Here is a 57671-nt window from a genome sequence, read left to right on the forward strand (position 1 = left end):
ATACTCGCGGGCGGTTCAGGCACACGCTTATATCCGGTCACCATGGCCGTTTCCAAACAATTGCTACCGGTTTACGATAAACCGATGATTTATTACCCGCTGACGACTTTGATGTTGGCCGGCATCCGAGAAATATTAATTATTTCAACCCCACAAGATACGCCGCGCTTTATCGATTTACTGGGCGATGGCAGTCAATGGGGTCTGCAACTAACGTATGCGGTGCAACCGACGCCCGATGGCTTGGCGCAAGCTTTTATTATTGGACGAGACTTCGTCGGCGACGCGCCATCGGCGCTTATTCTTGGCGATAATATTTACTATGGTCACGATTTCGAAGCGCAATTGCGCACTGCATCCGCCCGCACGACAGGATCGACGGTATTTGCCTATCACGTGACTGATCCAGAACGCTATGGTGTAGTAGAGTTTGATGGTGAGCGTCGAGCCATCAGCGTAGAAGAAAAGCCAGAGCATCCAAAATCCAATTATGCCGTAACTGGTCTCTATTTCTACGATAGTCAGGTGTGTGACATCGCGGCAAATATAAAACCTTCGGCGCGTGGAGAGCTGGAAATTACCGACGTCAATCGTGTTTACCTCGAAACCAATCAACTCACTGTCGAATTAATGGGTCGCGGGATGGCGTGGCTAGATACGGGAACACACGAATCGTTGCTAGAAGCCGGCCAGTTTATTGCGACCATTGAAAATCGTCAGGGATTGAAAGTTGCCTGCCCGGAAGAAATTGCGTACCGGCGAGGATATATCAGTGGGCGACAATTAGAATTATTGGCCCAGCCATTAAAGAAAAATGCTTACGGACAGTATTTGATGCGGTTATTGACAGACAAGGTATTTTAAAAATGCAGTTACTTACAACTCAGATTCCCGAGGTTCTTATTATCGAACCTAAATCATTTGGTGATGATCGCGGTTTTTTTTACGAAAGCTTCAACGAGCGCAGGTTTAAAGAGCTGACCCAGATAACAACCAGTTTTGTGCAGGATAATCATTCAAAATCGGCCAAAAATGTGTTACGGGGTTTGCATTACCAGATTCAACAACCGCAAGGTAAATTAGTCCGGGTCGTGGCTGGTGAGGTATTTGATGTGGCGGTAGACATTCGAAAAAGCTCGCCTACTTTCGGCCATTGGGTAGGTGTCGTTTTATCCGCTGACAATAAGCGACAACTATGGGTGCCGCCGGGTTTCGCCCACGGGTTTGTAGTCACTAGTGATTCTGCAGAGTTTTTATATAAAACCACTGACTACTGGGCACCAGAATTCGAGCGTTCAATTCTTTGGAACGACCCGGCTATCGGTATTCAATGGCCTCTTGATTCCGTACCTTTATTGTCGGAAAAAGACAAGATAGGTAAATTACTAGCTGATGCAGAGGTTTTCGCATGAAGATTTTGCTTACGGGGAAAACCGGGCAAGTCGGCTATGAGCTTGAGCGCAGCCTACAAGGGCTCGGGGAAATCATCGCCGTTGATCGTACTCAAATGGATTTATCCAACCTGGACCAGATACGCAATGTCATCCGGACTGTTAAGCCAGATTTGATCGTTAATCCTGCTGCATATACTGCGGTAGATAAGGCTGAGAGCGAACCAGAATTAGCGATGCTAATTAATGGTATTGCGCCCGGAGTTATAGCGGAGGAAGCAAAAAAAATCGGTGCGGGTATCATTCATTACAGTACCGATTATGTTTTTGATGGCGGTAAGCGTGGCGCCCAAGGAGAATTTGTTCCATATACTGAGGAAGATGTACCAAATCCTATTAATGTTTATGGCAAGACCAAGCTGGCAGGGGAGCAAGCTATTATTGCAAGCGGATGCCCACATCTAATCCTTCGCACAAGTTGGGTATATTCCACATACGGCAAAAACTTTCTTTTAACAATGTTGCGTCTTGGTAATGAACGTGACGAGTTGAAAATAGTAGATGATCAATGGGGATCGCCTACCTGGTCCGGATGGATCGCGGATACAACGGCGCAGCTGATAAAGGAGAAATTGGTTTCCTCTGATGCCGCAGGCGATAGAGCAGAGCGCTTCGCGGCTATTAACGGTATCTATAATTTTGTTAATTCTGGATATGTCACCTGGTGCGGTTTTGCGCGAGGTATCTTCGCGAATGCCGCTTTAGACGGAAGACTGTTAAAAAAATCGGCTCCCATTGTCTATTCAATCAGCACCTTGGACTACCCGGTTCCAGCAGAAAGACCTCTCAATTCGGAATTGAGCACCCAAAAATTGCAGATGATATTGAATGTGCCTGTTAGTAGCTGGAGTGAAAGTTTGCAGGAGTGTTTAGCGAGAGAATCGGCATTTAATAAATAATTATCGACTGTAATGCCTACACATTTAAAATAATATCATTAATTTTATTTTCTACATGGGGCCGAATTTTTGTTTCCGAAATATCGATACGTCCATTTAGTATTGAAATTAAAAAGATAGCTAATCTTAGTGCGGCTTTGTATCAAGCCATTAACAGTTGAATATTGGGTTGTCTTAATGTCGCTGAGTAAAAATACCGTTTGGAATATTGCCGGAAATGCGTTACCACTAGCTGTTGGAGCGATAACAATACCTTTATTAATCCATAGATTAGGGATGGAACGTTTTGGTATTTTGACCTTGCTCTGGACAATTATCGGATATTTTAGTTTGTTTGATTTTGGAATTGGTCGTGCCATAACGCAACAGGTTGCTGGGTGTCTTGGTGAAAATCGTCATTCTGAAGCGCCTGCAATTATGAAGGCGGGGCTTGAATTCACGATTTTGACGGGTATAGGTGGGGCCGTATTACTTTTTGGTGCAGCCTACCCATTGAGCCAGCACGGCTTAGGTATTTCTCCCTATTTGCAACAAGAGACTTTCATTAGTCTGATGATTGCTGCCGCAGGCATACCGTTGGCAACGTTCAGCACTGGCCTGCGTGGTGCTATTGAAGCATATGAGCATTTTCATTGGAGTAATCTAGCCAGAATGTTTCTAGGGACCTCTCTATTTTTGTTTCCATTTTTCGCGGTGCTGACGAACGGACCGTCTTTGATAACAATCACAATGTGGTTGGTGGGTGCAAGACTCTTGAGCTGTTTTCTTCTTTTATGGTTAGTAATTAAACTGCCTTGTGGGAAGTTTTGGACTAGTAAAATCTTGCCCGGTATGCGGAAAGGTCTATTTGCATTTGGTGCCTGGATGGCAATTACCAATCTTGTCAGCCCTTTGCTGGTGAATGCAGATCGCTTCATTATCTCCTACCTGCTTGGTGCATCGATGGTAGCTTTTTACACTGTTCCTTTTGAATTTTTAGTACGGTTATTGATTATTCCTGGCGCATTAGGTACAACGCTTTTACCTAATCTTGCAAAAGATTTTGTAATTAATCCACTGAAAGCCCAGGCCACCATGTGGAGGAGTACAAAAATTACTGCAGGCGTAATGTTTGTATTATGTATTTCGGTTTGTTTGTTGTGCTATCCGTTGATGAAAATGTTCATATCGGAAAGTTTTGCTACAAAATCATGGCCACTGGTTGTGATACTTTCAGTTGGCGTATTCATTAATGGAATTGCCTATATCCCTTACACTGCGTTGCACGCACAAGGACGGGCAAAGCCGACGGGTCTCTTACATTTGTGTGAACTCTTTTTATATATCCCCGTATTGCTGGGACTAGTGCATTTAATGGGACTAAAAGGGGCAGCGATTGCCTGGACTATCAGAACCTTATTTGACGCCGCTGCGATGTTTTTTCTTTATGCGAAGCAACGAGAAAAATATGTTTAATCCACAATTTATTTTTTCATTGCTATGGTTGTCTCAGATCGTATTAAATATTATTTTTAATACTGCTTTCACACCGTTTGAAGTGTCAACCTGGTTTGCGATAGCAATATGCATCATTGCATTTAATATGGGATCTTTATGCCTGATAGGTAGTGGGCGTAAAAAAGGTTATGCGGAGTTTGACAATAAATTAATTCCATTAAATATTTTTAAATTTTTAAATTTATTTTTCGTAATATATTTTTTTGCTGCATTATTCTCGTGTATTGCGATCTATCGTGCATTGATGATATTGAGCCCTGGTGGCCTCACTCCTCCCATCGTCAGGCAACTTGTTGTTCAAGATTTTACTACCGTTAGAGACTTATATGCGCTGTTTGAAGTTTTCAATATAGGCGTTGGATTCAGTATTTTCTTTATTTCTTTTTCACGATTTTTAACAAAAAAACAGTTATATTTAATTTTGGCTATCGGTTTGATTTCTGCAATTGCAACTACTGGTCGTTTATATATTCTTCTGTTTTTCTGTGCTACATCTATATTGTTGCATAGAAATAAAATTATTTCATTGCGCACTGTATTTGTAGGGGCCTTGATATTTATTTTATTATTTTTTCTTATTGCTATTGTATTAGTCAAAGGCGATGATTCAGGATCAATTGCGGACAGAGTGCTATGGAATAGTCAGGTCTATTTTATGAGCAGTGTCGCTTGTTTTAATGACTTTGTTGCAACTGGTGCGCAAAGAATTGATGGCGGCGCATTACTCCCCAATCCGTTGCGCGAAGTTTTATCTTCAATTGGCGTTCTTATACCGCCAAAGCCTACCTTGAATCCGTTTGCTGAAGTGCCGGTACCATGCAATACCTACACAATACTTTTCCCACTCTTCCATGATGCATCTTTTCTGGGAGTATTTATCGGATCGTTTCTTATAGGTGTGTTACATAAAAATTTATATTTGAAATTTTTAAGTTCAAATAATTCTATATTGTGGTATTTGTACGCGATTTCAGTTTATCCATTAGTTATGTCGATATTTGAAGATGCCTATTTCTCTTCGCCAGGATTTTGGCTATTACTTTGGATCCCTCCTATCACATACGGTATTTTTTCTAGAGTTTATTGGAGAAATAAAGAAATTTCTTCTTTGAAAACCTAGACTAACTTGCATGTTTCATTATGTTAACTAATTACTTGAAATATTTTTAAATATGAACAATAAAGCGGCCGTAACGATTTGCTCCATCAATTATATTGCTAAAGCACTCGTTTTGTTTGATTCGTACAAATTCCATAATCCTTCAGACTTCTTTTATTTGGTTATAGTCGACCGAAAGATAGATGACTTAAAAATTGGAAGACCAGGATTGAATATAATTTGGGTAGAAGATCTAAAAATTGATAATTTGGCACAACACGCATTTGCTTTTGATGTTATCGAATTTAATACTAATGTAAAGCCATCCGCGCTCAAATTTTTATTATCCAAATACGATGCAGTATTGTATTTAGACCCTGATATGAAGGTTTATTCGCCTTTAACATTAATTTTCGAGGCCTTAAAGTCCGCGTCTTTGGTCGTGACGCCCCATAGTAATACGCCGATTCTCGATGGAAATAAGCCGGATGATTTAGATTTTTTGAAATTCGGCGCTTTTAATCTTGGCTTTGTGGGCGTATCACGATGTGACGAAGGATTTTCTTTTCTTGAGTGGTGGTCGGAGCGCTGCCTGCACCATGGATTTTATGAACCTCAACTCGGCCTCGCCGTCGATCAGAAATGGGTGAATCTGGCACCAATTTTCTTCCCGAATATGCAGATTTTGCATAATAAGGGCTTAAACGTCGCATTTTGGAACCTTCACGAACGCCACATAACTAAAAAGCATGATGTGTGGGTGGTCAATGACGATACTCCACTTGGTTTTATTCACTTTAGTTCGTTTAATCCGGGGAAACCGGATGAAGTTGCTCAGAAACAATCACGCTTTCTGCCCGGGAGCAGACCAGATTTTGGATTACTCGCACATGAATACGCGAAAGAATTGCTGGAAAATGCTTCTGACTTGTATTCGAAGAAGTCTTATGGCTTCGATTATTTTGACGATGGAACATATATAACGCCAGCGCTACGACGTTTTTATGCAGGCCTAAGGGGAAATGTATTTAAAGACGAGCAAAATCCATTTTCCGCCGATGGACCAGTCAAACGTTTTGCAAAAAAAAATCGGTTGTTGGTGAAGGGTAATCTAAGCGCCAAACGTCATATATTTAGTGATATGGGTAAATATAGTTTTTCAATAAAAATTTTATTAAAGCTTATGCGCATAAGCCTTTCTATTTTGGGCCCGGAGCGCTATTTCAACCTAATGCGTTATTTAGTACACATTTCTTCTCTGCGAAATCAAGTGGATATGTTTGGTAAAATTAACGAGAAGAAATAATTGCACGTGCTATCAGGAGTTTTATATGAGTAATAAAAATACACAGAGCAGGAAAAATGTTCTTATAACCGGTGGTGCAGGTTTTATTGGACAACGTCTGGCCCGTGCATTGTTGGCGCAGGGTGAGAATGTTCGTATATTGGATAGTTTTAGTCCCCAAATTCATGCGATTGATCAATTACCTTCAGAACTCATATCCGTAGAGTTGATCAAGGCAGATGTACGTGATCGTGACGCGATGAAGCAGGCTTTATTGGGAATCGATACGGTCGTACATCTTGCAGCGGAAACAGGTACTGGCCAGTCCATGTATGAAATAGAACGTTATTTCAGCGTTAATGTGCAGGGTACCGCGATTTTATTAGATTTACTCCAGAATGAACTCCAGAATCAACAGTTGGAGTCACTCATTGTTGCTTCCAGCCGCGCGGTTTATGGAGAGGGTGCATATCATTGCGATACTCACGGGATGGTTTATCCAGAACAACGCTCGCATAAGATGTTACTTGCTGCGCAGTTTGATCCTGTATGCCCTCATTGCAGTGGGTCGCTGGTTATGCGTGAAACGCCAGAAGAGAGCCCATTTAAACCAATGTCTATGTATGGCCTAACCAAGCAAGTGCAGGAACAGGCAATATTAATGTTCGCCAGGACCCATGGCATAAACGGCTTTGGATTGCGCTATCAAAATGTTTATGGTCCCGGTCAGTCCTTGAAGAATCCTTACACAGGTATTCTTGCGGTTTTTTCTAATTTGGCAAGGCAAGGGCAACCCATTGAAATTTACGAAGACGGTCAGGAGTCGCGAGATTTTGTTTATATTGATGACGTAGTAGATGCCACGCTGCGCTGTATTAATCACAAAAACAAATATGTCGGTGCGATAAATGTCGGTTCTGGCGAAGCTACGAGTGTATTAACCGTCGCAGAAGAGATTAAATCTTTTTTTAAAAGCCAAAGTGACATTACTATTACAGGTGCTTTTCGAGCGGGAGATATCCGACACAATAAAGCTAATACGAACCTGATGGAAAAGGAACTCGGTATGGTTTCCAGTGTTTCTTTCAAGGCAGGGTTAAAGTTGTTTCTCGAGTGGGCTTCGGAACAGCCGATAGAAGACAAAGCTGCCTATGCACGCTCAGTAAATGAACTGGCCTCTAAAGGTTTAATGGGTATTGGCGTCAAGGCATAAGTACATGAATATAAGGGAACTCATCATTTTATTAAGAGCTGATATTTTACGCCTTTCTAATCAGCCTGCCGGAGTGGGAGCGGATTTTAAACCGTCGTGGCTTAAAATTTTTAGTCCAAGATTTATTCCTGTTTTATTGGCAAGGGTGGCGCGTTACTTTTACTTAAATCGATACTTGCGTTTTTTTAGCCCCATTTTGACTTGGTTGAATGTTGTAATATTTGGAATAGAGATCACGGCACGTTGTGAAATTGGTCCGGGCTTAATGCTACCGCATACCTATGGTACCGTAATAGGAAGTAGCTCCATCGGTAATAACGCTACGATTTTTCACGGTGTTACTCTGGGTGCAAAATATCCTGATTTGCTTTTCGACGTTTCACAAAGACCGACGGTTGGGGACAATGTAGTGATAGGAGCCGGCGCAAAAATTTTGGGCGGAATCCATTTAGGTAATAATTCTACTGTTGCGGCGAATTCACTGGTTCTTTTTTCCGTTCCCGAGAGTAATTTAGCTATTGGAGTTCCGGCAGAAATGAAATTAAAAAACTGAATGATTTTAAAATGTCTGAAATGAATGTACTTTTTATAGCACCCAAATTTTTTTCTTATGAAGAAGCGATCAAGCGTGAGATGGAGAATCTTGGCTATACTGTGGACTTGTATGACGAGCGACCTGCAAGTACGCCTCTTATTAAAGCACTGATTCGTTTTTTTCCAAAATTGGTCTCTCCTATCAGTGAGATTTATTTTAATCATATTCTTAAAAAGAAAAAATTTGATTATTATCATATTGTCTTAGTAATTAAGGGTGAGGCTCTTTCCATAGAAAGAATCAAAAAATTTAAACAAAAAAATCCAAGTGCAAAATTTATATATTACACATGGGATGCTTTGAAAAATTTCAAGAATGGACGTGAAAAATTATCTTTTTTTGATAAGGCTTATAGTTTTGATAGGCATGATTCGAAATCGATCAAAAAGATAAAACATTTACCTTTATTTTATACAGCAGCGTACCAGGCGTTAGGTGTCGCATTACCATTAAAATTGGATATTGACTTATTATTTCTTGGATCGATTCATTCTGATCGTTATCCGGTTATGAATAATATATCTGCGGCGGCCAAAAAAGTGCTAAAGAGTGTAAAAATTCATACACATTTTTATTATCAAAGCAAGTGGGTTTTTTTTGTAAAAAAAATACTGGATATAAATTTTAAAAAAATGCCTTGGAACGATATTTCTTGGATATCTTTGAACGAGCTTGATACGCTTTCTATGATATCCCGTAGCAAGGTTGTTATCGACATTCATCATCCTGGTCAAACTGGACTGACCATGAGAACAATCGAATGTATTGGGGCAAAAAAGAAAATGATCACAACTAATGGTGATGTTGTAAATTATGATTTTTATAATAGCAAAAATATTATGGTTGTAGATCGGAAAAATCCTGTTGTCGAAGCTAGTTTTTTGCAAGAGGAGTACGTTGAGCTGGATAGTGTTGTTTATGAAAAATATAGTATAAATACTTGGGTGCGAGAAATTTTAAGTTAATAATATGAAGCGACTATTTGATTTAATATCGGCATTGATTGCGGTTATCGTTTTTTCCGTACCTTTAATTATTTTGGCCATCATCGTCTTTGCGACATCGGATGGTCCAATTATCTATTGGTCAGATCGAGTGGGTAAAAGAAACAAAGTTTTTAGAATGCCGAAATTTAGGACGATGCTTATCAACACTCCCGCTGTGGCCACTCACTTACTTCCCGATCCGGAGAAATGTTTAACGGCGGTAGGGGGTTTTTTGCGGAAGTCTAGTTTAGATGAATTGCCTCAGGTATGGAGTATTTTAAGGGGCGATATGAGCTTTGTAGGTCCTCGTCCAGCATTATTCAATCAAGCAGATTTAATTGGTTTGCGTACACAATATGGCGTTGATGAACTGCTGCCAGGATTGACCGGATGGGCACAAATCAATGGAAGAGATGAATTGCCAATTTCTGAGAAAGTCAAGCTTGACGTTGAGTATTTGCTGAAAAGATCTTTTTTTCTCGATATTAAAATCATATTTTTGACTTTTAAAAAAGTCTTGCTAAGAGATGGAATTACACATTGATTGAGTTATCTCCATGAGTCTATTTTTGAACATATCCAGATTCAACAAACAGCTTATTGCAGTGGCATTGGACTTCGTGTTCTTGCCACTAACATTCTGCATGGCAATTTGGCTGCGATACGATGGCCTGAATAATTTTTTATTACATCAATACACTATATTAATAGTTGCTGCTCCCTTCATCTCAATTCCGCTTTTTATCAGGCTTGGTTTATACCGCGCAGTAATTCGTTTCATTGATCATAAAATCGTCTATGTGGTTGTGCTTGGTGTAACGCTATCAGTGGTCACCTTAGGAGCGTTAGGTACATTTACGCAAACTAATGGTTACTCCCGAGCTGTTTTCGGTATTTATTGGGTCAGTGCTATTTTGTATGTGGCGGCGAGTCGATTTATTGCGCGTGGATTTTTGTTGCATGTTAGTGGTGCGACTGGCTCGGTTCGTGTAGCCATTTATGGCGCGGGGCAAGCGGGTTCTCAGTTAGCCAGCGCTTTACGCGCCAGTCAAGAATATATACCTGTCGTATTTATAGACGATAAAGCAGAGCTCCGCCGCGCTACGATTGCGGGTATCAAGGTTTATGGTCCCGATGATATTGCTATGGCTATTGCTCGATACGATGTAAAGGAAGTGCTTTTAGCGATGCCTTCACAGACTAAGGCGCAGCAAAGACATATTCTTGATCGCTTGGAACCGTTAAAAGTCAAAATCAAAGTAACCCCTCCAATCAAAAGTTTGATTAATGGGGAATTGCGGGTTCAGGATATTCGCGAGATTGAGATTGAGGACTTGTTGGGGCGTGACCAGGTGGATGCGGACCCGAAGTTAATAGCGGCATGTATTGTCAATAAATCTGTGATGGTGACGGGAGCTGGCGGATCAATCGGTTCTGAACTCTGCCGGCAGATTGTTCGCCAGCGTCCGAATAGGTTGATATTGCTAGAGATGTCGGAATTTGGTCTTTACGCGATTGAGCAGGAGCTAGCGGAATTAAAGCAAAGTTTAGGCGTGAAGATAGAATTGATTCCTTTCCTCGGATCAGTTGGGCAAACTGAGAAGTGCACGCGGATAATGCGTACCTACTCGGTTGAAACCGTTTATCACGCCGCTGCTTATAAGCATGTTCCCCTCGTTGAGCACAATCCAATTGAGGGTATTCGCAACAACGTATTTGGGACATTAAGCTTGGCTAAGGCAGCAATGGCGGCTGGCGTAAAAACATTTGTGTTAATTTCCACGGACAAGGCGGTCCGCCCGACTAACGTAATGGGGTCTACAAAACGACTAGCTGAATTGATATTGCAGGCGTTTTCTCGCTTACAGGGTAAGTCATCGACTCGTACCCGTTTTTGTATGGTCCGCTTTGGAAATGTCTTGGGATCGTCGGGGTCGGTGGTGCCTTTATTTCGTAAGCAGATTATGGCAGGTGGTCCGATTACATTAACGCATCCGGAAATTACGCGATATTTCATGACCATTCCAGAAGCAGCCCAACTGGTTCTTCAGGCTGGGGCTATGGGCGAGGGTGGCGACGTCTTTGTGTTGGATATGGGCGATCCGGTAAAAATTGTCGATTTGGCTAAACGCATGGTGCATCTAAGTGGTCTCGAAGTACTTTCCGACGCGACGCCGGACGGAACTATTGAAATTAATCACGTCGGGTTGCGTCCTGGTGAAAAGTTGTATGAAGAGTTATTGATTGGTGAGAATGTGGAAGGGACGGAACATCCATTAATTATGCGTGCCCAAGAGGTTGAAATTCCTTGGGTAGTGTTGCAGGATTTATTGGCTAAATTGGATGTCGCATGTGAGCAATTTGAATATGAGGAGGTACGCGCGCTTTTATTGCGGGCTGTGGCCGAATATGAGCCGCAATGCGGCATCGCTGATTTTATTTGGTGTGAAGACGAAAAAAATGATCGAGCGGCTTGAAGAAGTAGGAAATATAATAAATTAACGATGCTTCTTCAAGGTCCGCTTATTGCTCTATAAATATGTTTAAAATTACAATGCAATAAATGACCTTTAGGACGAGAGGCTAACTAGTTTGAATTAAGCGGTAACATTGCTGACGTCTCACCTAATTGATCTGCTTGCGCAGCCTTAGGACCTGCGGATGATATTGGGATAGATTACGCTAGTAAAGACGTTGGCAAAAGTGTGAAACAATACAGGTACATGATACGGTAACCGAACTAATTACAATTTTTAGCAACTATATTAGTTGAATTTTATATTTTTCGTAATTTAGTTCGCCGTAATCATAGTTTTCAATTAATTTAATCAACGGAGTAATTATGGATTTATCAAACCTGACAGTCGCCCAGTTACGTGTACTACAAGAGCAGGTGAAACAAAGTTTAAAGGATCGCGAACAGGAAGAAATGACCAAGGCGCGTGAGCAAATTTTAGCAATTGCTCAAACAGCCGGTATTTCATTGAAGGATTTATTAAGTATTCCAGCCCGTAACAAAAATAATGTAACTAAGGCAAAAGTCGCGGTACGTTATCGCAGTCCTTCGGATGCCTCGTTGCAATGGACTGGTCGGGGACGGCAACCTAAATGGGTGCAGGAGTGGATTTCATCCGGTAAATCTCTGGATGCATTGCACGTATAAATTCCAGCGTAGCGATCCCGAAACGGATCTTTTGCGGTATTCTGGTTTTAATGAGCGTGGTGGTGGGTTGTTGCATCGACATAACTAAGTAAATGTGACCTAGGCTAGCAGTAATCCTTCGCTCCGATGCTGCTTTTGGGCAAAGAGCCGCACGTAGGATAGTCGCGACGTTGTTTCGATTTTAATATGTGCTGCAAAGGCAGAGTACAAAGAGGTGCATTTTAGCTTCCTGGAGGCTGTTATATGCAGCAGGATACCGAATAGCATGGTTCACTGGGTGAATCAGTTATACTTTGTGTGTAATTCGATAACTAACCAGAGTAGGCTACTTTCTGCTACTTGTTAGCCAACTAACTGGTTAACTTTACATGGTGCTGTTAAAAACTCTGTATTTTAATCAACCATTTATAGTCCGCCATGCTTCCACTCCAAAATTCAATCTTTAAAGCTTATGACATCCGCGGTATCGTTGGGACGACGTTAGATGCCCCCATAGCGCGGCAAATTGGCCAGGCTTTCGGTATCGCAGCGCGCGAAAAAGGCGAAAAGACGGTAGTGATCGGTCGTGATGGTCGCCTGTCAGGTGCCGAAATGACGGCTGCGTTGGCCGCGGGATTGCAGGATGTTGGCGTGGATGTCATCGATATTGGTGTTGTGGTGACGCCGATGGTCTACTTCGCCACGCATGTTCTGGGGACGCAATCTGGCGTGATGGTGACCGGTAGTCATAATCCGCCAGACTATAACGGCTTCAAAATGGTGCTGGCTGGTGAGGCTATTTACGGTGACACCATACAGGCGCTGTACCAAGCGATTAGTGTGGACGCTACCAAACAGGCCGCAGAGCAGGCAGAACGTAAAGGCGCTTACACAACGCACGATATCAAGGATGCTTATTTGCAACGCATCCTTAGCGATGTCACCTTAGCCAAGCCGATGAAAATTGTGGTTGACTGCGGCAATGGCGTTGCCGGCGCATTTGCGGGAGAGCTTTATCGGGCTCTGGGTTGTGAGGTGCAGGAACTATTTTGCGAGGTGGACGGGACTTTCCCCAACCATCATCCTGATCCGGCGCATCCTGAAAATCTTCAGGATGTTATTCGCGCATTGCAAACGACCGATGCAGAAATTGGGTTGGCATTTGATGGTGACGGTGATCGTCTCGGAGTAGTGACCAAGGACGGCCAGATTATTTATCCTGATCGTCAGTTAATGCTTTTTGCTGCAGATGTGTTAACACGTCATCCCGGACAAGAAATTTTATATGACGTCAAATGCACGCGTCATCTGGCCCCTTGGATTACGCAGCATGGCGGCAAGCCGCTAATGTGGAAGACCGGTCATTCGTTGGTGAAAGCAAAGATGCGCGAAACCGGTGCGCCCCTTGGTGGCGAGATGAGCGGCCACGTGTTTTTCAAGGACCGTTGGTATGGTTTTGACGATGGTCTATACGCTGGCGTTCGGTTACTGGAATTGTTGAGCAGAGAGAGCGATCCTTCAGCAGTGCTGAATGCACTACCTCAATCCGCGAGCACGCCAGAGTTGCAGTTGACATTAGCCGAGGGGGAGAACTTCACATTGATCGCGGCATTGCAGCAGCAGGCGCAATTTCCAGGGTCGGATGACATCATTAAGATCGACGGCTTGCGCGTCGAGTATCCGGATGGATTTGGACTGGTGCGTGCATCCAATACGACGCCAGTTGCGGTAATGCGGTTTGAGGCGGAATCGGAAGAAGCACTGGCCCGCATTCAGTCCGAGTTCAAGCGCGTGATTCTGGCAGTAAAGCCGGACGCAAAGTTACCTTTTTAATATCTCTTGAATTGAAATCTGTTTGAACATCCTTATTGTCCGTGTTTCATCACTCGGTGACGTAGTTCATAACATGCCGATGGTGTCCGATATCCGGCGCCATTATCCCGATGCTAATATCGATTGGGTGGTGGAGGAGGGCTACGTCAGTTTGGTGCGGCTCAATCCAGATGTTCGCAGAATCATTCCGTTTGCATTGCGCCGCTGGCGGAAAAATCTATTTTCCCTTGCGACTCGGAATGAAATGTCCGAATTTCGTAGCCTACTCAGGCTGGAGGAATACGACCTTGTTTTCGATACGCAGGGTTTATTAAAAACCGGTATTGTGATGCGCATGGCGCGATTGGCGCCGAACGGTAAAAGGGTGGGCTTGGCGAACGCCACCGAAGGCTCAGGCTACGAGCCTATATCACGGGTTTTTCATACAATGAGTGTCGCGGTCGGATTAAGGACGCATGCGGTGTTGCGGGCGCGTCAGGTTGCGGCAAAGGCTTTAGGTTACAGCGCCGAAGGGCCAGCGGATTTTAATTTACAAATGGCCGGGGTCGCTTCGAAGCAATCGCCGCTCTGGCTGACCAAGCAACCTTACGCGGTGTTTTTTCACGGAACTGCCCGCGCAGAAAAGCAATGGGCGTTTGACAATTGGGTGAGTATCGCGCGATTGTTGGCGACCTTTGATTTGCAAGTACTATTGCCTTGGGGTAGTGAAGACGAAAAGAAAACCGCAGAAAAAATGGCGGAGAAAATGCCGAATGCGCGTGTTCTTCCGAGGCTGCCCTTGATGGAAGCGGTTATGCTGGCGCAACGCGCAGCGTTGGTAGTGGGGGTAGATACCGGCCTGACGCATGTCGCTGCCGCCTTCAATCGCCCCACGATTGAGTTGTACTGCGACTCCCCGCGCTGGAAGACGGAAGGGGACTGGTCCGCCAACATTATTAATTTGGGTGATGAGGGGACTTCGCCGACGGTTGACGAAGTAGAGCGTGCGGTGCATATTCTGTTGCATTCGATGGATAAAATCGATGCAAGTCGGTCGGACGTAGTCTGAATCAACACTGGTCATGAGTGAGGCTAAACGGCCGTCCCTCCAACACCTGCTCACGCCCCATTACAACACGGCATAATATCGCGATGGAACAACAAATTCTAAATCTAGACTGTGCCAACTGGCACATCGACTCTCCTGACCGAAGCTGGATTGCTGCGCTTGAATCTGGCAAGGTGCTTTACTTTCCCCGTCTGGCTTTTGTATTAACGCAAGATGAGCGGCAATTATTGACGCCTTCTATTCTCGATCCTAACAGCCGTAATGTCAGCCTCAATGCCGATGGCGAGTTAAAGGGCGCACTTGGGGACCCGGCGCAGCGGGTAGCGCTGGCGACAATGGTGGGGCGTTTTCGCGCGCAGGCCCGGCAACTGATAGCCTCGCTTTTGCCTGCTTATAGCGATGTGGTCCGACTCGCGCCGACCAGTTATAGGCCCATGCAGGTTGCGTCGCGCACGCAGTCCTGGCGTGCTGATGACAAGCGCCTGCACGTTGATGCGTTTCCTTCGCGTCCGAATTATGGCGAGCGGATTTTGCGCGTGTTTGCTAACGTTAATCCTGATGGCGTGCCGCGGGTATGGCGAGTAGGTGAGTCATTCGAGGATGTCGCTAAACGATTTTTGCCTCGGGTAAAAGCCTACTCGCGGTGGCAAGCGCACATTCTTAAAGCGTTGCATGTCACGAAGTCGTTACGCAGCGAATACGATCATTTGATGTTACAACTTCACGACAACATGAAATCGGACCTGGCATATCAGGCTGACGGTCCGCAGGTGACGATGCCTTTTGCAGCGGGCTCGGTGTGGGTATGTTTTTCTGACCAGACGCCGCATGCGGTCATGTCAGGGCAATACATGATGGAGCAGACCCTGCACTTGCCAGCGGCTAAACAGTACGATGCGAGCGCCAGTCCTTTAGCTATTTTGACCAAGCTAACCGGACGAAGCCTGATTTGATGCGGGCCCGTTTGTATCGACTCATCTACTCGTTCGTCTGGTGGTTTATCATTCCGCTGGCCTTGTTGCGTTTATGGTGGCGCGGTCGCAAGGAGCCGGGATATCGGCAACATATTCCCGAGCGTCTCGGATTCTACGGATCTTTGCAAAAGCAACGCCGTCTGTCATCGCCAGCTTATATATGGGTGCATGCGGTGTCCGTTGGTGAAACGCGCGCGGCAGAACCATTGGTGAATATGTTGCTAGCCAAGTACCCGCAACACACGATTCTGCTGACGCACATGACCGCGACCGGACGTGCGACAGGCCAAGCACTGTTTGGTGCTTCGTCACGCGTGGTACAGAGTTTTTTGCCCTACGATACTGGATGGATGGTAGGTCGTTTTTTACGTCATTTTGCGCCATGTTTGTGCGTATTGATGGAGACCGAAGTCTGGCCAAATCTGATCGCCCAATGCGTTCGTTATCGCCTGCCTGTGACATTGGTCAATGCGCGGCTATCAGAGCGCTCATTGCGGCGCGGTAAGAAATTTGCGACCTTGATGACCGAGGCCGCGAAGGGCATCACCTGCGTTGGTGCGCAAACCGTGGACGATGCACAGCGCATGCGGCAGCTAGGTGCTAGCAACGTTACTATTACCGGCAACCTGAAATTCGATGTGGCACCAACGGAGGCGTTAGTCCGCACAGGAGCCGCGTTGCGCCAGCAAATCGGTGCTCGACCTGTGCTCTTGTGCGCCAGTACGCGTGAGGGCGAGGAGGTGCTAATTTTGGCTCAGCTCGGCAAATTGGATCAGCACCCATTACAAAATCCATTGTTAATTATTGTCCCGCGCCATCCCCAGCGATTTGATGAGGTGGCAAAACTGATCGCATCGAATAGTTTGAAGATGATGCGTCGCTCGGCAATGGACGATAGCGCGTTGAGCGCCGAGGTCAAGGTAATGCTGGGGGACTCGATGGGCGAAATGTTCGCCTATTTTGGCCTGGCGAATGTCGCATTTATTGGCGGCAGTCTGTTGCCGCTAGGCGGGCAAAATTTGATTGAAGCATGTGCTGTCGGGACGCCAGTTCTGATTGGTCCGTACACGTTTAACTTTGCAGCGGTGACCGAGCAGGCGATTGCCGCAGGCGCAGCGTTAAGTGTGTCCGATGCGGCTAATATGATTGATACGGCCGGTCGATTATTAGCAAATGATTCGGCGTTGCAAATGATGGGCACAAAGGCGAGCGAGTTTGCGCGCTTGCATCGTGGTGCGACGGAGCGGACGGTGGCATTATTGGCGGCGCTAATTTAGTTGGGCAGACTGGAACCATAATCCGCTAATCCACCCCGCGATGGAAGCGCATACATTGGAACGCCTGAACTAACTCTACCAAGATAAAGACAGCGCATTAACGCAAACAATTCAAATAAAATATGCACCTTACCTTGATCGCCATCAACCTTTTCAGCATGCTGTTACTTCCGCCGACCAGTTTCATTTTATTGTGTCTGTTGGGTATGGCATTCCGGACGCATTGGCCGCGTTTTGGGGTTTGGTTAAGTGCCTCTGCGCTGGCGCTACTGTTTATTCTTAGTACCAAAGCAGGCGCGTTGCTGTTCGTGGCACCGCTAGAAAACCAGACAGCTATTCTCGACTCGGCATCCATAAAGGGTGCGCAAGCGATTGTCGTTCTCGGCGCTGGACAATTTCCCAGTGCACCGGAATATGGCGGCGTGAACAGTCCTAGCTATGTGACGCTGGCGCGCCTGCGTTACGCGGCCAAGTTGTATCGCGCGACCGGTTTGCCAGTATTGGTGTCCGGTGGTAAGCCAGAAGGTGATGTTGAATCGGAGGCGGCCGTAATGGCGCGCTCGCTGAAGGAGGATTTTGCGACGCCGGTAAAGTGGTTAGAAGAGTCTTCGGATAACACCGCACAAAATGCGGCTAACTCTGAAAAAATATTGCAGCGGGAAAACGTACGCCGTATTCTGCTGGTGACCGATGCTATCCATATGCCGCGTGCTGTGATGATCTTTAGACGCAGTGGCCTCGAAGTCGTCGCAGCACCAACGGTGTTTTTCTCGCGCAGTCATTATGCGTTATTCGATTTTATTCCGATGGGCGAAGGCTTTCGGCGCAGTTATTACGCCATACATGAGTGGGTTGGGATCGTCTGGTACAGGTTACGTTACGGCAGTTAAAAAAGCCCGCAACGATTATTTGTTGCGGGCTTTTTTATTGCGAGAAATTTTTATCGGCAACCTGTTTAGTTCACGGTCTTGTTTTGCACCGGTGTTGCTATCGGCGCTTGTGTCGTTTCATTCAAACCACCGCCTAACGACCGATACAGATCAATCGCATTGTTCAAACGCAACTGGCGCGTCTGGACCAGTGCTTGCTGCGCTGAGAACAGATCGCGCTGGGCAACTAACATATCAGTCGAACTGGCGATGCCGTTCTTGAAGCGCAAGTCCGTCAACTTTACCCGCTCTTGTTGCGCCATCAGAAAGGCTTGCTGCGCATCCAGTTGTTCAGCGAGCGCGCCGCGTGCCACCAATGCATCAGCGACTTCGCTGAAAGCGGTTTGAATGGTTTTCTCGTAATTAGCGACGGCAATATTTTTACGCACTTCCGATAAAGTCAGATTGGCGCGATTGCGTCCACCTTCAAAAATCGGCAACGTCAGTTGCGGAATAAATGACCAGGTGCGACTGCCTGCCGCAAACAAATCTCCTAGTGATGAGCTGGCGTTACCAATACCTGCAGTCAACGATATCCGCGGGAAGAACGCGGCGCGGGCGGCACCGATGTTCGCGTTGGCGGCACGTAACTGCTGTTCTGCAGCGCGAATATCCGGGCGTCGAATCAGCAAGTCGGATGGGAGCCCGGCCGGAATGTCTGTCACGATCTGTTGTGACGCCAGCGTTTGTGGTGCCGGCAGATCAGTGATTGGCGTGCCGACCAGTAAAGTGAGTGCGTTACTTGCCTGGCCCTTTTGACGGGCTAAGGTCGCAAACGAAACGCGGGCGGATTGCACCAATGTTTCCGACACGCGCAAGTCTAGTGCGGACGATGCACCGACATCAAACCGCATTTTTGCAAGCTTGTAATCTTGCAATCGGCTGTCCAGGGTTTGTTGTGCAATCTCTTGCTGCTCAGCAAAAGAACGCTCGGCTAAGTATGCTTGGGCGACTTGCGACACCAAAGTAATTTGCACCGATAAGCGCGCTTGTTCAGTCGATAAGTAGCTAGCCAGCGCAGCATCCTTGAGGCTACGTACGCGTCCAAAAAAGTCCAGCTCAAACGCCGTCATATTCAGCCCGACTGCATACGAGGTGCCGACCGGTGCCTGACCGGGTATTAACTGGCTTGCAGCGGAGCGAGCGCGGGTGCGGCTAAAGCCGCCATTAACATTGGGCAATGCATCGGCAGCGGTGATGTCGTACTGCGCACTGGCGGCTTCGATGTTCAATGCTGCGGTGCGCAGATCACGGTTGTTGACGAGAGCTGCCGCTATCAGCGTTTGCAGGCGCTGATCGGGAAAGAATTGCCGCCAGCCTAGCGCCACTGCGTCGGCTTCAGATTGCGTCGTCGCAAATTCACCGGCAGGGAATGTTCCCGCAACCGGAGCTGTCGGACGCACGTAAGTTGGTGCCATACTGCAACCGGTCAGGACGCCTGCCAGCAACAGAGCGCTGGTCAGGTTTTTTGGTAAAGAATTAAACATTCTGGTCCTCCACATCAATTTTTTTGTGCGCGGCGTATATCTTGTTCTGACGCTCGCTACCCTTGAAGAATTTACGTACCACAACGAAGAAGACAGGTACCAGGAATACTGCTAAAACGGTCGCAGTAATCATCCCACCCATTACGCCGGTACCGATAGCACGCTGGCTGCCTGAACCTGCGCCGGTCTTGATGGCGAGTGGCAGTACGCCAAGGATAAACGCCATGGATGTCATCAGAATTGGGCGGAACCGCAGGTGTACCGCTTCCAGCGTAGCTTCGATGAGGCCTTTGCCTTGTGCTTGCAAGTCTTTTGCAAATTCAATAATCAGAATCGCGTTTTTGGCCGACAAACCGATAACCGTAATCATCCCTACTTTAAAGTACACATCGTTTGGCATACCGCGCAATGTCACACCGAGCAATGCACCGAGAATACCCAGTGGCACCACCAGCATTACTGCAAACGGAATAGACGTGCTTTCATATAGCGCAGCCAATACCAGAAACACCGCTACTAACGACAGCAGATACAACATTGGCGCTTGCGAGCCTGAGGTTTTTTCTTCTAGCGACTGACCTGTCCACTCAAAGCCAAAACCAGGCGGCAACTTAGCCGTCAGCGCTTCCATTTCGTCCATTGCTTCCCCGGTACTGTGACCCGGTGATGCGCCGCCAGAAATTTTCATTGCCGGATAGCCGTTATAACGGGTCAACTGGACCGGTCCGCTAATCCAGTGGGAAGTGGTAAAGGACGACATCGGCACCATCGTTCCGGCTGTATTTTTGACATACAGCTTGGCCAGATCTTCGGGTTGCAGGCGCTGCGGTGCATCCGCTTGTACGATCACCCGTTGTTGACGTCCCTGATTTGGGAAATCGTTCACATAGGCCGACCCAAGCGCAATCGATAGGGTGCTATTGATCGCATCAAAAGTGATGCCCAGTGCATTCGCCTTGTCGCGGTCAATATCGAGTTGCAGCTGCGGCGCATCTTCCAAACCTTCTGGACGCACACCCGCCAGGACTTTACTTTTCGCAACCATGCCGAGTAGTTGATTGCGTGCCGCAACCAAGGCGTCGTGGCCTAAACCAGCACGGTCTTGCAAGCGGAAAGTGAAACCGGTGGCGTTACCCAGTTCGGGGATAGGCGGCGGGTTCAATGGATAGATGATCGCATCCTTGATTTTTGCAAACGCGCCAAACGCAGCGCCAGCAATAGCATCGGCAGATTCGCTCGGGCCACGCTGGCTCCAGTCTTTGAGCGGAACGAACACCAGACCGGCATTTTGACCATTACCGGAGAAGCTGAAGCCAGTAATTGCGACCACGTGTGCCACCGCAGGCAACTTGGCGTAGTACTCTTCGATCTGCTTGATTACGGCCAATGTACGATTTTGGCTGGCACCGGCAGGCAACTGGACGTTGGTGACGATATAACCCTGATCTTCACTCGGCAAAAATGACGCTGGCAAACGCGCATACAACAAGCCAACGCAGACCACGATCGCGCCGTAGACCAGCATGTAGCGGCCGGTTTTGGTGAGCATCTTAGCGATAAACCCTTGATAGCTGGTAGTCGTGGCGTTAAAGCGACGATTGAACCAACCGAAGAAGCCTTTTTTCTCGTGATGATGTCCGGCCTCTACCGGCTTCAGGATAGTGGCGCACAGCGCGGGTGTCAGCGTAAATGCCATCAGTACCGAGAAGAACATTGACGCAACCATCGACAACGAGAACTGGCGATAAATCGCACCGACCGCACCGCTGAAGAACGCCATCGGAATAAATACCGCGATCAGTACCAACGTAATACCGATCAACGCACCGGTAATTTGTCCCATTGCCTTGCGCGTTGCGTCACGTGGCGACAAACCTTCTTCGCTCATGATCCGCTCAACGTTTTCGACCACCACAATTGCGTCATCGACCAGAATACCAATAGCCAGCACCATACCGAACATCGTCAGCACGTTGATCGAGAAGCCGAACAACAGCAACGTCGCAAAAGTACCCATCAACGCCACCGGCACGACAATGGTTGGAATCAATGTGTAGCGAATATTCTGCAAGAACAGATACATCACCAAGAACACCAGGATAATCGCTTCGATTAACGTCTTCACCACTTCTTCGATCGATATCTTGACGAAGGTTGAGGTGTCGTACGGGACGGTGTATTTGACACCAGCCGGGAAGTATTGGGACAACTGTTCCATTTTGGCGTGCACCGCTTTAGCAGTGCCGAGCGCGTTGGCGGTAGGTGATAACTGCACACCGACGAACGAGGTCGGTTTGCCGTCCAGGCGACCCGCTGTGGCATACGATTGACCACCGATTTCAATCCGGGCCACATCACGCAGACGCACGACCGAGCCATCTTTGTTGGCGCGCAGTTGAATCTTGCCGAATTGCTCAACGGTATTTAATTGGCCAGTGACGACGACCGTAGCGGAGATTTGCTGTGTGCCCGGGCTAGGTAAATCACCGATAGTGCCGCCTGCGACCAGTGCATTTTGCGCCTGAATAGCTGACTTAACATCGCCGGGCGTAAGGTTCAGACCGACCAGTTTGGCTGGGTCAATCCAGATACGCATGGCACGCTCGGTACCGAATAGCTGCGCCTGGCCCACACCCGGCACACGCTTGACTTCATTGAGCACGTTGCGCGACAAATAGTCACCTAGCGCTACTGGATCAAGTTTGCCATCGGTAGAGGACAAACCGATAAACATTAAAAAGTTACTACGTGATTTGGTGACTTGCACACCTTGCTGGGTGACGGCCGCTGGCAATCGCGCTTCAACGCGCTTTAAGCGATTTTGTACATCCACCGCTGCCAGATCGGCATTGGTATCAGGAGAAAACGTCACCGTAATTTGCACTGCGCCGTTGGCTTGACTTTGCGATTCCATATATTGCAAGCCGTCGGCACCGTTCATCTCTTGTTCAATCAGGCTGGTCACGCTGTCGTCCAGAATTTGTGCTGTCGCACCTGGATAATTAGCGCTGATCACGATGGTTGGCGGTGCGATGGACGGATATTGTGATATTGGTAATTGCGTGATCGCTAAAACACCCGCAAGCAGGATGAAGACAGCCAGCACCCACGCAAAAACCGGGCGATCAATGAAAAACTTTCCCATGTGGGGGCTCCTTATTTAGCTTTGGACGTTGTATCTGCGGGAGCGCCAGATGTGGCGGAGGCAGCGCTGGCTGGTGCCGCTGCAGTTACCGGTGGAGCTGTTGGCGAAGTTGGTGCGGTCGCGCCGGATGTTGCTGCTGCAGGGTTGTTCCATGCGACGGCCTTAACGACGGCACCGGGCTTGATTTTCTGCGACCCTTCAACAACAACCTTGTCGCCGGTTTTCAGGCCTTCGGTCACAATCCATTTGTCGCCTTGGGCGTTGTCTGCTTTGATAGGCCGCGCAACAACCTTGTTGTCCTTATCGACGATTAAGACAGAGGCACCGGTCATGTCGCGGGTGACGGCTTGCTGTGGCACGGTGATGGCCTTATCGTTGACTGCTTGTTCCAGTCTGGCGCGAACGTACATGCCCGGTAATAAACTATGATCAGGATTAGGAAATTCAGCGCGGATACTGACAGACCCGGTAGTCGGATCAACGGTCAGATCAGAAAATAACAGTTTGCCGCTTTGCGGGTAGGTGTGACCGTCTTCGGTCACCAGCGTGACTTTAGCCTGACCTTTACCGACGCTCTGCAACTGACCGCTTTTCATCGCTTGTTGTAGCTTAAGGAGATCGGTACTGGATTGTGTCAGATTGACGTAGATCGGGTCGATTTGTTGCACCGTGGCCAATTGGGTTGCTTCGCCCTGACCAACCAGTGCGCCTTCTGTTACCAGTGCGCGACCGATACGGCCTGAAATTGGGGAGCTCACTGTGGCATAACCAAGATTCAGGCTGGCAGTCTGGCGGGAAGCTTTGGCTCCAGCGACATCAGCGGCGCCTTGTTTTTGCAATGCTACAGCATCATCGTAGTCCTGCTTGCTGACTGCGTTGGCTTCGACCAGCGGCTTGTAGCGTTCAGCTTTCAACGTTGCTTGGGTGAGATTGGCTTCTGCTTTGGCGAGCGTCGCTTGCGTGCTTTGAAAGGTGGCTTGCAACTGGGCCGGATCAATGCGGAACAAGACCTCGCCAGCTTTTACGTCACTACCTTCTACAAAATTACGTTTTAGAACGATGCCAGCGGCGCGCGCACGCACTTCGGCAATCCGGGTCGCTTCCAGCCGACCGGGCAACTCGGAGGACAAAGAAAGGAGTTCGGGGGCAATAGTGATTATCGCTACTTCGGAGGGCGGTGGGGCAACGGGCGCATCGGGCTTTTTGCCGCAGGCGGCAACTGTCGAAAGTAGTGCAATGGCTAATGCCATACGTGTAAAGCGGAAAAGTGAGCCTTCTGATTTCATAAGATTTCTCGCACGTTAGTGTAGTTGGTACCGTTTAATTGTAGTGCTGATGTATACAACGCCTGCCGGACTTCAGATTGGGGCAACTTGATGGCATGAAAAATGGAGCAAGTCGATATTTGTAGCCCCGATGCTGTGCGTTGACTGGTAAAGTATGGCGGATGTGATATTATACATACATTCGTGAATGTATGTGCTTCGAAGATAGATAAATGTCGCACATGCACATATTGTGAGGCGAGGAGATGATTGATAATGGCTAGATGTACGAAAGAAGAGGCGCAGGAAACGCGCTCGCGTATCCTGGATGCAGCGGTGGAGGTCTTTTATGCGCAGGGCGTTTCACAGACATCGTTAGCGGATGTTGCCACTGGAGCAGGTGTTTCGCGTGGCGCAATTTATTGGCATTTTACCAATAAAAGTGACCTCTTTAACGCTATGTGCGAACGCGTCAAATTGCCAATGGAAGCATTGATTCGTAATAGTGCCGATGAAGGCGCAGTCGATCCGCTGGGACAATTCCGCAGTTGGTGCCTGTTTGCACTGGGCGAGGGCGTCAATAATGCGCAAACTCGCAAGATTTTCGCTACCATTTTACATAAATGTGAATTTGTCGATCCCACGGATCCAATTTATATACGCCAGCGCGAGTGCTTTTTGGAGGGACGCGTTAATATTCAGCGGATTCTGCGATATGCGGTTGCAAAGGGGCAACTGCCGCGTAATTTGGACCCAATACTTGGGGCGATTATGGTCCAGTCTTTACTATCGGGCGTATTAGATAATTGGCTTTTTATCCCCGAGAGCTTTGATCTCGGTAAGCAGGCCGCTAATATAGTCGACCTGTGCATTCATTCGCTGAAGACTGCGCCGATGTTACAAAAGAGCTGATTTTACAGAGGGGTGCACCAACAGAACCGTTAAAAAATCAGGCAAGAGGTGCGTTCAACCCGCTTTAATAAACCGGCATGGTGGTATCGACCTGTTGCGCCCACGCATGGATACCGCCCGTCAGGTTAAATACATTAGTAAAAAGATTACGTTCTAAAAATGCTGCCACGGACATGCTACGTGCCCCATGATGGCAAATACAGACGATTTGCTGGTCTTCCTCGAGGTCATTTAGACGGCCAGGAATGGTTTGCATTGGGATCAATTGCGTATCAGCTATATGGCAGGTTGCATACTCCCACGGTTCACGCACGTCTAGTAAAAACGGCGTCGGACGGTCTGGGTCAGCGATCCAGGCAGCTAGTTCGGGGGCGGTAAGATGTTGCATCGTGTGCTCGTCAGAGGGTGTGCTAAATCAGAATTTAAAATGCGAACGCGGCGCAACACCGCGGAGTGGCCGAGCGCTGGTCTCAAAAAGATTACGGGTATCGTAAGCGGCTCCAGAGACGTGCGTAATGACTTGTGCCGTCATAACCGGCGCTTCGCCAATGATAGCCACAATGCGACCGCCAACGTTTAATTGTTCCAGAAACGTGACCGGCAATGTAGCGAGCGAACCCGAAATGATGATGACATCGTAGGTTGTCTCTTTGCCTTCGAGCCAACCTTGTGCGCCATTACCTTCTACTACTTCGACGTTGCGAACCCCATAAGCGCTTAAATTTTTCTCCGCAAACGCTGCCAGTTGCGCGTCTATTTCAACAGTCACTACATGACGCGCCTTATGTGCAAGCAATGCCGCCATGTAGCCCGAGCCGGAGCCAATCTCCAGAACGCTCTCATGCTTCTTCACCGCCGCTTCCTGTAACAAGCGCGCTTCTACTTTTGGTGACAGCATGCTCTCGCCACCATCGCCAGGCAGTGGAATCTCTGTGTCACTGAACGCCAGACTTCTATAAGCCGCGGGTACAAATTCTTCACGCCGCACAACCGTTAGCAGGTTCAAAACGTCCAACTCCAGTACATTCCAGGGGCGGATTTGCTGTTCGATCATATTGAAGCGTGCTTGTTCGATATTCATGGGCGAATGGTCAATAACGGGATAAAAGAGACATTCTATCAAGGACGCCTCCAAAAACCTACAACGTCGCCTGATTTCGCTTTGAATGATATATCAGCGCCAGGTTGCGGGCGTATTTACTGCTCATGCGTTATTGCTGACATTGTTTACTTTTTGAGCAAAATTTTAGTCGCAAGAGAATAGCCATTTATGGCTATTAATAACTGTGTATGGTTTAAAATGCGCCTTTGAATCTGAGAGTGATAGCGCAAATGATTATGGGATTAATTGCCAACTTGTCACATTCTCATCAATCACCGTTGGTCGCGGTAGCAGGGGCGGCCTCCCTCGAAATTGCGGCCTCGTGCCGACCAGGCTGCGGCGCTTGTTGTACTGCGCCCTCCATTTCCTCAAAGATTCCCGGGATGCCGAGCGGTAAACCCGCTGGCGTGCGTTGCGTGCAACTCGACGACGAAAATAAATGTCTGATTTTTGGTGCGCCCGAACGACCTCTTGTGTGTGGCAGCCTGCAACCATCGGCGGAAATGTGCGGCAGCTCTCAAAAAGACGCGATGCATTATCTCGATAGACTGGAAGAGTTAACGGGGTAAAGGCTAAAATCGTAATGCAGGCCGGGTTTATGCGCAACCTGAAGTGTAATCGCAGGCTTGAGGTGTTACCGTAGGTAAACCAAACTTGGTGGAAAATCGGGATGCTTAACGCCTGAGAGAAAATGAAGCGGACAAACTATCAAGGATGTAGATGAAAACAAAACTTCTGGCGGTATTTACCCTGATCACCGCATTCTTTTTGAGTTCCTGCGCGATGTTGATCGGCACCCGCGACGTTGACTTTCCGCTGGAGCGCTTGCAACAATCGCTGAACAAACGGTTGCCATTTACAAAACGTTACCTTGGGCTCATCGAGGTAACGGCCAGTCACGCACAATTGGCGTTTGACCAGCCACAGGGGCGTTTACTGGTGGATATGGATGTCACCATGGGCTTGCCCATCACTGGCAAGTCATGGAGTGGAAAACTATCGATGTCAGGCGTGATCGCCTTGGACGTGGCGCAAAACGCGGTGGTCTTAAACGATGCGCGTCTGGATAAGGTCGCTTTGGATAATCTGGACACTGCCTACAGTGGTCAGGCCATGCAAATAGGAAATTTGCTGGCACGCGAGTTATTGCAGAGCGTGCCGTTGTATCGCTTCAAACCGGAAGACTTGCGATATGTCGGGGTGACATTCGCGCCGACCAAAATCGTCACTAAGGCAGATCGACTCGTAGTTACTTTTGAGCCACAAAAATGAGTGATGTCCAAGGTCATGACCAGCGTTGGATGGGCATCCGGTGGATTGTTGTAGCTGTTGTAGCTTTTGGTGGGCTGCCACGTCTCACGACGCAGGGTTTGACCCTGTTGCATCATGCGGATAACTGCTCACTGGCAGCGGTGACGCTTTCTTTCGTTTTCTTTCACACGCATTTCAGCCAAAGCTAAATCAAACATGGATCTTATTCTCGCGTTAAAAGTCATCATCATGGGCGTGGTCGAAGGGCTGACCGAATTTCTCCCTATTTCTTCCACCGGACATTTGATATTAGCGGGCAGCTTGCTTAACTTTGCTGAAGACATTGGCCGTGGTAAAGCCGAAGTATTCGATATCGCGATCCAGGCGGGTGCAATTTTTGCCGTCTGCTGGGAATATCGGGCGCGCATCGCCGCGGTCCTGCGCGGCTTGACCACTGAACCCAAAGCACAAAAATTAGTGATTAATCTGATCATCGCCTTTATTCCTGCGGCGGTAATGGGTTTACTATTCAGTAAAGTTATTAAAGAAAAATTGTTTTCGCCGGTACCAGTCGCCATTGCACTGGTTATTGGTGGTTTTGTTATTTTGTTGGTCGAGCGCCGCAATAAAAGTCGTAATGCGACCAGAAGTCGCGTCGAAACGGTAGACGATATGACCGCTCTTGACGCGTTAAAAATCGGGTTCGCGCAAGCCTTTGCGCTGATACCCGGCACCAGTCGCTCGGGTGCCACCATTATTGGTGGCATGATGTTTGGGCTCTCACGCAAAGCGGCGACGGAATTTTCATTTTTCCTCGCAATTCCGACATTGTTTGCCGCCACCATCTATTCGCTTTATAAGGACCGTGCTCTGCTGAGCGCAGCCGACATTCCATTATTTTCTCTCGGTACGGCAGCCGCTTTTATTTCAGCCTTCTTTTGTGTGCGTTGGTTACTGCGCTATATCGCAACCCATGACTTTACCTTATTTGCCTGGTACCGCATTGTGTTTGGCCTGATCATATTGGTCACAGGGTATACCGGTATCGTGACTTGGGCTCATTAATTTGGGTCGCAAACAGGAGCCGTATACAGGGAGCCTATACCCTATACAGGGAGCGTATATAGGGAGCATATTACGACGCGTTCACAGCGTCATCGGACTGAGTATCAGGCATTAATCTTAATTCTGGGCTCTGATTAAGCGCTCTTCGCGGTTTAATCATCGGATTTACACAATCTTTCAGTTATATTTTTTGTTTAAACTTTGTAAATCGCCCTGCACAAATGGAGAATAATTTGGCAAATGTTTGTTCCGCCGGTTTGGATATCGGCTTCGCGTCACTTGATTATGTACAGATTGGGATACTAGGCATCATTCAGGGAATTTCTGAGTTATTACCTATTTCTTCGACCGCGCATATGCGGATTGTCCCGGCAGTATTAGGTTGGCACGATCCCGGCTCAGCATTTTCGGCAGCGATGCAGCTTGCCGCGCTGGTCGCGGTCGTTAGCTATTTCTGGCGCGATGTGCGCCAGGTCACGGTCGGCAGCATCACCGCATTGCGCAAGCGTGATTATCGTAGTCCATCGTTAAAATTGGGAATAGCCATTTTGGTCGCCACGATACCAATTGGTATTGTCGGACTAGCGTTAGCGCCGGTGTTGAATGCATGTAATTCCCCATTGCGTAGCCTGACGGTAATCGGTTACGCATGTATCGGCATGGCGATTTTGCTGGCGCTGGCGGAACTCACCGCGCGTCATCGTCGTACGGTCGGTGAGATGCGCATGCGCGATGCTGTGATTGTCGGCCTGGCACAGGTGGGCGCGTTGATTCCCGGTGTATCACGGTCGGGTTCAACCCTTACAGCGGCATTATTTCTGAACTTTAAACGCGAGGAAGCCGCACGTTTTTCTTTCCTTTTAGGCCTGCCCGCGATTGCACTGGCTGGCTTCAAAGAACTATGGCATCTGCTGCATGCGCACATGCCAATGGATGCCTGGCTGCTATTATTATTTGGTCTGGTAGTCGCCAGTATTTCAGCATTTTGTGCGATTTGGGGCTTGATGAAATTCCTTGAAAAATTCTCTACCTGGCCGTTCATTATTTATCGTGCCGCATTAGGGATATTTTTGCTGGTTGCCGTTGGTAATGGATTCCTTCAGTAACAAGTGCTGAAAGATTGCTGTATGGCGTGGCAGGTTTATGTTTATTTAGGGAAACCTGCCCGTTTTATTTCTTGTAATACTTAACTTCGTTTTTCTTCGTTTTAATTAATGTCTGACCAAAATAATTCGCAAGCGCTACAAATCCTGCAAACCATTTTCGGCTATCCGTCGTTTCGTGGCCAACAGGCAGAGATTGTCGGTCACGTTGCCGGCGGCGGGGATGCGCTCGTATTGATGCCAACTGGCGGCGGTAAATCGTTGTGCTACCAGATTCCTGCAATGCTGCGTGAGGGCGTCGGTGTTGTGGTGTCGCCATTGATCGCATTAATGCAGGACCAGGTTGACGCATTGGCCGAAGTCGGTGTGCGCGCCGCGTTTTTAAATTCTACGCAGACCTATGAAGAATCATCGCAAATAGAACGCCGCGTCCGTAGCGGCGACCTCGATTTGGTCTATGTAGCGCCAGAGCGCTTGCTGACGCCGCGTTGCCTTGATTTGCTGGAGGCATCAAAAATCGCGCTGTTTGCGATTGATGAGGCCCATTGTGTCTCGCAATGGGGTCATGACTTTCGGCCCGAATATATCAAGCTGTCGATATTGCATGAGCGGTTTCCTAATGTGCCGCGGATTGCGTTAACGGCGACTGCCGATCACCAAACGCGCGAGGAAATCGCATTGCGTCTGCAGTTGCAGGACGGTGCAAAATTTGTATCGTCGTTCGATCGTCCTAACATCCGCTATCAGATTGTAGAAAAAGCCAACGGTCGCAAACAATTACTCGATTTTATTCAGGCAGAACACCTCGGTGATGCTGGCATTGTCTATTGTTTGTCGCGGAAAAAAGTAGAAGAAACCGCTGAATTTTTGACGCAGCAAGGCATCTCTGCATTGCCTTACCATGCGGGTATGGAATACGCCAAACGCAGCAAAAACCAAGGTCGATTTTTGCGCGAAGAAGGCATCGTCATGGTCGCAACGATCGCTTTCGGCATGGGTATCGACAAGCCCGACGTACGCTTTGTTGCGCATCTTGATTTACCTAAAAGTATTGAAGGCTATTATCAGGAAACCGGTCGTGCCGGACGTGATGGCGGTCCTGCCAATGCCTGGATGGCGTATGGTCTGCAAGACGTCGTCCAGCAGCGCCGCATGATTGACGAGTCCGAGGCAGGGGAGACTTTTAAGCGGGTGCAAAGCGTCAAGCTTGATGCAATGCTAGGATTGTGTGAAACCCTCACTTGCCGACGTGAGCGCTTGCTGGATTATTTTGGCGAGAAATCAACCCGCTGCGGCAATTGCGATACCTGCATGTCACCGCCGGTTTCGTTTGATGCGACCGTGGTTGTGCAGAAATTGCTATCCACCATTTATCGGGTCGATCAACGTTTTGGCGCCATGCACGTGCTGGATGTATTGCGCGGCATCGACTCGGACAAGGTCAAGCAATGGCATCACGATGCGCTTTCCACGTTTGGTATCGGCAGCGATCGTAGCGAGCAAGAGTGGCGTGCCATTTTGCGGCAATCGATAGCATTGGGTTTGGTCAGTGTTGATCATGAGGCATATAGCGCGCTGAAGTTAACGGATGCAGCCAAGCCAGTTTTGCGAGGTGCGCTGCAAGTGCAATTACGCGAGTATCAAAAGCCGATCAAGCAGAAGCGGACGAGTAGCAAACCGAAGGGGTATGTTGAGTCTGACTTGTCGAGTATTGAACAGGTAATTTTTGATAAGTTACGTTGGTGGCGGGTAGAAACTGCACGCAAACATAATGTTCCAGCTTATGTGATCTTTCATGATGCGACCATGCGCGAGATTGCGAAGGCGCGGCCCGGTTCTCTTGCTGATTTGCGGGGGGTTAGTGGTGTGGGAGAGAAGAAGCTGGAGACTTATGGTGCAGAAATTGTGGAGTTGATTGGAGGGGTCTTGTAGATTGTGGGCTAATGACTGATTTCATTGTTAATTTTCTGTAAATCATCCGGGCGGAATGTTAATGCCAATTTCTAATCCTTCCAGAGAGTACTGTCATAGGGGATCGATTGGTTATCAGCGTGGCTAAATTATTCGTACGCATGAGATATGAGTTTGGACGGTGTTTAAAAGCCCAAATAAAATCCAACAAGAATGTCAGCGTAGTCTGGCTTGCTGACTGTTATGTCTTAAAAAAATTTTAAACTTTTGATAACGGCAATATTATGCTTCCGTTGCACCCTTTATGCACCCTTGTACAACCCAAAATTCATTCGTTAAAAGTACTTCTAAGACACTGTCTTCATACCAAATACGCATAAGTGAGCGCTGCCAGTCTGCTAAAATTACGGTCTTTTCACTAGAATTATTGGGGATAGCAGCGTATGGATTCGATGATCGACAAAAAAGAAGAACTTCGCCAGCAATTACGTCAGGCTGCGCTCGAATATCACGAGTTTCCAACTCCGGGCAAAATTAGCGTTACACCGACTAAAACACTCACAACGCAACGCGATTTAGCTTTAGCCTACTCGCCGGGCGTTGCGGCAGCATGTGAAGAAATCGTCGCTGACCCCGCCAACGCTTTTCGCTACACAGCACGCGGCAATCTGGTCGCCGTCATCACTAATGGCACAGCGGTACTCGGACTTGGTAATATCGGTCCTCTCGCGTCCAAGCCAGTGATGGAAGGTAAAGGCGTGTTGTTTAAAAAGTTTGCCGGTATTGACGTCTTTGATATTGAAATCAATGAGACCGATCCGGACAAACTGTGCGACATCATCGCCTCGCTCGAACCAACGTTTGGCGGTATTAACCTTGAGGACATCAAAGCACCGGAATGCTTTGAAATTGAGCGTAAATTACGCGACCGGATGAAAATTCCGGTATTTCATGACGATCAGCACGGTACTGCGATCATCGTTGGGGCCGCTATCCTGAACGGCCTGAAGGTCGTCGGTAAAGATATTAAACAGTGCAAGATGGTCGTTTCCGGCGCAGGCGCCGCAGCGCTGGCTTGTCTGGATTTGATCGTTGACCTCGGGTTTCCTATAGAAAATATATTTGTCACCGATCTGGCTGGCGTGGTGTACGAAGGCCGTGTCGAACTGATGGATCCGGACAAGTTGCGTTTTGCGCGCAAGACCGAGGCACGTAAATTGGCAGACCTGATGCCAGGCGCGGATATCTTCCTCGGCTTGTCTGCGGGCGGCGTGCTGAAACAGGAAATGGTCAAGGTCATGGGACCACGTCCACTGGTGCTGGCATTAGCCAACCCCAACCCTGAGATTTTGCCGGAAGATGTCAAAGAAGTGCGAGACGATGTCATCATGGCAACCGGGCGTTCGGATTATCCGAACCAGGTCAATAATGTTTTGTGCTTCCCCTACATTTTCCGCGGCGCACTGGATTGCGGCGCAACGACGATCACCCGCGAGATGGAAATTGCTGTAGTGCACGCGATTGCAGAGTTGGCGCAAGCCGAGCAGTCCGATGTTGTTGCAGCGACTTACGGCATCGCCAATATGTCGTTTGGCCCTGAATATATTATTCCTAAGCCATTTGATCCGCGTCTGATGATCAAAATTGCACCTGCCGTGGCCAAAGCCGCAGAAGCGTCTGGTGTTGCTGCACGTCCGATTCAGGACATGGAAGCCTATATCGAGCGTTTGCAGCAATTCGTCTATCACAGCGGGACTTTCATGCGTCCGTTGTTTCAGATCGCCAAAAAGGCACCGGCTGCAAAAAAACGTATCGTTTATGCAGAAGGCGAAGAAGAACGCGTATTGCGGGCAGTACAAATTGTAGTGGATGAAAATCTAGCCAAGCCGATTCTGATTGGTCGCCCTGCGGTGTTGAAGCAGCGCATTGAGCGTTTCGGATTACGGCTGAAACTCGACGTCGATTTTGAAATCATCAATCCTGACTTTGATGAGCGTTACCGCGACTATTGGCAGACTTTCTATGCCATGACTAAGCGTCAGGGCATCACTGAGCAATACGCCAAGCTGGAGATGCGCCGTCGACATACCCTTATCGGCGCGATGGCAATCCATAAAGGACACGCCGACGGGATGATTTGCGGAACTTACGGTACGCACGATTTGCATCTTTCATATATTGATAAAGTGATTGGCCGGCGCGAGGGCGTTAACGTCTATGCGGCAATGAATGCGCTTATTTTGTCGGGCCGTCAATTGGTGCTGGTCGATACGCATGTCAATGAAAACCCCACCGCAGAAGAACTGGCAGAAATCACGATTCTGGCAGCAGAGGAAATGCAGCGCTTCGGTATCAAGCCGCATGCAGCCCTGTTGTCGCACTCAAATTTTGGCTCCAGCAACAGCGCATCGGCGCAAAAAATGCGCAAGGCATTAGCCATCGTGCGTGAGCGTGCGCCGGATCTGGAAATTGATGGCGAGATGCACGGCGATACTGCCCTCGATTCTAGCTTGCTCAAAAAAGCGATGCCCGATTCGCCATTAAAAGCCGATGCAAATTTGGTAGTGATGCCAAATATTGATGCCGCTAACATTGCATATAACTTGCTTAAAACAACGTCAGGAAATGGCGTTGCTGTGGGGCCAATTTTGCTGGGCTGCGCTAAGCCAGTGCACATCCTCACGCAATCGGCAACGGTGCGACGGATCGTTAATATGACGGCGTTGTGTGTGGTGGATGTGCTTTCGGACCGGCAGTAATTAAGCTAAGTACAAGTGAAATGTACTGATGTTGATGTGCCGTTTGTACGTATTGATAAAAGGCAATAAAACGCACTTAATAGGTGCGTAACGTGCTAAATCTGCCTGAGTTTAATTGCGGTCAGCGCGGCCGTAATCAAATTTAGGCAGCATGGGTTTCATGCAGCGCGCCGTCTTGTTAGCTATCCATTAGCAAGCTACGACTTCGTTCTGTTGCTATCGGTCGCTTGAAAAAGCGCCTTGCACCGTGAGCCCAAGTGTTGTGCGTTACCTAGTCTTTAACACCCCTCTATTTTATTTTCTTGCCGCTTAAGTGGAACGCGTCCCGTTTGCACATGGGTCGCTGCATGATCACAATGTCCCGGCTGATCGTCAAAAAACATATGTGGTTTAAACGCCGCCAGCACATCAGACTTAGCCACACCGCCCATGAAAAACGTCTCGTCGATCGTCACATTCCATGCGCGTAAAGTACGAATCACGCGTTCATGCGCGGGGGATGACCGCGCTGTGACCAGCGCAGTGCGAATCGGTGCGGCGCGCCCGTCAGGATTTTTAAAATTATTTTGAATAAACGATAGCGCTATGAGCAGTCTTGCAAAAGGGCCTTCCGGCAACGGTTTCATGGCGTTTTCTCGCTCATGCCGTTCAAAGGCCTCAATCCCCATCGTCTGAAAAATGCGTTCAGATTCATCCGAAAAAATCACCGCGTCGCCATCAAATGCAATGCGGATTTGATCCAGCTCTTCATTGGCGTGCTGGGCGCTCTGTGCCGTTGGCATTTGATACAGCAATGCCGCTGCGGTGTCTGAATTGATCGCCGCCTGTACGTCATCCTCATGCAGCGATAAAAACAGACTGACATTGAACGCATGCAGGTAAGGTGCCAGCGATGCACCACCGGACAATACTGCGCGGGTGATGTCCAGTTCGTAGTGCTGGATGGCGTTAAAAATGCGCATTGAGGTCTCGCTCGAATTGCGCGACATGATAACGACTTCCACCAGGCGTTGATCAGCGGTGAGCCGGTTAAGCTTCAGCAGGGCACGTACCAAAGCAAACGCAGCGCCCGGTTTAAGTATCTGGTTTTCGTTTTGTAGCTGATGTTGCTGGTACGCTGCAAGCCCCTGAGTGCGAAAAATCGCCTCCTCCACTTCCAGATCGAATAGTGCGCGGGAGGAGATACCGACGACGAGGAGCTTATCAAGAGAGACGGGCATTGAGGCTGACCGGGTTAAAGGAGAAGGTTTATTATAAGATGCGGAGCTGAAAAATTTGGACGCCGGGTCAACCTGACATTCATAATAGACTTTACTATTTACGCGCCCTAAACTGTCTTACGCAAACTCCAGCCTAAAATATCGCTCATGAAAAACTTTTTTATTGCCGTACTACATGTCTTGAGTCTCCTGACTATATCGATTCTTTTCGGTTGCGGGGGCTACGCATCGATGCCGGGCGGAGGGTCAGCGGTGCAAATGTATGGCACCATCGACACCGGCGTGACGATGCAATCCCGATAGGCAAGTGGCAATCTAACGACAAGTGTAGGGCGCTTTGATATGGATGGCTTAATGAGGGATGTCTGCATCGTTATTGCGCGCCAGTTTATACAATTATCCGCTTTTCTTGTCAGGAGTGTATGCGCTCGTCAGGAAGTCGGCCATCGCACCAGATTGGGCGGATATCGTGTCTGTCACACCTGAAGTTGTCGGAGGAAACGCAGCCGCTTAGCAGGGAGCACAGTGTAAAAATGGCGAACGCTGTTTTCATGGGCTAATCCTGACAAATATGTGGGAGATTAATATGGGTACGCTATGGTCTAACGTGTTTTGAAGGGCTTGGCCCGGTTTAACCGGTTTCCGATCGCTGCACCTACGCTGGCGATACTGCATGCCCCTCAGTCAGTGACGAAGGCGTGGCAATAAACTCTTCTCATTTATCGGTTCCCCATTTCCATTTTACTTTAGCGCTTTTATAATACTCTGTCTGCTCTCCATCTTGCGCGAGTTTGAATGACGCTAAGTTTGAGGGGCGCTGAGTTTAAGTGGCGCTATAAGGGGTAATAAATACAATTCCTCAGCTTGGCAAGATTCAAACGCACAAATTAGGCATCCCGATGCCGCAAGGGACTACAGCGCGCTGCGGGCAGATAAATTACATGGACAGTTAGTTATCATCTGGCTATGCTTTAGTTTCGGGAAGGGTGGATATGAGGGAAGGGCATCCACGCGCTATGGCAGTTAATCTACCAATAGTAGGAATCAAGAATAGATATTTTTGATTAAAATGGCCGAATTTTTCGTCCACAGGATATTTTTTACGAAGTCCCTTGGTTGAAGGAACGTGCCATGGTGGTTGAAGCAAATAAAACAGTTATGGTAGCTAAGGAAGGTGACAATGTCGCCATACCAAATGCCAGCGCGGACGCAAAGAAATACGCGGATATGGCAGGCTTTCCAATTGTAGGTATTGGCGCTTCTGCGGGAGGTTTGGAGGCGTTCGAGCTATTTTTTCGGCCGGTCCCGGCAAATTGCGGAATGGCTTTCATTCTCATTTCCCATCTCGATCCTGATCATGCCAGCTTATTGACTGAGATATTGCAACGTACCACCGAAATGGTAGTGTCGGAGGCACATGACCTGGAGGTGGTGGAACCCAATCGTGTCTACGTCATTCCCCCCAATCGTGATATGACGATAAAAGCCGGTACGCTGCATCTGAGTGTCCCAAAAGTACCACGTGGGCAGCGCATGGCCATCGATGTATTTCTTTCTTCATTAGCCAAGGATCAGGGGCCTAAAGCCATTGGAATTATACTTTCAGGCACAGGCACCGACGGTACTATCGGACTCACCGCGATCCTTGGGGCTGGTGGCACTTCCTTAGCTCAGGAACCATCGACAGCCAAGTATGATGGGATGCCGCGTAGTGCGATCAACGCGGGATGCGCCCGTTACACTTTTCCCGCTGAGAAGATGGTCGCCTATTTGTTAGGCAACTCGGTTGAGATGCCGATTTCTCCAGCGCAAGTCCAACCCCCAAAAAGCTCGGCGGACAGTGTCAGCAAGATATTACAATTGCTAAAAAGCGGTGCCGGACACGATTTTTCGCTCTACAAAAGTAATACTATTTGCCGTCGTATCGAGCGACGCATGGCTACCCATAACATACCCGATATGGAAATATATACACGGTATCTTGGGGAGAATCCGAAGGAGGTGCAGATACTTTTTAAGGAGCTGTTAATCAACGTCACGCGCTTCTTCCGTGACCCTGAAACCTTTATCATTCTGAAGCGGGACATTTTATCAGCTTTGGTAAATGATAAAGCAGCGGAGATGACCGTGTTAAGGGTGTGGGTCGCCGGTTGCGCTACCGGTGAAGAGGCGTATTCCATCGCCATCATTTTGCGTGAGTTGATGGAAGAGTCGGGGCGGGAGTGTAGGGTGCAGATTTACAGTACCGATCTCGACGATGAGGCGATAGCGGTTGCGCGCGTCGGGTTTTATGTAGCGGGTATTTCCGAGGATATCTCGCCCAAGCGTCTGCAACGGTTTTTTATCAGCGATGGCACAGGTTACAGAATAAAAAAAGAAATTCGTGAGATGGTGGTGTTTGCGGTGCATAACATTTTAAAAGACCCACCCTTTACCAAACTCGATTTGCTTAGCTGCCGCAACGTGATGATTTATCTTGAGCCGGAATTACAAAACCGGCTTATTCCTTCTTTTCATTATGCGCTCCGGCCAGGTGGTACATTGCTACTATCACCCTCCGAAGGAATAGGCTTACACACAGAATTGTTTGTTCCGATAAACCGTAAGTGGAAATTATACAAATCGGTACCATCAACCTCGCCGGCCCGTCTGGTCCCGGCCCGTGACCTGTCGTGGACTGCAGAAATTCGAAAAAAAATTCCAGAGGAAATTATCAAAAAGACGAGTGAAAACAATTTTGCCGAATTGACCAAGCGGGCATTATTACAAGCCTATGCGCCAGCATCGGTCGTTACCGATCTGAAGGGAGACATTCTTTATGTGCATGGCGATACCGGTAAATATTTGCGTCCGGCACCGGGGCAAGCCACGCTTAATGTGATTGATATGGCGCGTGATGGATTGCAGTCTGAGTTACGCGTCGCGGTCTATGCCGGTGCTAACCTCGGCACTTCAACACTGCTTAAGGAGATAAGGCTACAAACAGTAGATGGGACGCAGTTGATGAGTGTCAGCGTCCGGCCACTATCAGAGCCTGACAGCAAACAAGGCTTACTGTTAGTGAGCTTTAAGGATATTGCGCAATCCCCTGTGGACATTGCCAATGCTGATGCGCATCCTGCCAGTTCAGAAGAGTTGCGCAAGATAGATGAATTGGAGAGGGAGCTAACATATGTTAAGGAAAGTCTCCATTCCACCATTGAAGAGCAGCAGAACTTTAATGAAGAATTAAAGTGCGTCAATGAGGAAATGCAGTCTACAAACGAAGAATTGCAGTCCACCAATGAAGAATTAGAGACGTCTAAAGAAGAGCTGCAGTCCGTCAACGAGGAACTGGTGACTGTCAATGCCGAACTGGAGGCCAAAATAGAGCAACTGGCCGACATGCAAAATGACATGAAAAATTTGTTGGAAAACATTCACGTGGGCACGATTTTTCTTGATCAGAAAATGCACGTGCGCAGGTTTACCAGAGACGCGGTGCGGATCTATCGTTTAGTACAGTCCGACATGGGGCGTTCGCTGGGGGACATCAAGTCTGATCTGATTGGCGAGGACCTGTTGCGTGAAGCGCAGACTGTGCTCGACACGTTGATACCCTTTGAGCGCGAGGTAAGTACCTCCAATGGCGAGTGGTATCTTGCCCGCGTTCAGCCCTATCGCACGCTCGACAATGTGATTGACGGAGTGGTCCTGACCTTCACGGATATCACCGAACATATCAAGGCTATTGAAGCGCGCGAGGCCCAACATTTGGCAGAAGGCATTATTAATACAGTGCGCGAGCCGCTAGTGGTGCTGGATGGGGCATTCAGAGTGATTTCTGCCAGCCAGTCGTTCTATCGTGAATTCAGGGTACAGCCCCAAGATACGGTGGGTAATCTGATTTATGATTTAGGTAGTCGGCAATGGGACATTCCGGCTTTGCGTCAATTGCTGGAAAGCGTTCGGCAGCATAATCAAACCTTTGAAGATTATCCGGTCGAGCAGGATTTTCCGACCATCGGACGTCGCAAGATGCTGCTCAATGCACGACGAATTGTAAGTAAAACAGGCGAATCCAATTTGATTCTACTTGCTGTCGCGGCGGTCACATGAAAGATAAATCAGGTATGGCAGAGGTACAGCGTCTGGAAGCGGAAAGCGAGCTTGCGCGTACGCCGTTGACATCCTTACCTGAATTTTCGCATTCTTCCCCAGATGAGATGCTGCACGAATTACGCGTGCATCAAATTGAACTGGAAATGCAAAATGAAGAATTGCGTCGGGCCCAAATTAGCCTGGAAGAGTCGCGTGATCGTTACCTTGATCTATATGACTTTGCACCGGTGGGGTATTTTACGCTCACCTCTGAGGGTCAGATTACCGAGGTCAATCTCACCGGGGCGTCGTTATTTGGTATCGAGCGCTCCAAATTGCTGCAGCGTCGTTTTGCGCGGTTTGTTACGATTGAGGATAAGGACCGCTGGCATCGTTACTTTATCGGCGTGCTGCGCAATAAGGAACAGCGCCAGTGTGAGCTTACTGTCCAGCGTCCGGACGGCAGCGCAATTGAAGTTCAACTAGACAGTTTACGCATAGATATTGCCGGTGGCGATGAGCGTACGCGTGTGGTGCGTGTCACGGTCACCGACATACATATTCGCAAACAAGCGGAAGTCAAATTGCATCTGATCGCTAAAGTATTTGAGCAAAGCGGAGAAGCGATCATGGTAACCGACGCTGACCGTACCACCATTATGGTGAACCAGGCGTTCACCACTATCAGTGGCTATAGCGAGGCCGAAACAATAGGCCAGAACCAGACCATGCTGCAAACCGATCACCACGGTGCCGATTTTTATCAAAAAGTGTGGGCAACGGTTGATCTGGAAGGACATTGGCAGGGAGAGATGTCATGCCGCAGGCGGGACGGACATGAGTACATGGGATGGTTTTTGATCAGTCGGGTATTGAATGCCGACAGCAATCCCTCCAATTACATCATGATTTTCAGCGATATTACCGAACATAAAGAGGCGCAGGCGCATATTCAGCGTCTGGCGCATTTTGATCCCCTAACAGGATTGCCGAATCGCTCACTGCTTAAAAATCGTATTCTCCACGATCTCGCCATTGCACAGCGTAATCAGAGCGCGTTGACGTTAATGTTTCTCGATCTGGATCATTTTAAAAATGTAAACGATTCGCTCGGCCATCAGGTGGGGGACCAGTTATTAATCGCATGGGCAAAGCGATTGATCAATGCAGTACGTGGGCAAGACACGATCTCGCGCTTAGGCGGTGACGAATTCATTCTTGTGTTCCCAGAGACCGATGCAATCGGGGCTGCACATTTGGTAGAAAAATTGCTGGAATTATCCCAGCAACCGTATCAGATTGAACAATACGAACTGGTGGTTACGCCATCAATAGGTATCGCCGTATTTCCCGGTGACGGCACCGATTTTGAGACCCTTTGCAGATGTGCCGACGTGGCAATGTATCGGGCCAAGCAAGCAGGCCGAAATGGTTTTCGTTTCTTTACGTCCGAAATGCAGGCAAGTTCTGCGCGCGTGATGATAGTGGAAAATGCGTTGAGGCATGCGCTGGAACGCGATCAGTTTCAACTGTATTTTCAGCCTCAGGTACGCTTAAGCGATAGCCAGCTGGTTGGCGCAGAAGTGTTGCTGCGCTGGGAACACCCAGAGCTAGGCCATGTCGATCCCGCTGACTTTATTCCTATTGCAGAAGACAGCGGACAAATTCTACAAATTGGAGAATGGGTATTGCGGCAAGCCGTGCGTCAATGCAAAGCGTGGATCGATAAGGGTTTGGCCCCCATATTGATCGCCGTCAATTTATCGGCGGTCCAGTTTCGCGACCCGCGTTTCCCCGAGTTAGTCATGCAAGTGCTGAGAGAGGAGCAATTGCCGCCGCAGTACCTGGAGCTGGAATTGACCGAAGGGGTCGCCATGGATAATCCCCTTGAAGCGATCATTATTATTAACCGACTGCTAGCCCACGGCATTAGCATGTCAATCGATGATTTCGGAACGGGTTATTCGTCGCTTAGTTATTTGCGACGGTTCGACATTAATAAGTTAAAAATTGACCAGTCATTTGTCTGCGAGATCGGTGCAAGCTCAGAAAATCGCGCCATCATTAATGCGATTCTAGGCGTCGCTAAAAGCCTGGGTTTGAAGACCATCGCGGAAGGCGTTGAATCGGAAGAGCAGATGACGTTCTTGCGGGAAAAAGGTTGCGACGAAGTACAGGGATTTTTCATAGGCAAGCCGCTTCCGGCGGAACAGTTCGAAGAAAATTTTGAGCGTCAAGTACTCTCATTGAATACGCGCCTGAAATAAAGCTTACGCTGGAATACGTTAAGCGCGCGTATGCAGCCCCTGTCCGTTTCTCTCCACTTATCTCTCGCTATCTTCCCTTATCTCGTCTTCAGTGAGCGCCACACGTGGCGCAAGCTAGTAGTCAGCATCATCCAAAAATCGGTAGCGACTGCCCCGCACACGCTTAAGGGCACTCGGCGGTCCTCACTAAACTGGGTAAGTTACGTACTGACAAAGGGGGGCATCCGTTCATTGTGGAGCCGGGCTTGCATGCCAAACTTCCTTGGGAAATACTGCACGAATTTTCAGTCATGGAGCGCACCATTTCATTGCGGGAGGAATTACGGGAAATGGAGCTCTTGGCATGGGATGGCACCCGGTTGCGCCTGAATCCGCAGATTCGGTTTTTTTCCAAAAAGACCATTTTCCTGCCTTTCTGTTTGGCATGCAGCGCCCTGCATCGCACCTCAGAGAAGTGTTCCGCAGTTTACTAAGCGCAGAGGTTACAAAATTCGGTCCGGTAGATGCTGTGGAGGGTTCTTATGCTGAGATCCGGCGTAGTCCTGGATTGTTGCATACCAGATTAAAGCAGAATTTTTTAGTGCGAGGCCTGGAACAGAAATATGGTATTCACTTAAATGCGGTAGAAAATACCGAGATACTGCCGCCGGCAGATTTAGCCCAAGTGCTGAATTCGGTACAAAAAGCTGAAACCGAAAATGTAACCTTGTTCAGCCGCTTCAGCGCCGAATGCGCGCAGCGACTGGCTGCTGCCGAGCACGCGGTGAGTATTGCCGCCTTAAAGGCCGAGGCGGTGGAATTGGAAATCTCAATACTCGGCGCTGCGATGAGAGAGCTGCAGGAGCAAGGCGCACTCGATGCGTATCTGCAACGTCGGCGGCACGAAGTTACCGCGCAATCGAAAACCTTTATTTCAAAACCTAAACGGAATATTTATGGATTCCTTCAGCTATATGCTATTTTTTAATCACACACGCTGGACGCGTACGGTTAGAAAATCTGCTCTCGGAGCGCGAGAGTATCGCCCAATCCATCTTTGAGGAAGTGCGAACTGAAGCGTTTAGTTGGGGCGTTTCTATTGAGTCTCTGTTTATTCAGGACGTACGCGTATTGCCGGAAATTTCTCGCCAGCTATCTGGTTTGGTGGCGGCGCAGATAGAGATGAAAAAATCGCATCTGGAGGAGGTGGGGCGCATCAACATTCAAGTTCTGGACGCCCAGACCGAGGTCCGCGTATCGGAACTTCAGACGCGTGCCAGGTCGTTGCACCCTATAGGCGTGGCGCGGGCTTACGGCCAGATGGCAAGCCGCCCAGGTCTCTTGGAAGAATTTCAGGAGCTGTATCAACTTTTTCTTTTGCCGTCAGGCCGGATGGTGTCTTTTGTCGGTTTCGACGGCGGCGAAACTGGCCCGATTGATGCAATGATGATTCCGGTTGAAGGCGACCCGTGGGCCTCCGGACACAAGTCCGCGCTAATTGACCCGTGCCGATATCTGGCACTACCTTATGCCGATTTATGGTGCGTTGTAGGTGACCTTTTTCGGAGCTGACCGGATCCGCTTAATACCCTTTGGTACGTTTAGGCCCTCCATACATTGCCGCCATTGAACAATATCGATATCTGTCTTGCTATTGATTCACACGTGCAATTAAATATTCTGCACATTAAGTTTTCTACTCTTTATATTGGGCATTTCTACTCAATGGGTCCAATAACTGGGGCGGACAAGATGTTCCTCCGCTATGATAGATTGCCATAATAAAACATTCCATTTGGCGTAAAAAGTTGAGCAGCGAAGTCACCCGCTGTTTTTTGCCGCACATTAGAAGTGCAGACTTTCAGGGGAAATCATATGACAAATGGGAAAGCCAGCGAATTGACACCGACGACGCTTAACATGAAGGCGAACGGACCTAAAATCATCACTCAGCTATTCGAGCATGCGGGCGTCCGCCTCAATGGAGACGCGCCCTGGGACATGACAATCTACGATGATATTTTTTTCCAGAAGATGTTTGCAAAATGGGAACTGGGTATCGGTGAATCATACATGGACGGCGACTGGGACAGTGTTCAGCTCGATGAGTTTTTCTTTAAAATTACTAGTCACGACCTTGAGCAAACCGTTGCCGGTCCGGCAAAGCTGAGATTTCTTCTAGAGATTTTTCGTCAAAAATTCTTTAATTTACAAACTAAACGGCGGGCGTTTCAGGTCGGTGAGCAGCATTACGACATTGGTAATGATTTGTTTGAGAGTATGCTTGATTCAAACATGATGTATTCCTGCGGCTATTGGGAACACGCCACTACTCTGGAAGAAGCGCAACTGCATAAGCTCGAATTGATATGTCGCAAATTAGAACTAAAGCCCGGCGAAAAGTTGTTGGACATCGGTTGCGGGTGGGGTGGTCTGGCGCGCTACGCCGCTGAAAAATATCAAGTAGAAGTTGTGGGTATCACCATTTCAGTAGAGCAGCAAAAATTAGCGCAGGAGCGCTGCGCAGGATTACCGGTCACCATATCGTTAACTGATTATCGGGAGTTGAGCGGGCAATTCGACAAGATCGTATCGGTCGGCATGTTTGAGCATGTCGGCGCTAAAAATTACACTACATACTTTGACGTGGTGGAAAAATTGCTAAAACCCAAAGGTCTTTTTTTGCTGCATACCATCGGTAACTATGTGACAGAAAATAAGAGAGATATGTGGCTGGACAAATATATTTTTCCGAATGGTCATTTGCCCTCTGCCAAGCAAATCGCGAGTGCACTTGAGGGGCGTTTTCTGATTGATGACTGGCATAATTTTGGGCGCGATTATGACAGAACGCTGATGGCATGGTGGGACAATTTCGAAAAAGCGTGGCCTGCGCTGGCAGATAAATATGGCGAGCGTTTTTATCGGATGTGGAAATATTTTTTACTTTCATCCGCTGGATTTTTTCGATCAGGCCAAGGGCAGCTATGGCAAGTCGTTTTAAGCAAGCGTGATCGTCAACTTACCTATCGTTCCGTGCGTGGTATTTCTGACAGTAAGATCGTTAGGTAAATAGTCGTATTCAGAATTCAACTTTGTCGCCCAACCTCCAAGATCGCGCAGGGAGTTAAAAGAGGTTTATCTAGCGCTGGATGTTGGCTAGATAACCTTTGCAAATTTTTTCGCTCATTGCTGGGCTGTTAACTATTATGTTCGCCTGCGCTCCCGCGACAACGATCGCCTATGCGCGGAATCAGAAAAATTCTGATCGACGTAGCGAATCAAAATAAGCATAAAGTCGGATCACTTGTCGTTGATTGAAGCCTTATTTATCGCAATCAGGGACATCACCGCCACTTGACGGTGTGAGTCAAAATCACTATCTCTTAGTGGACGCGTAGCGGCTAAGAGAAGTTAATACGGCACAGAATATTCATGCACTTTGCCCTCCCTCCTACATCTATGGCTTTAACCTCCTACTTTAATAACAGCGTTTAGCTGATAGTTATCCCATCACATTCTATTATCATTTACTTCTAAATACGGTGTTGTTTGCCCTTCGTTTAGAGTCTTTGAGAATCAAAAATATAAGGGCATTCAGGGAGATCGAGCGCACTTTTATCACATGTCTTGTTGTAAGAGAATATTTGGTACTCATTCCTATCCGGCAGCGGTCCTTCCGACCGTACTTTTGTTAAATTCACCATGGAGATGAACATGGACATTACATCAGAAATGAAAAAAAATGAAGGTCAGCCCGCGACCGCGTTGAAGGATCAGATAAAGGACAAAAGCACTGGCCTCCATGACACGATTGACCATGTCGCAGATTCTGCACGGCCGACAATTGAGCGCGCCACTTCTGGTGCGCATGCTGGGGTGGATCAAGTATCCAGCGCACTTACCGATGCCACACACACTCTGGCTGAGCGCACACGTGATTTGAGCGAAGCCTATGAGCGCTTCGCTGAAACAGGGCGCCGCTACGTGCGCATGAGTCCCGTTATGTCCATTAGTATTGCCATGGTGGCGGGCTACCTGATTGCCAAGCTAGGCGGGGGCAGGGATAGGGATCGTTGAAGCAGTGCACGCATATACGATGGTGCGTTAGTAATACGGCCGCACCAACACTAGATAAAACCTATTTTTTCGGTGAGATGGGCTATTAAATATTTCTCCGACGGTTCGCACCTCGTAGTGTGCGTCTTAAATCTGGAGCAATAAATGAAAAAATATTTGATGAACTTGGCAGTGTTGATGGCAATCGGTACGGGCTTTGCATTTGCTCAAAACGATATGAGCAAAACGCCTATGCCGAACGACAGCATGGGGAAAGAGGCAGCGTCAGCCGGAATGAACGACGGTACGGCTGACACCGATGCTCCGAAGAAAAAAACTATGAAGAAAAAGATGCATAAACATACAGCTGCACCGCGGCCTATGACGGATGCCGGAATGGATAAGCCAGATACTAAGCATTAATAGCTAGGCTCCTCACTCCGCGCAGTCGACCTGTTGCGGGGTGGGGACGTCAGCTTAGTTTGTCGGTTATTCGATGTGTTCTGCACGAGGCAGGATCGATTTATAAATAATTCGCCAGTATAAAGGTGGGAAATAAGGGGGCAAATTTAAACCTCCGAACGCCTCTTCAGGTTTATGGAAGCATACGCTTTAAGGTGTCATCTTTGACAATCAAATGGTGGTAGAGCGCAGCCACGATATGTAATCCCACGAGGGCCAGCAAAATCCACACAGTTAACTGGTGTGCATCGCCCAACAAGTGCCCTACCGAGGAGCCTTTCGGCGACAAAGGCGGTAACGGCACGACCCCAAATAATGACACCGGCCAGCCTCGAGACGACGCGTTGGCCCACCCCATCAGCGGAAATGCTATTAATAGGGCGTAAAGGATTACATGGGTAAAGTGCGCGATTTGTTGTAAAAACAGCGAAGTGGTCTTCAACGCTGCGGGCGCGGGGTGCGTCCAGCGCCACAAGAGTCGAGCCACTACTACCAGCACTATTAGTGACCCAATTGATAAATGCCAGCTGATGAGTCCGATTGGCTGGGTGTCGCGACCCACGTCCGGCATAAGCCACCCAATGGTGTATTGGACGATGAGAAGCAAGACGATTAGCCAATGAAATATTTTGGCGGGAGCGGAGTAGGCGTTCGGCGTAAAGGTGTGCGTTTCTTTTTGCATTTTTTTCTTTGTGATGTAATGCTTAACTAGAGCTAAGGCATTCAAACTAAAAATCCAAATAAATAGCCATATGGAAAAAGAGGAGGACTTACGGCGTCAAAAGTTGTTTAGATCCGTCAGAATACAATATTAATTCCGGTCTGAACTGAGTCGTAAACTCGCTTTTTTTCAAATTTGCTATTTTGACCTGTTTTGGGTTAAAGGGATTATATTTCATAGCACCTCGCTAGGTCCTTGTGCCCCCCGCTTAAATAACGTTGGAGTACGAGAAAGTGAAGGATCCAACCTCTGCGTCCATAATATTAACGAATATCAATTCGCCTTTAATGCTGGATATATCTTTAGAACTTTTGTTTTTTACATCCAATTGAAAAAATTGTTCGTCATGATAACGTCGCAGATTGGAATTAAAAAACAAAAGCTTTTTATCTGTCAGCGTCACACTTACAGGAGATTCGTTCTGCTTACGAACGGTTTTCAAATGCGCTAGCAACCTTTCTTCCGCTGCTTCCTGATCCGCGCTGGCTTGCTCAAGTGCTGTTATCCATTGCTTTTGATCGAAAATTGCAGTGCCGATCGTTGAGCCGAAAGGAATTTTCGCACCCCCAAATGTCGGCCCCAAAGAGCTTCGCATTGTATATGCAACAAATAATGCCCTGTCTTCCTCCGTTAGATTATTTATGGCATTTGTTATTCGGCCATCCCATTCGCTCATTTCGCTTCATAAAACAGTGTCCTGCGGCTTGTTACAAGCTAAAAGCATGGCAATCAGCGAGGAAATTTTTATCACGTTTTTAATTATTTTGTCCTCCCCGGCAGTGAAAACTCCGTTAAATGTATGAGAAATAATTGAGTTCACCACAAAATTTTCAGCGCACTGCTTTTCCGATGTCACTGATAAAACTTATAAATTAAACTAATATTACCCTCCAGGCAACAAACATTAGCATCAGATAAGGCGCAAGCGTAGGGTACAAGATTAATTTCTGGTTAGCGGGTGAAGGTGTCAACCAGTTAGCGCCCTTAGCTGAAAGCGCTGCTCCTCACGATGTGCGACAGTGAAACACTGGGGCTCACCAAGCTAGATCGGTTAGTCCGTGACGCGTAGGTCCGGGTGTCACAATCAAGAAGTTGGCCGCACGTAAGAGGGGCTTTACTGCCGCAGGTTGGCAGCATCAACTTCGCCTTAGCGCAGGTGAACTGCAAAGGGCACGAAGTCGAACAGGCAGCCCCTGCTCACAATATTTGTGACGACCGTGATTCTTCCGCATACTTTTTCTGCGCATGTTCGTCAGCGGTCACGATGCGAACAAAGCGTACTGGCATTCACTAATACGCTCGGGACCGTGAGGGGGAATTAATTTTTTTGGGGCTTTGACTACTACTCGGACAAAATAATTCTGGCGCAATTCCTGTCGCGAACTTAAGGAGCGCTCTTGTTTTACGGAATAAGTCCAGTTTGCGGAGCGCAAATAGAAAAAGGGGCTACAAGCCTAAGCAGGTAACCCCTTAATTTCATTACTATGTTTCTTGGTGAGAGCCGGAACCGCAAAAACGACATAAACCATTATGGGCTATGGCTCTATTGATTATTAGTTTCAATTATGGATGCAAATATGGATGCAAAAATAATTCCTTAAGCTTTTACCGTCCTTTCGCCTTCCATCGATCCATCGCCCAGATATTTGCATCGTTCCCCGCGGCGTCGCTTGCCATCAGTGCGAGCGCCTGAGTGGTGTTGGATAACTTCCCGGCGGCAAGCATCGTTATGAACAGGTCGGATTGCATGAACGCGCCTGTAACAGCTGCCTGGAGTACTTCCCCTATAGGCTTCGGCGCGCACTCTGTCAGCAGGAACCATGTCGGGGTCGCCCCCATAGTAGGTATGCCCAAGCAATAGCAGTAAACCGGCATGGCTCATACTGTAACCGTCGCCGTTATCGAAGAACATCGATAAAGCGTTGTTCATGGGCATGTGATCAACCTCTTATAAGTTTATCGCGCCAAATGGGCTATCCACATGCTATCACTTGTCAATAAATCATGGTTCTCCGGCGATACTTACCCTGTTTAATCCTCGAGACTACCGATTTAGTGTCTCCGGTAAGCTTTGATGACTGCCCTCCAATTTGAGGATGCCCCTGTTTTCAGGGATACCGCTATCGGTGGAGACGGCGAAAGCGCCCGATACTAGTTCCAGCTGTCGCATCGCGGATCGTCACGCGTTAAAAAGCCCGCTACGAGGGCGGGCTGATAGATTACTGAGAGGCGAGTTATTTCTTCTGTACTGGAGCGGGCGCTGGCGCAAGGGCGGTTGGCGTTGACACTGATCCCTTGCCTGACTCGAACGCAGAAATCGTTATTTGAGAAATTCCGATATTAGATTGCTGAGTGCCAAAGTAAGCAGCAAGGGCGAGTGCAAATACAGCCAAAATCGTTGTAAGCGACGTAACCCACAATGTTGACTTCAGCCCCGTGGTCCGATCGGCCGCAGCAGCTACGTGGGTCAACATCTGCTGAAGAATCTTTTCTGAATTATCGTGCCTGGCTATGGAAAGTTTTTCCGCAGCCTCAGACCTGACTAAAAACAGGTCCATCTTATTGGTGATGGCGCTGATACTGGCGTCCATTTTATTGGTCACGGCATCTATTCGAGCGTCCAACCGAGCCTCTCTGGCCTCGAATTTTGCATCGAATTCTTGTCTGGTGATGTCGGTCATGGGTTTATGATCTGCCAACGAAGGCTTGACGTCAACCTTAATTTTCACTTGGTTATAGCCGGTAGCCGCTTCTAATTTGCTCTTTACGGATTCTGCTGTAACAGTCATGCAGTACCTTTTGTATTGTACCAATCGAGCAATATACCTGCCGCCTGAAGTCTCACTAAGCCGCAATGCCTACATGACATGGGGATCACGATATACGCCATTTCCGTTTGCCTATAGTCAGTTGTAGCTAGTGGCAGTAGTCCTACTCCCATATTGGGTATACCTCCATCTACGATTGGCGGGCCGCCATAAGTTAGCATCCATTCAGCATGTGCACACGATGAGCATTTTTCATCAATTCCCTTGAATTTAAAATATTCATCCAAATCAGCGGACGTTATTTTTATAAGATTCTTTTCATCCATACATGTCCTGTTTTCACAACTCCATCGCCTACGGTAAGTCCGTTACTTGCGTTTGGCGCATGGAAACGCATCTTTCAGCGCATCTATGACTAAATCACTGGCAGATTCATTCCACCTAGCGGGGCGATCAGATACATATTTTTTTGTCACTGCCATAAGCTGCCCAACCGTCGCGCCAGATGGAGGGCAAAACAAGTACCCGGAAAATGCGTCGCTACTGCCGGTCACGTAGCCTATCAACGTTCCCGAATCTAAAAAATCTCCTCCGGTGGGCCTACTTGCATTTATCCGGTCATCAGAGCCTATCCACCGCATTAGATTATTCCCGCTGTAGTAGATATTGCCGCCATCTGCCGACGACTCGCCAGACATCAAAATGAAAAAAATTGCTGCCAGAGAGAATTTTAGTAGCTGCATTTGCTCTGGCAATACTGGTACACATACCGCCCCGATTGAGTGCAATCACTAACACACGTGTGATCAATGCGGCGAGGAGGCGGCGGTGAGTATTGGGGCGCTTGCTGTTGCGGCTGCGGCTCCGGGTATGCCATGGCACAGCCCTGGTAGCACTGGCCGTCGCCTGAGTTGCATGTACTTAAGCATTGTTGCTTTTGCTGTTGCTGTTGACCATCACGCACCCCTTGTGCCGCAGCGCCCATATTCCCGACCATATTACCAAAGTTAAAGGCGTGGGAAGTTTGTGACTGAAAACACAGAATGAGCGCCGGCATCAATAACCTTTTCATCATTTCCCCCCCCATGAAACTTCATCAATTTTTATTCTAATTCCGCGCAGAAATACCGATAACCTGTACGCGCATACAATAGTATTGTTTTGCCTTTGGGTGCTGAGCCGCTTAATTTTAGACTTGGAAATGTGGGAATAGCTGACGAATTCAGACGCTGGCGCTTCTTCTAACACGAACCTACGGCATATCCCGGACCAGCATCATGCGTGTGACTGGGGACTTATGAACGGCCCCGGTTGTCGGTTGTCACTTTCGACAACCGACAACCCTTGATCGACAACCAGATTGAAATCAGAACTCCCACCAGCTCGAAGCAAATTTTAATTTTTCATTTGACGCGGAAACATCGACTTTCCCATCGATCAGCACTATTAGCCCGCGAGTTTTCCATTTCGCCGCCGCCTGCTTTGATACGCCGTGCATCGCTGCAAATTTTAAAATAAAAACGTGGCTCATGTTTTGGTGACAACCTAATTTGAAAATTTCATAGCTGGTAAAACACCGAGGCGCGCAATGCCCGTGCCTCTCAATTCTTTGGGAGGGACCCATGACTATCCAAGCCGAATTGCACGGGAAACATAATGCGGTCCTAAAAATTTAGGAACGCGAACGGAAAAAGACGTCCTCAGTTTTGAATCGATCTCAGGCAATCGGGCCGCTGCCTATCGCGTGATCGTAATCACGCATCAACCTGCTGAGTTTTGAGAAGGTCTGCTACCCGGTCAGAGCCGCCAGTAGAGTCCGACTCCAGATAGATCAGTGTGTAGATGGTGGTATCCCTCCCCGCAATCCTCACTGCAAGCGTTTGCAGTGACAGTGCCAGCCAGGTCATCCACATCACAAAGTATCGTCTCAGTAAGCCGGACTACTTGAATCTCAGGGGCCCTCAAAGTCCAGACGTTTTGCCAGTTCCGTAATTGGACGGGTATCAGCGACAATTTCCCCCGTCCCCTGGGCCCCCAGTTTAAGCATCACATTTCCGGATTTACGCCATACTCAAACGCCTATTTGCCTATATAGAGCGATTGAGTTTTAGCCCACAGCGCATCACGGCTGGCCTTGTGGCGGCGCTCCTGCTCACAGGTACGGGAACAGCAGGGTATGCGTGCCCTTAGCTGAAAGGCCTCGGCCTTGAATGCTTTGTTGCAGACCGGGCACTTGCAGGGAATTGTTTTGAAGCCCATAGCGGTTTACTCCTTGAATGGTATGGTGTGGCCAGGGCTGCCCCGGACTGAGGCACCCTTATAGGAACGGTCAGAATCAACCCTCTGCGGCGTTGCCTCTGAATCGCTGCATAGCCGCGTCACTGATTGGCGTACTCATCTCAATGAATCGCCCTTCGATCACTAGATCAGCGTCCTCCACCATTTCAAGGTGGCCCCTGTGTTCCTTGCAGCCTTTAGCCAGTACGCGCAGGGCGGCCTGCTCAACGCGCTTGGCTTGGGTAAGTTGCCGGGATGTTTGAACTTGAAGGTGCAAACCCGTGAAACCATCCAACTCATCGGCACGGCGTTTCTGCGCACCCACCAGGAGCCGGTGATTTCGGGCGCTATGCCAGCGAAGGGCGGAAGTAACAATTTCACGGTCATTCATCTGGCTTCCTTAAGATTGATGCTGTCATTGCTGGCGGTCGGCACAATAGACAGGCGCGGTGGTAAGCGTTTCATCGTGCCATCAGCCGATTGCCGGTAAGTAGGCAAGTCTGCAAACATGCCGCCTGCTTCAAACAGGCTATCGCCCAATGCCTTACCTTCACGGGTGTTGACCAGAAAATCCATGAACACATAATTCAATGCCTGAAAAATCTCTCCGTCGTTCCAATCCTGACCCCGGCGCAATACTGAGTCCTCCAGTCCATGAATGAAAACGATCTCATGCAGTCCGTCAGCCTCTGTCAACCCGGCACGGTCCGCGATGTTGACGTTAAGGACTTCGCAACGCTGAGCAAGGGTAGTACCGGCATTTATAACCGGCGCAAGGGTGACAAGCAGTTTGCCGCAATCCTTCAGGGACTCACGCAATGGCTTGCACAAGGCTCCCGCATCATCAGCCAAAGCTTCCAATGCAGCGATACGGGCGGTATCAAACAGGCCTGCACGCTCTTTTATGATCCGTGCCTCTCGCCGGTAACAGCGTGCTTTATCGCGCTGGCTGTCCAGCTTGGCGACGGTCTGGCGTATTGCTCTGCGGATCATTGCGACGGACTGCATTAGATTTTTTGCGGTCGGACGATGGTCGCTCAAGGTCATGATGTTGGCGGTATCGATTGTTGCTTCAGTCGTCGTCATTGAGTCAACCTGTTAAATAATGCCATTACATCCACGCAAGTCGCTTCACATGCCGCGACCTGTCCCGATACCACGATTTCCGCTGCCTTACACACCGCCTCATCAAAGCTCATCCCTTCGACTTGCATAAAATGCCACGTCAGATTGTCAACGCGATGCAATTCTTCGGCCGGATGACCCGCATCAATTTCGGCTTGAACACGGTGCAATTGGAATTGCTTCAAAGCACTTATCGCTGATTCCTGATGCATTTCTGGCTGATGCTGTTTTTGTGGTGTTCCAGGTGTTCCCGGTGTTCCGTACCCATCGGAACGGCTACCAGCTTGGTTCTTTGCGGAACACCGGCTTGGAACACTGGTTTTTTCCCGGTGTTCCCGGTGTTCCGTAAACGGCAAAATGGAACACCGGGAACACCGGGAACACCGGAAATTTTTGGGTGTTCCGCGCCGGTGTTCCGCGCCGAATGGCTCTGGGCTTGGTTCTCCGAAGGATGGAACACCGGGAACACCGGGAACAAGAAATTGGCAAATAAACGCCGCTATCATCCCGTTGATACAACGGCACACCGTGGTAAGCCAATTCCGCCGCAAATATAAGTGCGTAGCCAAAGGTCTCTTCATTTTTCAAAAAGAAAGTCCTGGCCATTTGACCATGGTCACTATTTGTGTAGTGCCATGAATATGCTCCTACTGGACCCATCTCGTGGGTTATCCAGTCTTTAAGGCAGATAAATTCGCCATCAATTGCAGGTAGTTTAGAGAGGTCAATTTTTGACAATATAACCGCAGCTAGATCTGAGTAATGTTGAACAAGCGCCTTGTCATTTGGTATTCTATTGTCACCTTCATACCGCATAAAAAAGTTGTGTTCACTATCCGCTCCCAGTACCGCTTCGCAAATAAGTTGTGCGAAAAGATTCGGATTTTCATCTATAATTTTTTGTATGATTCCAAACATTCTTCTTTAAGTTTTACAAATTCGACACGTTCTCGTCGATATTCTGCTCTGTTTTCTTCCCAGCTTAATTTGTTCTCCATACCGCCCCTTTCCCCTTTTCCTAATTCGGAAGCCATGCCAGCAAATATAAGGGGTAACTATCTATTTTCCCGCCGTCGCGGTAGGCATGGCTAAACTGGTAATTTAATCGTCGTAATGATGTCGGCAGGCGATGATCACCAAGTCGTCATCGGTAGCCCGGTAAATCAAGCGGTTGGCGTCATCGATTCTTCGGCTCCAATAACCTGACAGATTGCCTAGCAATGGCTCGGGCTTTCCGATACCTGCAAATGGTTCGCGTCTGGCGGCTTCGATCAGCAGATTGATGCGCTTGAGGGTCTTTTTGTCCTGTCCGTGCCAGTACAGATACATTTCCCATCCATCAGGGGTGAAAACGATACGACGTCTCATTCGTCCGAGCTTAGCAATTGCCGCTCTTGTGCGAGACCGGCTTTGTCCTGAGCAATGGATTTGAAGATGGCTTTTGCATTGGCTGGGTTGCCCAGCAAATAAAGCGTTTCTTGCAGGCTGTTGTAATAGTCGCGCCCCATCAGCACCGCATCTTCGCCGTCACGGCGATGGATAACGGTAATTTCCGCATTGTCGATGGTGCTATCCAGCACGCTTTTCAGATTGTTACGGGCCTCGGTATAGGTCAGAATGCGCATTGCTTGCTCCTTACATGTACAGATTAATGCCCAAGTATAGCTTGCATTGCCTATCTGTGCCAAAACTGTAGGTCATGCGGCCTTGAACGGGATTACGTTATCGCTGTCTCTCAGGCCGCCCAGGTAGTCGGACCATCGCTGCATCATTTTTCTACGGGCGGGCAGATGGGCGGTGCGATTGTAGGCGCGGCCATTCGGGTCTTTCACGGCGTGCGCAAGCTGGTGCTCGATCAGGTCAACCCGTTCGCCCATGACTTCATCCATGATGGTGCGCGCCATTGCCCGGAAGCCATGGGCGGTCATCACTTCTTTGCTGTAACCCATGCTGCGTAATGCTGCGGTGATGGTGTTTTCACTCATGCACCTGGCACCTGTGCGAATACTTGGAAAAACGAATTTACTCCCGCCTGTCATCAAATGAACGCCCCGCAATATCTCCACGGCCTGCACGGATAACGGCACCAGGTGATCTACCTTCATTTTCATTTTGCTGGCAGGGATACGCCACTCTGCCGCGTCCAAGTCGATCTCGATCCATTTGGCTGATCTCAGTTCACCAGGACGCACGAACAAAAGCGGGGACAGTTTCAGCGCGGCAACGGCGTAAGGGTGGCCGGTGTAGGTATGGATCGAACGCATCAGTTCACCGGCTTGCTGCGGTTCAGTGATCGCCGCATAGTGAACCTGGGGAGCAACCGACAAGGCACCTTTCAAATCTACGGTTACATCTCGCTCCGTCAGGCCACTAGCCACGGCGTGGCGCAATATTTGTCCGCATAGCCGTCTGACGCTGTGCGCGGAATCAATTGCGCCTCTCGCTTCCATCTTTTGGATGGTTGCCAATACGTCGATAGGCTTAATAGCTGATACCGGCATTTCTCCGATGGAGGGGAATACATCTTTTTTTAACCAGCTAGTTACCTTGTCTTGCGTCGTTTCCGCTCGGGTGGCGGCAGTCTTCCCCAGCCAAGCCCATGCAACTCGTTCAAAAGTATTTGTTGCCGCCGCTGTCGCTGTTTGTTTGTCGTCACGCCTGATTTGGGCCGGGTCGGTGCCAGCGGCTCTTTGTTCCCTTGCTGCGTCGCGTTTTTTGCGGGCATTCGTTAGTGAGACCGCTGGATATGGGCCGAAGGTTAGCCGGGTATTTTTACCATTGGGCTGGCGGTAAGCCATGCGCCAGGTCTTCGAGCCTGTCGGGGCAATTTCCAAATACATGCCACCACCATCAGCAAGCGTGTAGGATTTTTCTTTAGGCTTTGCGCTTTTTATTTGCAGGTCGGTGAGGAGGATGGCGAGTTTAGGCATTTTGCATCCATAGGTTTTTAGGGTTTTCCCATGGATGTAAGGATGGATGCAAAATGGTGGGTGTCAATGGGCAACCGTAGCCGCAACAGGCGTTAAAAAGCCCCTAAGTGTTTGATTTCTTAGGGGCTTTTAGGCAAACTTAGACAACGTTTGCAATAGTCTTGGTGCCGAGAGCCGGAATCGAACCGGCACGCCTTACAGCGCGGGATTTTGAGTCCCGGAACTAAGTCAATGAAATCAATTGGTTAGCACTTATTCTGCTCCGCAATCGAGTAAAAACGTGGTTCCGGTAAGCCCCGTCTGGCTTGGCTCGACGTATTTTTGCGGAGCAGAATTGCGCCTATTTTGTCGGCTTTACTAGCTTGCCGCGACGGTGCCGAACGTACTGTGCCGTCATGATTTCGGAGCTATGCCCAAGCTGGTCTTTGGCTGCCGCCATGCCTCGGATTTCTTCGGTATCGGTGCCAGCCTTGGCGCGCAAGTCACGGAACTGGAATGCTTTGATTTGCGCCGCAAGTTCTGGGTGAGCAAGTATTGCAGCGATCCGTGCGCGGTCAAATGCGCCGCGTAACATTGCTTTCGTTAGCCTTTGACCGTCCTCTTTTGCCGCTAATGGCATGCCAACAACCTTTTTTGCATTGATTCGGTCAATCACACTTGCCAATTCGCCTTCGACCGATACCCTTAATAATTTACCGCCTTTATTCTGTAAGACCGATACTGCGCCGCCCTTAATGTCAGACTGTGACATTTTACGGACATCTGCCGGGCGCTGGCCGGTGAGATAAGCCAAGTCCATTGCATCTCGTAAATGCGGCTCTGCGACCTCCCAAACGACCGAGTATATCGCGTCATCAATATAAACATTCCGTCCAGTTTCTTTATGCCCTTTTACACCGGCGCACGGGTTAGATTTACTTGTGAGTCCAGTTTCTCTGGCAAAATTCCATATATGGCTGAATAGCGCTTTTTCTCTATTGGCACGGACCTTTGCCGATATTCTGAACACTAAATATTGACGAATATGCAACGGTTCGATGCTATCCAGTGCGACCTTTGATTCATCAAAAAAAGTATATAGCCTCTTCAGTTCGCGGAGATTATCTTTCTGCGTCTCCGCTCCTTTTGTGTGCAAAACATCCCGAACGTAGCATTCAGCAACATGTCGGAACGTTATTAACTCCCCTGGTGGCTTACTGACAGTCATTTCCGCCCACTTCTTTACTGCTGCCGGATAGTCCGGTCCAAGCGGAACCTCTTTCCGTGGTGTTGCTCCGGTATCCAGATAATAATAAATCTTACCGCTGCGCTGCTTTCGGGAGCGCATACCACGCGGCAAGTTTAGATTCGTCGTCGGCTTCCTGCCCATTATTACGCGCTCCTTAACGCTTTTGGAATCCACTCTGATTTAACTACAGGGATTTCTTTGCGACCGTGGATGGCCTCTTTCGCCACAACCGGATGGCCGGTCGCATTGACGAAAAACGGCAGTCCCATCTTACGCAGCGCATCAATTTGACCTCCCTTCATCTTACGCCCGGTTAGCGTTGCAATA

The 57671-nt window shown here is 48.4% G+C and carries 56 protein-coding genes (2 of these 56 cut by a window edge); 33 read left to right on the forward strand and 23 right to left on the reverse strand.

The annotated features are described in order from the left end of the window. The 17 genes from rfbA to HAV38_RS12300 all read left to right on the forward strand — a co-directional run. Positions 1-864: the 3' portion of a glucose-1-phosphate thymidylyltransferase RfbA gene (gene rfbA / locus HAV38_RS12220; protein WP_168055671.1), read on the forward strand. Its footprint begins 24 nt before the window's first position; only the last 864 of its 888 coding nucleotides appear in the window; its start codon lies off the left edge, out of view; its stop codon occupies positions 862-864. Between the two features lie 2 nt (positions 865-866). Next, a complete protein-coding gene (gene rfbC / locus HAV38_RS12225) occupies positions 867-1412 on the forward strand; it encodes a dTDP-4-dehydrorhamnose 3,5-epimerase (protein WP_168055672.1) in 546 nt (181 codons plus the stop codon). Next, a complete protein-coding gene (gene rfbD, locus HAV38_RS12230) occupies positions 1409-2350 on the forward strand; it encodes a dTDP-4-dehydrorhamnose reductase (protein WP_168055673.1) in 942 nt (313 codons plus the stop codon). Before rfbC ends, rfbD begins: the two co-directional genes overlap by 4 nt. Positions 2351-2527: 177 nt before the next feature. Then, a complete protein-coding gene (locus tag HAV38_RS12235; protein WP_168055674.1) occupies positions 2528-3805 on the forward strand; it encodes a flippase in 1278 nt (425 codons plus the stop codon). After that, positions 3798-4967: an O-antigen polymerase gene (locus tag HAV38_RS12240; protein ID WP_168055675.1), complete on the forward strand. Its 1170-nt coding sequence runs from the start codon at positions 3798-3800 to the stop codon at positions 4965-4967. Before HAV38_RS12235 ends, HAV38_RS12240 begins: the two co-directional genes overlap by 8 nt. Before the next feature lie 52 nt (positions 4968-5019). Continuing rightward, a complete protein-coding gene (locus HAV38_RS12245) occupies positions 5020-6252 on the forward strand; it encodes a glycosyl transferase (RefSeq protein WP_168055676.1) in 1233 nt (410 codons plus the stop codon). Positions 6253-6277: 25 nt separating this feature from the next. After that, positions 6278-7444: an NAD-dependent epimerase/dehydratase family protein gene (locus HAV38_RS12250; protein ID WP_168055677.1), complete on the forward strand. Its 1167-nt coding sequence runs from the start codon at positions 6278-6280 to the stop codon at positions 7442-7444. A gap of 4 nt (positions 7445-7448) precedes the next feature. Beyond that, complete coding sequence (locus HAV38_RS12255; RefSeq protein ID WP_168055678.1) at positions 7449-7997, forward strand: serine O-acetyltransferase; 549 nt, start codon at positions 7449-7451, stop codon at positions 7995-7997. An 11-nt stretch (positions 7998-8008) separates the two neighbouring features. Continuing rightward, positions 8009-9004 (forward strand): WaaS/CpsH family glycosyltransferase, encoded by a 996-nt coding sequence (locus tag HAV38_RS12260; RefSeq protein WP_168055679.1) that lies wholly within the window; start codon positions 8009-8011, stop codon positions 9002-9004. Between the two features lie 4 nt (positions 9005-9008). Continuing rightward, positions 9009-9569, forward strand: coding sequence for a sugar transferase (locus HAV38_RS12265; protein WP_168055680.1), 561 nt, complete (start codon positions 9009-9011; stop codon positions 9567-9569). A 13-nt stretch (positions 9570-9582) separates the two neighbouring features. Beyond that, positions 9583-11502: a polysaccharide biosynthesis protein gene (locus tag HAV38_RS12270; RefSeq protein WP_168055681.1), complete on the forward strand. Its 1920-nt coding sequence runs from the start codon at positions 9583-9585 to the stop codon at positions 11500-11502. A 365-nt stretch (positions 11503-11867) separates the two neighbouring features. Continuing rightward, positions 11868-12188, forward strand: a complete 321-nt coding sequence (locus HAV38_RS12275) for an H-NS histone family protein (protein WP_168055682.1) — start codon at positions 11868-11870, stop codon at positions 12186-12188. A gap of 417 nt (positions 12189-12605) precedes the next feature. Next, positions 12606-14000 carry a phosphomannomutase/phosphoglucomutase gene (locus tag HAV38_RS12280; protein WP_168055683.1) on the forward strand — a complete coding sequence of 465 codons (1395 nt, stop codon included), beginning with the start codon at positions 12606-12608 and terminating at the stop codon, positions 13998-14000. Between the two features lie 22 nt (positions 14001-14022). Beyond that, positions 14023-15048: a lipopolysaccharide heptosyltransferase I gene (waaC, locus tag HAV38_RS12285; protein ID WP_168055684.1), complete on the forward strand. Its 1026-nt coding sequence runs from the start codon at positions 14023-14025 to the stop codon at positions 15046-15048. Positions 15049-15131: 83 nt separating this feature from the next. Next, positions 15132-16001 (forward strand): Kdo hydroxylase KdoO, encoded by an 870-nt coding sequence (gene kdoO, locus HAV38_RS12290; RefSeq protein ID WP_168055685.1) that lies wholly within the window; start codon positions 15132-15134, stop codon positions 15999-16001. Further along, entirely contained in the window at positions 16001-17299 is a 1299-nt protein-coding gene (gene waaA, locus HAV38_RS12295) for a lipid IV(A) 3-deoxy-D-manno-octulosonic acid transferase (protein ID WP_168055987.1), read from the forward strand. Before kdoO ends, waaA begins: the two co-directional genes overlap by 1 nt. 122 nt (positions 17300-17421) lie before the next feature. Next, positions 17422-18189 (forward strand): YdcF family protein, encoded by a 768-nt coding sequence (locus HAV38_RS12300; RefSeq protein WP_168055686.1) that lies wholly within the window; start codon positions 17422-17424, stop codon positions 18187-18189. Between the two features lie 65 nt (positions 18190-18254). Here the strand turns inward: HAV38_RS12300 and HAV38_RS12305 are convergent, their stop codons facing one another. Genes HAV38_RS12305 through HAV38_RS12315 form a run of 3 tightly spaced genes read right to left on the reverse strand, consistent with a single transcriptional unit; the run spans position 18255 to position 24146 of the window. Then, complete coding sequence (locus HAV38_RS12305) at positions 18255-19715, reverse strand: efflux transporter outer membrane subunit (protein ID WP_168055687.1); 1461 nt, start codon at positions 19713-19715, stop codon at positions 18255-18257. Continuing rightward, positions 19708-22860: an efflux RND transporter permease subunit gene (locus tag HAV38_RS12310; RefSeq protein WP_168055688.1), complete on the reverse strand. Its 3153-nt coding sequence runs from the start codon at positions 22858-22860 to the stop codon at positions 19708-19710. Before HAV38_RS12310 ends, HAV38_RS12305 begins: the two co-directional genes overlap by 8 nt. 11 nt (positions 22861-22871) lie before the next feature. After that, entirely contained in the window at positions 22872-24146 is a 1275-nt protein-coding gene (locus tag HAV38_RS12315) for an efflux RND transporter periplasmic adaptor subunit (protein ID WP_168055689.1), read from the reverse strand. 255 nt (positions 24147-24401) lie between these two features. On the opposite strand from HAV38_RS12315, the gene HAV38_RS12320 reads away from it, so the two are divergent. Continuing rightward, positions 24402-25037, forward strand: coding sequence for a TetR family transcriptional regulator (locus HAV38_RS12320; RefSeq protein ID WP_168055690.1), 636 nt, complete (start codon positions 24402-24404; stop codon positions 25035-25037). A 64-nt stretch (positions 25038-25101) separates the two neighbouring features. On the opposite strand, the gene HAV38_RS12325 is transcribed toward HAV38_RS12320, so the two are convergent. Together HAV38_RS12325 and HAV38_RS12330 are read right to left on the reverse strand one after the other, a co-directional pair. Next, positions 25102-25425: a rhodanese-like domain-containing protein gene (locus HAV38_RS12325; RefSeq protein ID WP_168055691.1), complete on the reverse strand. Its 324-nt coding sequence runs from the start codon at positions 25423-25425 to the stop codon at positions 25102-25104. Between the two features lie 27 nt (positions 25426-25452). Then, on the reverse strand, positions 25453-26118 hold the full coding sequence (locus HAV38_RS12330) for a protein-L-isoaspartate O-methyltransferase family protein (protein WP_168055692.1): 666 nt from the start codon (positions 26116-26118) through the stop codon (positions 25453-25455). Positions 26119-26450: 332 nt separating this feature from the next. Between HAV38_RS12330 and HAV38_RS12335 the strand changes: the two genes are divergently transcribed. The 7 genes from HAV38_RS12335 to HAV38_RS12365 all read left to right on the forward strand — a co-directional run bounded on the left by HAV38_RS12335 (position 26451) and on the right by HAV38_RS12365 (position 34228). Then, positions 26451-26708, forward strand: coding sequence for a YkgJ family cysteine cluster protein (locus tag HAV38_RS12335; RefSeq protein WP_245182361.1), 258 nt, complete (start codon positions 26451-26453; stop codon positions 26706-26708). Positions 26709-26859: 151 nt separating this feature from the next. Further along, the gene (locus HAV38_RS12340; RefSeq protein ID WP_168055694.1) at positions 26860-27411 is read left to right on the forward strand and encodes a DUF1439 domain-containing protein; all 552 of its coding nucleotides are present in this window, start codon (positions 26860-26862) and stop codon (positions 27409-27411) included. Beyond that, entirely contained in the window at positions 27408-27599 is a 192-nt protein-coding gene (locus HAV38_RS12345) for a hypothetical protein (RefSeq protein WP_168055695.1), read from the forward strand. The genes HAV38_RS12340 and HAV38_RS12345 overlap by 4 nt, the downstream gene beginning before the upstream one ends. Before the next feature lie 7 nt (positions 27600-27606). Continuing rightward, the gene (locus tag HAV38_RS12350) at positions 27607-28455 is read left to right on the forward strand and encodes an undecaprenyl-diphosphate phosphatase (protein WP_168055696.1); all 849 of its coding nucleotides are present in this window, start codon (positions 27607-27609) and stop codon (positions 28453-28455) included. Positions 28456-28688: 233 nt separating this feature from the next. Beyond that, positions 28689-29561 carry an undecaprenyl-diphosphate phosphatase gene (locus HAV38_RS12355; RefSeq protein WP_168055697.1) on the forward strand — a complete coding sequence of 291 codons (873 nt, stop codon included), beginning with the start codon at positions 28689-28691 and terminating at the stop codon, positions 29559-29561. 108 nt (positions 29562-29669) lie between these two features. Continuing rightward, on the forward strand, positions 29670-31490 hold the full coding sequence (recQ, locus tag HAV38_RS12360) for a DNA helicase RecQ (protein ID WP_168055698.1): 1821 nt from the start codon (positions 29670-29672) through the stop codon (positions 31488-31490). A 422-nt stretch (positions 31491-31912) separates the two neighbouring features. Continuing rightward, the gene (locus HAV38_RS12365) at positions 31913-34228 is read left to right on the forward strand and encodes an NADP-dependent malic enzyme (RefSeq protein WP_168055699.1); all 2316 of its coding nucleotides are present in this window, start codon (positions 31913-31915) and stop codon (positions 34226-34228) included. A gap of 278 nt (positions 34229-34506) precedes the next feature. Here HAV38_RS12365 and HAV38_RS12370 read toward each other — a convergent pair whose 3' ends face one another. Continuing rightward, positions 34507-35448 (reverse strand): 5'-nucleotidase, encoded by a 942-nt coding sequence (locus tag HAV38_RS12370; RefSeq protein ID WP_168055700.1) that lies wholly within the window; start codon positions 35446-35448, stop codon positions 34507-34509. 147 nt (positions 35449-35595) lie between these two features. On the opposite strand from HAV38_RS12370, the gene HAV38_RS12375 reads away from it, so the two are divergent. From HAV38_RS12375 to HAV38_RS12410, 8 genes are all read left to right on the forward strand, one after another. Continuing rightward, positions 35596-35751: a hypothetical protein gene (locus HAV38_RS12375; RefSeq protein WP_168055577.1), complete on the forward strand. Its 156-nt coding sequence runs from the start codon at positions 35596-35598 to the stop codon at positions 35749-35751. Positions 35752-36579: 828 nt separating this feature from the next. Beyond that, the gene (locus HAV38_RS12380) at positions 36580-39546 is read left to right on the forward strand and encodes a chemotaxis protein CheB (protein ID WP_209216731.1); all 2967 of its coding nucleotides are present in this window, start codon (positions 36580-36582) and stop codon (positions 39544-39546) included. Further along, complete coding sequence (locus HAV38_RS12385) at positions 39543-41795, forward strand: putative bifunctional diguanylate cyclase/phosphodiesterase (protein ID WP_168055701.1); 2253 nt, start codon at positions 39543-39545, stop codon at positions 41793-41795. The genes HAV38_RS12380 and HAV38_RS12385 overlap by 4 nt, the downstream gene beginning before the upstream one ends. A 262-nt stretch (positions 41796-42057) precedes the next feature. Continuing rightward, positions 42058-42762, forward strand: a complete 705-nt coding sequence (locus HAV38_RS12390; protein ID WP_168055702.1) for an SPFH domain-containing protein — start codon at positions 42058-42060, stop codon at positions 42760-42762. Continuing rightward, positions 42762-43346 carry an SPFH domain-containing protein gene (locus HAV38_RS12395; RefSeq protein WP_280730149.1) on the forward strand — a complete coding sequence of 195 codons (585 nt, stop codon included), beginning with the start codon at positions 42762-42764 and terminating at the stop codon, positions 43344-43346. Before HAV38_RS12390 ends, HAV38_RS12395 begins: the two co-directional genes overlap by 1 nt. Before the next feature lie 303 nt (positions 43347-43649). After that, positions 43650-44846 carry a cyclopropane fatty acyl phospholipid synthase gene (gene cfa / locus HAV38_RS12400; RefSeq protein WP_168055703.1) on the forward strand — a complete coding sequence of 399 codons (1197 nt, stop codon included), beginning with the start codon at positions 43650-43652 and terminating at the stop codon, positions 44844-44846. A gap of 645 nt (positions 44847-45491) precedes the next feature. After that, positions 45492-45854: a hypothetical protein gene (locus tag HAV38_RS12405; RefSeq protein ID WP_168055704.1), complete on the forward strand. Its 363-nt coding sequence runs from the start codon at positions 45492-45494 to the stop codon at positions 45852-45854. Between the two features lie 144 nt (positions 45855-45998). Next, positions 45999-46256: a hypothetical protein gene (locus HAV38_RS12410; RefSeq protein ID WP_168055705.1), complete on the forward strand. Its 258-nt coding sequence runs from the start codon at positions 45999-46001 to the stop codon at positions 46254-46256. 172 nt (positions 46257-46428) lie between these two features. Here HAV38_RS12410 and HAV38_RS12415 read toward each other — a convergent pair whose 3' ends face one another. The 17 genes from HAV38_RS12415 to HAV38_RS12495 all read right to left on the reverse strand — a co-directional run. Next, on the reverse strand, positions 46429-46977 hold the full coding sequence (locus tag HAV38_RS12415; RefSeq protein WP_168055706.1) for a cytochrome b: 549 nt from the start codon (positions 46975-46977) through the stop codon (positions 46429-46431). 247 nt (positions 46978-47224) lie between these two features. Next, positions 47225-47692, reverse strand: a complete 468-nt coding sequence (locus HAV38_RS12420; protein WP_168055707.1) for a hypothetical protein — start codon at positions 47690-47692, stop codon at positions 47225-47227. Positions 47693-48621: 929 nt separating this feature from the next. Further along, positions 48622-48765: a hypothetical protein gene (locus HAV38_RS12425; protein ID WP_168055708.1), complete on the reverse strand. Its 144-nt coding sequence runs from the start codon at positions 48763-48765 to the stop codon at positions 48622-48624. Between the two features lie 485 nt (positions 48766-49250). Further along, the gene (locus tag HAV38_RS12430; RefSeq protein WP_168055709.1) at positions 49251-49805 is read right to left on the reverse strand and encodes a hypothetical protein; all 555 of its coding nucleotides are present in this window, start codon (positions 49803-49805) and stop codon (positions 49251-49253) included. Next, positions 49802-50110, reverse strand: a complete 309-nt coding sequence (locus tag HAV38_RS12435; protein ID WP_168055710.1) for a hypothetical protein — start codon at positions 50108-50110, stop codon at positions 49802-49804. Before HAV38_RS12435 ends, HAV38_RS12430 begins: the two co-directional genes overlap by 4 nt. Before the next feature lie 42 nt (positions 50111-50152). Further along, entirely contained in the window at positions 50153-50527 is a 375-nt protein-coding gene (locus HAV38_RS22285) for a Rap1a/Tai family immunity protein (protein ID WP_425338700.1), read from the reverse strand. 623 nt (positions 50528-51150) lie between these two features. Beyond that, on the reverse strand, positions 51151-51408 hold the full coding sequence (locus HAV38_RS12445; protein WP_168055712.1) for a hypothetical protein: 258 nt from the start codon (positions 51406-51408) through the stop codon (positions 51151-51153). A gap of 130 nt (positions 51409-51538) precedes the next feature. Then, positions 51539-51700, reverse strand: a complete 162-nt coding sequence (locus HAV38_RS12450) for a hypothetical protein (protein WP_168055713.1) — start codon at positions 51698-51700, stop codon at positions 51539-51541. Positions 51701-52119: 419 nt separating this feature from the next. Continuing rightward, positions 52120-52452, reverse strand: coding sequence for a hypothetical protein (locus tag HAV38_RS12455; protein WP_168055714.1), 333 nt, complete (start codon positions 52450-52452; stop codon positions 52120-52122). Then, positions 52449-53147: a hypothetical protein gene (locus HAV38_RS12460; RefSeq protein WP_168055715.1), complete on the reverse strand. Its 699-nt coding sequence runs from the start codon at positions 53145-53147 to the stop codon at positions 52449-52451. The genes HAV38_RS12455 and HAV38_RS12460 overlap by 4 nt, the downstream gene beginning before the upstream one ends. After that, on the reverse strand, positions 53144-53356 hold the full coding sequence (locus HAV38_RS12465) for a hypothetical protein (protein ID WP_168055716.1): 213 nt from the start codon (positions 53354-53356) through the stop codon (positions 53144-53146). Before HAV38_RS12465 ends, HAV38_RS12460 begins: the two co-directional genes overlap by 4 nt. Positions 53357-53462: 106 nt before the next feature. Further along, positions 53463-54104: a hypothetical protein gene (locus tag HAV38_RS12470; RefSeq protein ID WP_168055717.1), complete on the reverse strand. Its 642-nt coding sequence runs from the start codon at positions 54102-54104 to the stop codon at positions 53463-53465. A 183-nt stretch (positions 54105-54287) separates the two neighbouring features. Then, positions 54288-54554: a Txe/YoeB family addiction module toxin gene (locus HAV38_RS12475; RefSeq protein ID WP_168055718.1), complete on the reverse strand. Its 267-nt coding sequence runs from the start codon at positions 54552-54554 to the stop codon at positions 54288-54290. Beyond that, a complete protein-coding gene (locus HAV38_RS12480) occupies positions 54551-54811 on the reverse strand; it encodes a type II toxin-antitoxin system Phd/YefM family antitoxin (protein WP_168055719.1) in 261 nt (86 codons plus the stop codon). Before HAV38_RS12480 ends, HAV38_RS12475 begins: the two co-directional genes overlap by 4 nt. Before the next feature lie 72 nt (positions 54812-54883). After that, positions 54884-56116 carry a tyrosine-type recombinase/integrase gene (locus HAV38_RS12485; protein WP_168055720.1) on the reverse strand — a complete coding sequence of 411 codons (1233 nt, stop codon included), beginning with the start codon at positions 56114-56116 and terminating at the stop codon, positions 54884-54886. Positions 56117-56456: 340 nt separating this feature from the next. Next, the gene (locus HAV38_RS12490) at positions 56457-57443 is read right to left on the reverse strand and encodes a tyrosine-type recombinase/integrase (protein WP_245182346.1); all 987 of its coding nucleotides are present in this window, start codon (positions 57441-57443) and stop codon (positions 56457-56459) included. A gap of 44 nt (positions 57444-57487) precedes the next feature. Beyond that, positions 57488-57671, reverse strand: partial view of a DUF4224 domain-containing protein gene (locus HAV38_RS12495; RefSeq protein ID WP_168055722.1) — the 3' portion only. It continues 26 nt past the right edge of the window; only the last 184 of its 210 coding nucleotides appear in the window; its start codon lies off the right edge, out of view; its stop codon occupies positions 57488-57490.

Source organism: Glaciimonas immobilis, assembly GCF_011947285.1.
Lineage (GTDB): Bacteria > Pseudomonadota > Gammaproteobacteria > Burkholderiales > Burkholderiaceae_D > Glaciimonas > Glaciimonas immobilis.

What these genes read in the sequence shown, in the direction of transcription:
- HAV38_RS12350 (WP_168055696.1), top strand. Translation starts at nt 27,607, where the DNA reads ATGGATCTTATTCTCGCGTTAAAAGTCATCATCATGGGCGTGGTCGAA.
- HAV38_RS12250 (WP_168055677.1), top strand. Translation starts at nt 6,278, where the DNA reads ATGAGTAATAAAAATACACAGAGCAGGAAAAATGTTCTTATAACCGGT.
- HAV38_RS12345 (WP_168055695.1), top strand. Translation starts at nt 27,408, where the DNA reads ATGAGTGATGTCCAAGGTCATGACCAGCGTTGGATGGGCATCCGGTGG.
- HAV38_RS12310 (WP_168055688.1), bottom strand. Translation starts at nt 22,860, where the DNA reads ATGGGAAAGTTTTTCATTGATCGCCCGGTTTTTGCGTGGGTGCTGGCT.
- HAV38_RS12460 (WP_168055715.1), bottom strand. Translation starts at nt 53,147, where the DNA reads ATGACGACGACTGAAGCAACAATCGATACCGCCAACATCATGACCTTG.
- HAV38_RS12280 (WP_168055683.1), top strand. Translation starts at nt 12,606, where the DNA reads ATGCTTCCACTCCAAAATTCAATCTTTAAAGCTTATGACATCCGCGGT.
- HAV38_RS12330 (WP_168055692.1), bottom strand. Translation starts at nt 26,118, where the DNA reads ATGAATATCGAACAAGCACGCTTCAATATGATCGAACAGCAAATCCGC.
- HAV38_RS12485 (WP_168055720.1), bottom strand. Translation starts at nt 56,116, where the DNA reads ATGCCTAAACTCGCCATCCTCCTCACCGACCTGCAAATAAAAAGCGCA.
- HAV38_RS12415 (WP_168055706.1), bottom strand. Translation starts at nt 46,977, where the DNA reads ATGCAAAAAGAAACGCACACCTTTACGCCGAACGCCTACTCCGCTCCC.
- HAV38_RS12340 (WP_168055694.1), top strand. Translation starts at nt 26,860, where the DNA reads ATGAAAACAAAACTTCTGGCGGTATTTACCCTGATCACCGCATTCTTT.
- HAV38_RS12315 (WP_168055689.1), bottom strand. Translation starts at nt 24,146, where the DNA reads ATGAAATCAGAAGGCTCACTTTTCCGCTTTACACGTATGGCATTAGCC.
- HAV38_RS12320 (WP_168055690.1), top strand. Translation starts at nt 24,402, where the DNA reads ATGGCTAGATGTACGAAAGAAGAGGCGCAGGAAACGCGCTCGCGTATC.
- HAV38_RS12410 (WP_168055705.1), top strand. Translation starts at nt 45,999, where the DNA reads ATGAAAAAATATTTGATGAACTTGGCAGTGTTGATGGCAATCGGTACG.
- HAV38_RS12430 (WP_168055709.1), bottom strand. Translation starts at nt 49,805, where the DNA reads ATGACTGTTACAGCAGAATCCGTAAAGAGCAAATTAGAAGCGGCTACC.
- waaA (WP_168055987.1), top strand. Translation starts at nt 16,001, where the DNA reads ATGCGGGCCCGTTTGTATCGACTCATCTACTCGTTCGTCTGGTGGTTT.
- HAV38_RS12435 (WP_168055710.1), bottom strand. Translation starts at nt 50,110, where the DNA reads ATGGATGAAAAGAATCTTATAAAAATAACGTCCGCTGATTTGGATGAA.
- HAV38_RS12370 (WP_168055700.1), bottom strand. Translation starts at nt 35,448, where the DNA reads ATGCCCGTCTCTCTTGATAAGCTCCTCGTCGTCGGTATCTCCTCCCGC.
- HAV38_RS12265 (WP_168055680.1), top strand. Translation starts at nt 9,009, where the DNA reads ATGAAGCGACTATTTGATTTAATATCGGCATTGATTGCGGTTATCGTT.
- rfbC (WP_168055672.1), top strand. Translation starts at nt 867, where the DNA reads ATGCAGTTACTTACAACTCAGATTCCCGAGGTTCTTATTATCGAACCT.
- HAV38_RS12245 (WP_168055676.1), top strand. Translation starts at nt 5,020, where the DNA reads ATGAACAATAAAGCGGCCGTAACGATTTGCTCCATCAATTATATTGCT.
- HAV38_RS12365 (WP_168055699.1), top strand. Translation starts at nt 31,913, where the DNA reads ATGGATTCGATGATCGACAAAAAAGAAGAACTTCGCCAGCAATTACGT.
- HAV38_RS12270 (WP_168055681.1), top strand. Translation starts at nt 9,583, where the DNA reads ATGAGTCTATTTTTGAACATATCCAGATTCAACAAACAGCTTATTGCA.
- HAV38_RS12420 (WP_168055707.1), bottom strand. Translation starts at nt 47,692, where the DNA reads ATGAGCGAATGGGATGGCCGAATAACAAATGCCATAAATAATCTAACG.
- HAV38_RS12490 (WP_245182346.1), bottom strand. Translation starts at nt 57,443, where the DNA reads ATGCGCTCCCGAAAGCAGCGCAGCGGTAAGATTTATTATTATCTGGAT.
- HAV38_RS22285 (WP_425338700.1), bottom strand. Translation starts at nt 50,527, where the DNA reads ATGCAGCTACTAAAATTCTCTCTGGCAGCAATTTTTTTCATTTTGATG.
- HAV38_RS12480 (WP_168055719.1), bottom strand. Translation starts at nt 54,811, where the DNA reads ATGCGCATTCTGACCTATACCGAGGCCCGTAACAATCTGAAAAGCGTG.
- HAV38_RS12380 (WP_209216731.1), top strand. Translation starts at nt 36,580, where the DNA reads ATGGTGGTTGAAGCAAATAAAACAGTTATGGTAGCTAAGGAAGGTGAC.
- HAV38_RS12405 (WP_168055704.1), top strand. Translation starts at nt 45,492, where the DNA reads ATGGACATTACATCAGAAATGAAAAAAAATGAAGGTCAGCCCGCGACC.
- rfbD (WP_168055673.1), top strand. Translation starts at nt 1,409, where the DNA reads ATGAAGATTTTGCTTACGGGGAAAACCGGGCAAGTCGGCTATGAGCTT.
- cfa (WP_168055703.1), top strand. Translation starts at nt 43,650, where the DNA reads ATGACAAATGGGAAAGCCAGCGAATTGACACCGACGACGCTTAACATG.
- HAV38_RS12445 (WP_168055712.1), bottom strand. Translation starts at nt 51,408, where the DNA reads ATGGGTCCCTCCCAAAGAATTGAGAGGCACGGGCATTGCGCGCCTCGG.
- HAV38_RS12260 (WP_168055679.1), top strand. Translation starts at nt 8,009, where the DNA reads ATGTCTGAAATGAATGTACTTTTTATAGCACCCAAATTTTTTTCTTAT.
- HAV38_RS12470 (WP_168055717.1), bottom strand. Translation starts at nt 54,104, where the DNA reads ATGTTTGGAATCATACAAAAAATTATAGATGAAAATCCGAATCTTTTC.
- HAV38_RS12455 (WP_168055714.1), bottom strand. Translation starts at nt 52,452, where the DNA reads ATGAATGACCGTGAAATTGTTACTTCCGCCCTTCGCTGGCATAGCGCC.
- HAV38_RS12300 (WP_168055686.1), top strand. Translation starts at nt 17,422, where the DNA reads ATGCACCTTACCTTGATCGCCATCAACCTTTTCAGCATGCTGTTACTT.
- recQ (WP_168055698.1), top strand. Translation starts at nt 29,670, where the DNA reads ATGTCTGACCAAAATAATTCGCAAGCGCTACAAATCCTGCAAACCATT.
- HAV38_RS12240 (WP_168055675.1), top strand. Translation starts at nt 3,798, where the DNA reads ATGTTTAATCCACAATTTATTTTTTCATTGCTATGGTTGTCTCAGATC.
- HAV38_RS12275 (WP_168055682.1), top strand. Translation starts at nt 11,868, where the DNA reads ATGGATTTATCAAACCTGACAGTCGCCCAGTTACGTGTACTACAAGAG.
- HAV38_RS12305 (WP_168055687.1), bottom strand. Translation starts at nt 19,715, where the DNA reads ATGTTTAATTCTTTACCAAAAAACCTGACCAGCGCTCTGTTGCTGGCA.
- HAV38_RS12255 (WP_168055678.1), top strand. Translation starts at nt 7,449, where the DNA reads ATGAATATAAGGGAACTCATCATTTTATTAAGAGCTGATATTTTACGC.
- HAV38_RS12375 (WP_168055577.1), top strand. Translation starts at nt 35,596, where the DNA reads ATGAAAAACTTTTTTATTGCCGTACTACATGTCTTGAGTCTCCTGACT.
- HAV38_RS12235 (WP_168055674.1), top strand. Translation starts at nt 2,528, where the DNA reads ATGTCGCTGAGTAAAAATACCGTTTGGAATATTGCCGGAAATGCGTTA.
- kdoO (WP_168055685.1), top strand. Translation starts at nt 15,132, where the DNA reads ATGGAACAACAAATTCTAAATCTAGACTGTGCCAACTGGCACATCGAC.
- HAV38_RS12325 (WP_168055691.1), bottom strand. Translation starts at nt 25,425, where the DNA reads ATGCAACATCTTACCGCCCCCGAACTAGCTGCCTGGATCGCTGACCCA.
- HAV38_RS12425 (WP_168055708.1), bottom strand. Translation starts at nt 48,765, where the DNA reads ATGCAATCCGACCTGTTCATAACGATGCTTGCCGCCGGGAAGTTATCC.
- HAV38_RS12475 (WP_168055718.1), bottom strand. Translation starts at nt 54,554, where the DNA reads ATGAGACGTCGTATCGTTTTCACCCCTGATGGATGGGAAATGTATCTG.
- HAV38_RS12385 (WP_168055701.1), top strand. Translation starts at nt 39,543, where the DNA reads ATGAAAGATAAATCAGGTATGGCAGAGGTACAGCGTCTGGAAGCGGAA.